Source organism: Flagellimonas maritima (genome assembly GCF_003269425.1).
Taxonomy (GTDB): domain Bacteria; phylum Bacteroidota; class Bacteroidia; order Flavobacteriales; family Flavobacteriaceae; genus Flagellimonas; species Flagellimonas maritima.
This window is the reverse complement of record NZ_CP030104.1, coordinates 987,501-1,045,171: the sequence shown is the minus strand read 5'-3', so window position 1 is coordinate 1,045,171 and position 57,671 is coordinate 987,501. Positions and strand designations below refer to the sequence as shown.

General features: G+C 38.8%; 50 protein-coding genes, 2 tRNA genes and 2 rRNA genes (2 of these 54 cut by a window edge). 22 read left to right on the top strand and 32 right to left on the bottom strand.

What is annotated here, in order from left to right:
• The 6 genes from HME9304_RS04605 to HME9304_RS04580 form a co-directional block, all read right to left on the bottom strand.
• Positions 1-801: the beginning of an alpha-2-macroglobulin family protein gene (locus tag HME9304_RS04605; protein WP_112377463.1), read on the bottom strand. Its footprint begins 4,770 nt before the window's first position; only the first 801 of its 5,571 coding nucleotides appear in the window; its start codon is at positions 799-801; its stop codon lies off the left edge, out of view.
• Positions 802-1,008: 207 nt separating this feature from the next.
• A complete protein-coding gene (locus HME9304_RS04600; protein ID WP_112377462.1) occupies positions 1,009-1,890 on the bottom strand; it encodes a TPM domain-containing protein in 882 nt (293 codons plus the stop codon).
• Positions 1,871-2,308 (bottom strand): TPM domain-containing protein, encoded by a 438-nt coding sequence (locus HME9304_RS04595; RefSeq protein WP_112377461.1) that lies wholly within the window; start codon positions 2,306-2,308, stop codon positions 1,871-1,873. Before HME9304_RS04595 ends, HME9304_RS04600 begins: the two co-directional genes overlap by 20 nt.
• 2 nt (positions 2,309-2,310) lie before the next feature.
• Positions 2,311-2,910 carry a LemA family protein gene (locus tag HME9304_RS04590; protein WP_112377460.1) on the bottom strand — a complete coding sequence of 200 codons (600 nt, stop codon included), beginning with the start codon at positions 2,908-2,910 and terminating at the stop codon, positions 2,311-2,313.
• 157 nt (positions 2,911-3,067) lie between these two features.
• Positions 3,068-3,397: a MerR family transcriptional regulator gene (locus tag HME9304_RS04585; RefSeq protein WP_112377459.1), complete on the bottom strand. Its 330-nt coding sequence runs from the start codon at positions 3,395-3,397 to the stop codon at positions 3,068-3,070.
• Positions 3,397-4,374: a M23 family metallopeptidase gene (locus tag HME9304_RS04580; protein ID WP_112377458.1), complete on the bottom strand. Its 978-nt coding sequence runs from the start codon at positions 4,372-4,374 to the stop codon at positions 3,397-3,399. The genes HME9304_RS04585 and HME9304_RS04580 overlap by 1 nt, the downstream gene beginning before the upstream one ends.
• Before the next feature lie 104 nt (positions 4,375-4,478).
• Here HME9304_RS04580 and alaS point away from each other — a divergent pair, with 104 nt between their 5' ends.
• The 3 genes from alaS to HME9304_RS04565 are packed head-to-tail and all read left to right on the top strand — an operon-like array spanning position 4,479 to position 8,668.
• Positions 4,479-7,094, top strand: a complete 2,616-nt coding sequence (gene alaS / locus HME9304_RS04575; RefSeq protein WP_112377457.1) for an alanine--tRNA ligase — start codon at positions 4,479-4,481, stop codon at positions 7,092-7,094.
• Positions 7,094-8,038, top strand: a complete 945-nt coding sequence (locus HME9304_RS04570; RefSeq protein WP_112377456.1) for a GSCFA domain-containing protein — start codon at positions 7,094-7,096, stop codon at positions 8,036-8,038. Before alaS ends, HME9304_RS04570 begins: the two co-directional genes overlap by 1 nt.
• Before the next feature lie 3 nt (positions 8,039-8,041).
• Entirely contained in the window at positions 8,042-8,668 is a 627-nt protein-coding gene (locus HME9304_RS04565; RefSeq protein WP_112377455.1) for a DUF4230 domain-containing protein, read from the top strand.
• Here HME9304_RS04565 and HME9304_RS04560 read toward each other — a convergent pair.
• The 3 genes from HME9304_RS04560 to HME9304_RS16895 form a co-directional block, all read right to left on the bottom strand.
• Positions 8,636-10,393 carry an aromatic amino acid hydroxylase gene (locus HME9304_RS04560; protein WP_112377454.1) on the bottom strand — a complete coding sequence of 586 codons (1,758 nt, stop codon included), beginning with the start codon at positions 10,391-10,393 and terminating at the stop codon, positions 8,636-8,638. The genes HME9304_RS04565 and HME9304_RS04560 overlap by 33 nt on opposite strands.
• A gap of 103 nt (positions 10,394-10,496) precedes the next feature.
• On the bottom strand, positions 10,497-11,114 hold the full coding sequence (locus HME9304_RS04555) for a DUF4136 domain-containing protein (protein ID WP_112377453.1): 618 nt from the start codon (positions 11,112-11,114) through the stop codon (positions 10,497-10,499).
• A 69-nt stretch (positions 11,115-11,183) separates the two neighbouring features.
• A complete protein-coding gene (locus HME9304_RS16895) occupies positions 11,184-11,345 on the bottom strand; it encodes a DUF5522 domain-containing protein (RefSeq protein WP_164674761.1) in 162 nt (53 codons plus the stop codon).
• Between the two features lie 178 nt (positions 11,346-11,523).
• Here HME9304_RS16895 and HME9304_RS17155 point away from each other — a divergent pair, with 178 nt between their 5' ends.
• The 4 genes from HME9304_RS17155 to hemL all read left to right on the top strand — a co-directional run bounded on the left by HME9304_RS17155 (position 11,524) and on the right by hemL (position 14,992).
• A complete protein-coding gene (locus tag HME9304_RS17155; RefSeq protein WP_112377452.1) occupies positions 11,524-11,853 on the top strand; it encodes a hypothetical protein in 330 nt (109 codons plus the stop codon).
• A 9-nt stretch (positions 11,854-11,862) separates the two neighbouring features.
• Positions 11,863-12,768, top strand: coding sequence for a 1-aminocyclopropane-1-carboxylate deaminase/D-cysteine desulfhydrase (locus HME9304_RS04545; RefSeq protein ID WP_112377451.1), 906 nt, complete (start codon positions 11,863-11,865; stop codon positions 12,766-12,768).
• Positions 12,765-13,622 (top strand): glucosaminidase domain-containing protein, encoded by an 858-nt coding sequence (locus HME9304_RS04540; RefSeq protein WP_112377450.1) that lies wholly within the window; start codon positions 12,765-12,767, stop codon positions 13,620-13,622. Before HME9304_RS04545 ends, HME9304_RS04540 begins: the two co-directional genes overlap by 4 nt.
• Before the next feature lie 92 nt (positions 13,623-13,714).
• A complete protein-coding gene (gene hemL / locus HME9304_RS04535) occupies positions 13,715-14,992 on the top strand; it encodes a glutamate-1-semialdehyde 2,1-aminomutase (protein ID WP_112377449.1) in 1,278 nt (425 codons plus the stop codon).
• A gap of 23 nt (positions 14,993-15,015) precedes the next feature.
• Here hemL and HME9304_RS04530 read toward each other — a convergent pair whose 3' ends face one another.
• The 9 genes from HME9304_RS04530 to HME9304_RS04490 form a co-directional block, all read right to left on the bottom strand.
• Complete coding sequence (locus HME9304_RS04530; protein ID WP_112377448.1) at positions 15,016-15,420, bottom strand: hypothetical protein; 405 nt, start codon at positions 15,418-15,420, stop codon at positions 15,016-15,018.
• Position 15,421: 1 nt separating this feature from the next.
• Entirely contained in the window at positions 15,422-16,273 is an 852-nt protein-coding gene (locus tag HME9304_RS04525) for a hypothetical protein (protein WP_123877350.1), read from the bottom strand.
• A gap of 469 nt (positions 16,274-16,742) precedes the next feature.
• Positions 16,743-17,102 (bottom strand): lipocalin-like domain-containing protein, encoded by a 360-nt coding sequence (locus HME9304_RS04520; RefSeq protein ID WP_112377446.1) that lies wholly within the window; start codon positions 17,100-17,102, stop codon positions 16,743-16,745.
• Positions 17,103-17,635: 533 nt separating this feature from the next.
• Complete coding sequence (locus tag HME9304_RS04515; RefSeq protein WP_112377445.1) at positions 17,636-18,931, bottom strand: PepSY-associated TM helix domain-containing protein; 1,296 nt, start codon at positions 18,929-18,931, stop codon at positions 17,636-17,638.
• Between the two features lies 1 nt (position 18,932).
• Positions 18,933-21,392: a TonB-dependent receptor gene (locus tag HME9304_RS04510; protein ID WP_112377444.1), complete on the bottom strand. Its 2,460-nt coding sequence runs from the start codon at positions 21,390-21,392 to the stop codon at positions 18,933-18,935.
• A 46-nt stretch (positions 21,393-21,438) separates the two neighbouring features.
• Positions 21,439-21,777 (bottom strand): hypothetical protein, encoded by a 339-nt coding sequence (locus HME9304_RS04505; RefSeq protein ID WP_112377443.1) that lies wholly within the window; start codon positions 21,775-21,777, stop codon positions 21,439-21,441.
• A 145-nt stretch (positions 21,778-21,922) separates the two neighbouring features.
• Positions 21,923-22,369 carry a DoxX family membrane protein gene (locus HME9304_RS04500; RefSeq protein WP_112377442.1) on the bottom strand — a complete coding sequence of 149 codons (447 nt, stop codon included), beginning with the start codon at positions 22,367-22,369 and terminating at the stop codon, positions 21,923-21,925.
• Position 22,370: 1 nt separating this feature from the next.
• A complete protein-coding gene (locus HME9304_RS04495) occupies positions 22,371-23,015 on the bottom strand; it encodes an HmuY family protein (RefSeq protein WP_112377441.1) in 645 nt (214 codons plus the stop codon).
• A 13-nt stretch (positions 23,016-23,028) separates the two neighbouring features.
• Positions 23,029-25,128 carry a TonB-dependent receptor plug domain-containing protein gene (locus HME9304_RS04490; RefSeq protein WP_112377440.1) on the bottom strand — a complete coding sequence of 700 codons (2,100 nt, stop codon included), beginning with the start codon at positions 25,126-25,128 and terminating at the stop codon, positions 23,029-23,031.
• Between the two features lie 105 nt (positions 25,129-25,233).
• On the opposite strand from HME9304_RS04490, the gene HME9304_RS04485 reads away from it, so the two are divergent.
• From HME9304_RS04485 to HME9304_RS04475, 3 genes are read left to right on the top strand one after another with little or no spacing between them, the layout of a single operon-like run.
• Positions 25,234-26,160 carry a DUF6607 family protein gene (locus tag HME9304_RS04485; protein ID WP_112377439.1) on the top strand — a complete coding sequence of 309 codons (927 nt, stop codon included), beginning with the start codon at positions 25,234-25,236 and terminating at the stop codon, positions 26,158-26,160.
• A 31-nt stretch (positions 26,161-26,191) separates the two neighbouring features.
• On the top strand, positions 26,192-26,698 hold the full coding sequence (locus HME9304_RS04480) for an FMN-binding protein (protein ID WP_164674759.1): 507 nt from the start codon (positions 26,192-26,194) through the stop codon (positions 26,696-26,698).
• A 16-nt stretch (positions 26,699-26,714) separates the two neighbouring features.
• Positions 26,715-27,215: a hypothetical protein gene (locus HME9304_RS04475; protein ID WP_112377437.1), complete on the top strand. Its 501-nt coding sequence runs from the start codon at positions 26,715-26,717 to the stop codon at positions 27,213-27,215.
• Here HME9304_RS04475 and HME9304_RS04470 read toward each other — a convergent pair.
• The 6 genes from HME9304_RS04470 to HME9304_RS04445 form a co-directional block, all read right to left on the bottom strand.
• Positions 27,212-27,937 carry a DUF3307 domain-containing protein gene (locus tag HME9304_RS04470; protein ID WP_112377436.1) on the bottom strand — a complete coding sequence of 242 codons (726 nt, stop codon included), beginning with the start codon at positions 27,935-27,937 and terminating at the stop codon, positions 27,212-27,214. The genes HME9304_RS04475 and HME9304_RS04470 overlap by 4 nt on opposite strands.
• Positions 27,934-28,542 carry a transcriptional regulator gene (locus HME9304_RS04465; protein ID WP_112377435.1) on the bottom strand — a complete coding sequence of 203 codons (609 nt, stop codon included), beginning with the start codon at positions 28,540-28,542 and terminating at the stop codon, positions 27,934-27,936. Before HME9304_RS04465 ends, HME9304_RS04470 begins: the two co-directional genes overlap by 4 nt.
• 151 nt (positions 28,543-28,693) lie before the next feature.
• On the bottom strand, positions 28,694-29,509 hold the full coding sequence (locus HME9304_RS04460; protein ID WP_123877343.1) for an SH3 domain-containing protein: 816 nt from the start codon (positions 29,507-29,509) through the stop codon (positions 28,694-28,696).
• 443 nt (positions 29,510-29,952) lie between these two features.
• Positions 29,953-30,399 carry a hypothetical protein gene (locus HME9304_RS04455; RefSeq protein ID WP_112377433.1) on the bottom strand — a complete coding sequence of 149 codons (447 nt, stop codon included), beginning with the start codon at positions 30,397-30,399 and terminating at the stop codon, positions 29,953-29,955.
• Positions 30,400-30,502: 103 nt separating this feature from the next.
• Positions 30,503-30,691, bottom strand: coding sequence for a hypothetical protein (locus tag HME9304_RS04450; protein ID WP_112377432.1), 189 nt, complete (start codon positions 30,689-30,691; stop codon positions 30,503-30,505).
• Positions 30,692-30,857: 166 nt separating this feature from the next.
• Positions 30,858-33,356, bottom strand: a complete 2,499-nt coding sequence (locus tag HME9304_RS04445) for a zinc-dependent metalloprotease (protein WP_112379723.1) — start codon at positions 33,354-33,356, stop codon at positions 30,858-30,860.
• A 268-nt stretch (positions 33,357-33,624) separates the two neighbouring features.
• Between HME9304_RS04445 and HME9304_RS04440 the strand changes: the two genes are divergently transcribed.
• Positions 33,625-34,359, top strand: a complete 735-nt coding sequence (locus HME9304_RS04440; RefSeq protein ID WP_112377431.1) for a hypothetical protein — start codon at positions 33,625-33,627, stop codon at positions 34,357-34,359.
• Positions 34,360-34,718: 359 nt separating this feature from the next.
• Positions 34,719-35,021, top strand: a complete 303-nt coding sequence (locus HME9304_RS04435) for a hypothetical protein (RefSeq protein WP_112377430.1) — start codon at positions 34,719-34,721, stop codon at positions 35,019-35,021.
• Positions 35,022-35,088: 67 nt separating this feature from the next.
• Here the strand turns inward: HME9304_RS04435 and HME9304_RS04430 are convergent, their stop codons facing one another.
• The 4 genes from HME9304_RS04430 to HME9304_RS04415 all read right to left on the bottom strand — a co-directional run bounded on the left by HME9304_RS04430 (position 35,089) and on the right by HME9304_RS04415 (position 40,023).
• The gene (locus HME9304_RS04430) at positions 35,089-36,519 is read right to left on the bottom strand and encodes an SLC13 family permease (RefSeq protein WP_112377429.1); all 1,431 of its coding nucleotides are present in this window, start codon (positions 36,517-36,519) and stop codon (positions 35,089-35,091) included.
• 45 nt (positions 36,520-36,564) lie between these two features.
• Positions 36,565-38,262: a lysine--tRNA ligase gene (lysS, locus tag HME9304_RS04425; protein ID WP_112377428.1), complete on the bottom strand. Its 1,698-nt coding sequence runs from the start codon at positions 38,260-38,262 to the stop codon at positions 36,565-36,567.
• Between the two features lie 49 nt (positions 38,263-38,311).
• Positions 38,312-38,869: a thioredoxin family protein gene (locus tag HME9304_RS04420; protein WP_112377427.1), complete on the bottom strand. Its 558-nt coding sequence runs from the start codon at positions 38,867-38,869 to the stop codon at positions 38,312-38,314.
• Positions 38,870-38,970: 101 nt separating this feature from the next.
• A complete protein-coding gene (locus HME9304_RS04415) occupies positions 38,971-40,023 on the bottom strand; it encodes a response regulator transcription factor (protein ID WP_112377426.1) in 1,053 nt (350 codons plus the stop codon).
• Positions 40,024-40,107: 84 nt separating this feature from the next.
• On the opposite strand from HME9304_RS04415, the gene HME9304_RS04410 reads away from it, so the two are divergent.
• From HME9304_RS04410 to lipB, 3 genes are read left to right on the top strand one after another with little or no spacing between them, the layout of a single operon-like run.
• The gene (locus tag HME9304_RS04410; RefSeq protein ID WP_082433465.1) at positions 40,108-40,263 is read left to right on the top strand and encodes a YqaE/Pmp3 family membrane protein; all 156 of its coding nucleotides are present in this window, start codon (positions 40,108-40,110) and stop codon (positions 40,261-40,263) included.
• Positions 40,264-40,273: 10 nt separating this feature from the next.
• Positions 40,274-41,014, top strand: a complete 741-nt coding sequence (locus HME9304_RS04405; protein WP_112377425.1) for a hypothetical protein — start codon at positions 40,274-40,276, stop codon at positions 41,012-41,014.
• 32 nt (positions 41,015-41,046) lie between these two features.
• The gene (gene lipB / locus HME9304_RS04400) at positions 41,047-41,763 is read left to right on the top strand and encodes a lipoyl(octanoyl) transferase LipB (RefSeq protein WP_112377424.1); all 717 of its coding nucleotides are present in this window, start codon (positions 41,047-41,049) and stop codon (positions 41,761-41,763) included.
• 34 nt (positions 41,764-41,797) lie between these two features.
• Here lipB and HME9304_RS04395 read toward each other — a convergent pair whose 3' ends face one another.
• From HME9304_RS04395 to HME9304_RS04380, 4 genes are all read right to left on the bottom strand, one after another.
• Complete coding sequence (locus tag HME9304_RS04395) at positions 41,798-42,493, bottom strand: TapB family protein (protein WP_112377423.1); 696 nt, start codon at positions 42,491-42,493, stop codon at positions 41,798-41,800.
• 16 nt (positions 42,494-42,509) lie between these two features.
• A complete protein-coding gene (locus HME9304_RS04390; protein WP_112377422.1) occupies positions 42,510-43,826 on the bottom strand; it encodes an OmpA family protein in 1,317 nt (438 codons plus the stop codon).
• A 135-nt stretch (positions 43,827-43,961) separates the two neighbouring features.
• The gene (locus tag HME9304_RS04385) at positions 43,962-46,421 is read right to left on the bottom strand and encodes a ribonuclease HII (protein WP_112377421.1); all 2,460 of its coding nucleotides are present in this window, start codon (positions 46,419-46,421) and stop codon (positions 43,962-43,964) included.
• Between the two features lie 29 nt (positions 46,422-46,450).
• Positions 46,451-47,047, bottom strand: a complete 597-nt coding sequence (locus HME9304_RS04380; RefSeq protein ID WP_112377420.1) for a ribonuclease HII — start codon at positions 47,045-47,047, stop codon at positions 46,451-46,453.
• 218 nt (positions 47,048-47,265) lie between these two features.
• Between HME9304_RS04380 and HME9304_RS04375 the strand changes: the two genes are divergently transcribed.
• From HME9304_RS04375 to HME9304_RS04345, 7 genes are all read left to right on the top strand, one after another.
• A complete protein-coding gene (locus tag HME9304_RS04375) occupies positions 47,266-50,574 on the top strand; it encodes a SusC/RagA family TonB-linked outer membrane protein (protein WP_112377419.1) in 3,309 nt (1,102 codons plus the stop codon).
• 12 nt (positions 50,575-50,586) lie between these two features.
• Positions 50,587-52,068, top strand: coding sequence for a RagB/SusD family nutrient uptake outer membrane protein (locus HME9304_RS04370; protein ID WP_112377418.1), 1,482 nt, complete (start codon positions 50,587-50,589; stop codon positions 52,066-52,068).
• A 142-nt stretch (positions 52,069-52,210) separates the two neighbouring features.
• Complete coding sequence (locus HME9304_RS04365; RefSeq protein ID WP_112377417.1) at positions 52,211-54,196, top strand: putative porin; 1,986 nt, start codon at positions 52,211-52,213, stop codon at positions 54,194-54,196.
• A 304-nt stretch (positions 54,197-54,500) separates the two neighbouring features.
• Positions 54,501-56,022 (top strand): 16S ribosomal RNA (locus tag HME9304_RS04360).
• A gap of 91 nt (positions 56,023-56,113) precedes the next feature.
• Positions 56,114-56,187: transfer RNA gene (locus HME9304_RS04355), tRNA-Ile, on the top strand.
• 209 nt (positions 56,188-56,396) lie between these two features.
• Positions 56,397-56,470: transfer RNA gene (locus HME9304_RS04350), tRNA-Ala, on the top strand.
• Between the two features lie 182 nt (positions 56,471-56,652).
• Positions 56,653-57,671, top strand: a 23S ribosomal RNA gene (locus HME9304_RS04345) (it continues 1,818 nt past the right edge of the window).
• Together the 16S and 23S rRNA genes with 2 tRNA genes alongside form the textbook arrangement of a ribosomal RNA operon.

Genomic DNA, 57,671 nt, shown 5'->3' with positions numbered 1-57,671 from the left:
GTTTTGGTTCGGCTTTAAAGGGTCGGAAAAATTGAGCGTTAAAGCAGCACTTGGAGCGGTTGAGGTTTTGGCATCAATCACTATAAATTTGTTCAAGCCTGGTATCGTATAATTTTCTGACCCGCTATTTTCCGTTCCCAATTGTTTTCCGTTCCAGTTGATTACTAGGTTGCTATCATCCGTTTTGCGTGGAATACTATCAATTCTGAAGGTGAAGTATCGAGCGTCCTCTTTTGTATTGTCCCATTTTACGGGAATCTTTTTGTCCCCTTGCACTACGGAAACAGCACTCTTGATTTTAGAGGCATCCAAAATATCCGAAGCTTCTAAAGTCCCGGTCAGGTATTGCCAATTTTTACTATAAGATTGTAGATTGCCAAGATTTATTTTAAAATTAGGGGTTATGGTCTTAAAACTGAAAGTATACTCTTTAAACTCACTATCAATAGCATCAAATAGCTTGTTCAATTTTACATCAACAGAATATTCAGTATCGGGCTGTAGATACTCCGAAGGTTGAAAAATGAGTTCCCTGCGATTTTCGATAGCCAGTTTACCCTCTATTTTAGGTGAAATTACAAAATACTCCGAAGGCAATTCTTGTGCCAGTTCAAATTGGTCGAGTTGTTTTGCGAGGACAACCCTGATTGGAGTGGATATGCTTTGGTTACCACTGGTATGGTAGCTTATGTAATCCTTAAACTTAAATAGGTTGTCCGTTTCCGAGGAAGGGTTCTTTTTTTTACAGGAAAAAACTAAAACAAAAATTGAAAGTATTAGGGATTTTGAGAAACGTGACATGAAAATGAAAATTTGTTAAACTATTGGTTAACCATGGCCAAGATAGTTGAAAAAATAGGTAGCGGGGCATTGAAAATTGATGGATGGCCTATAATAATTTACGGATAACATATAATCACGGATTAACCCTTATGAAACATTTAGGATTTATGGTTTTGGAATCAATGATAAATGAATCTAAAAGGCAAGAGAATAAAATTTTAGGTATTACCATCCTCCAGAGGCACCGCCACCTCCAAAACCACCACCGCCGAAGCCGCCACCGAATCCTCCACCAGAGCCGAAGCCGCCACCCCCAAAACCTCCTCCGGAAGAACCTCGATATCCTCCACGTCCCATATTGCTGAGAATTATAATGTCCCAAAGGTCTAATCCTGTATTCTTACCACCGGGCCCACCTCGGTTGTTACGACCTTTTCTGGAAAGGAAAATAAGTATGACAATAAAAATAAGAAACGGCAATATTGTTTTTAATGAAAAGCCATCGCTCTCGCCAAAAGTACGATCCTCTTTAAATTCTCCGTTCAATACTTGAAAAATAGCATCAGCACCTTTGTTAAGTCCATCAAAATAGTCCCCATTTTTAAATTCTGGAATAATGACGGATTCAATAATTCTTTTGGACATGAAATCTGTAAGGGAACCTTCTACGCCGTAGCCTGTATTAATGGCAATCTTTCGGTCATCTTTGGCTAAGAGTACAAGTATGCCATTATCTTCATCAGCTTGGCCAATGCCCCATTTTTGTCCCCACTGTGCTCCTAAAAAATTAATATCCTCTCCTTCTGTGGAACTAATTATTGCTACTACGATTTGAGTGGACGTGCTATCGGAATAACGAATCAGTTTTTGCTCCAAAGACATACTCTGGGAACCGGATAAAAGATTTACGTAATCATAGACACTGGTCTGTTTTTGAGGTTTGGGAGGAATTTGGAATTGCGCGAATGCTAAATTTGATATAAGCAGCGATAATAAGAAAGTGATAAATAAAATTCTTTTGGATATAGTAGAGTTTTTCTCTTTCCATATCCAGTGCTGTCGAAGCGTTAAAAGAGAAAAGGAAGATTTAACCTTTGGATATTGCATCACTGAGTTCGTTGGTGTCATTATAATCCCATGGAAAATGTGCTTTCAATTCTTTTCCGGCGCTCAAAATTCCCGCTATGATACCTTGTTTAAAATCACCTTTTATAAAATAATCCGCAATGGTATCTCTTGTGGTATCCCAAAAACCTTTGGGCACGGCGCGGTCAATACCACTATCGCCATAGATTACAAATTTTTTATCATCGACAGCAACATAGAGCAGTACGCCATTTTCTTCCTTGGTATTGTCCATCTTGAGAAAGTGAAAAATTTGTTGTGCCCTGCTAAAGTGGTCTATTTTGGTAGATGCTTCAATATGAACCCTTATTTCGCCAGAAGTATTCCTTTCAGCTTCAAGAATGGCTTGAACAATCTCTTGTTCCTCCTCCATAGTTAGAAATTGCTCTACGTGCGACATGTTCAATTGAATTCGAAATTAACGTCCGGGGCATCTTCAGCACCGGGATTTGAACTAAACAATGCGATAGGATCAAAATTTGCTATACTGGCAATAATATTAGTAGGTATTTTCTCGATTTTGATATTATACTCTCCAGCAATATCATTGAACCTGTTGCGTTCCACATTGATTCTGTTTTCCGTACCTTCCAATTGCGACTGTAGCTCCAAAAAGTTTTGGTTTGATTTTAAGTCGGGGTAACGCTCCACAGTAACCAAGAGTCTTGAAAGCGCGGAGGAAAGCCCAGTTTGTGCTTGTTGAAATTGTGCCAATTGTTCCTGGGTAATATTATTGGCATCAATAGTAGTGGAAGTTGCTTTTGCACGTGCTTCGATAACGTCCTTTAAAGTGCCCCTTTCAAAATCTGCAGCACCTTGTACAGTCTTTACGAGGTTACCGATTAAATCACTTCTTCGTTGGTAAGAACTTTCTACATTGGCCCATTGCTTTGTGGCCTGTCCTTTCATGTCCACAAGGGTATTGTTTGTTCTTACGTACCAACCGCCAAGTATCACTGCCAATACAACGAGTACAATTATCGCAAGTATACCTTTTTTCATTTTTTTGGTTTATTTAGTGTTAGTAATAGATGTTTTATTAGTTTTTGTTACGTTTTATCAATATTTAACTTCCGACTTCCGACTTCCGACTTCCGACTTCCGACTTCCGACTTCCGACTTCCGACTTCCGACTTCCGGCTTCCGACTTCCCAACTTTTCAAAGCTGCTCTTTGATTTTTAAGAGTTCGGCTCTCACTTTTTGAAGTTTCTGTACTACCTCAAAATTAGATAGTGTTTTTTGTTTTTCTTCCTTTAAATGGATTTTGGCACCTTCTAGCGTAAAACCACGTTCTTTGACCAAATGGTAAATAAGTTGCAGATTGGTAATATCTTGAGGAGTAAATTTACGGTTGCCCTTGGCATTTTTCTTAGGCTGAAGTACATCAAATTCTTTTTCCCAAAACCGAATCAAGGATGTATTTACCCCAAACGCCTTGGCTACTTCACCAATGCCATAATACCGTTTTTCGGGAAGATCTACATGCATTAATCCAGGGATTGGTTCTCTTGATTGGCGAACTTGAGCATATTTTCAAACTCTTCCGCAGTTAAACTTCCGTAATAAAAGTTGATGGGGTTTATACGTTCACCATCTTTAAAGACTTCATAGTGCACATGGGGGGCTTCTGAACGACCAGTGTTCCCAACAAAACCTATTAGGTCTCCACGTTTTACCTTTTGTCCTTTGCTCACATTGTATTTGCTTAAATGTGCATATAAGGACATGTAGCCGTACCCGTGGTCTATTCTGATGTGTTTTCCATAGCCCGAAGACCCATTGTCAGCACGCTTTACTGTTCCATCTCCTGTAGCATAGATGGGAACACCACGTGGAGCGGTAAAATCCATGCCCCAATGCATTTTTCTTGCTTTTGTGAATGGATCGGAACGCCATCCATAACCAGAGGCCATACGGGTCAAATCCTCATTTCTTACGGGTTGTATAGCAGGAATGGCTGCCAAGAGCTTTTCTTTTTCCTCTGCTAATTTGGCAATCTCGTCCAAGGATTTGGATTGGATTACCATTTGTTTCTGGATGATATCCAAACGCTCGGTTGCATTGATGATGATTTCAGAATTGTTGAAACCTTCAAGGGACTTATATCGGTTAATACCCCCAAAACCTGCTCTTCGCTGTTCTTCAGGGATTGGATTTGCCTCAAAATACAATCGGTAAATATTATTGTCACGATCCTCAATGTTGGTAAGGACTTGCTCCATCTGCTCCATCTTCTTGCCAAGAATTTCATATTGGAGTTCATAGTTGCGCACCTCGCGTTCCAAAGAAAGCTCTTTTGGAGTATTTAATAAGTTGGTATTCAATAGAACGATAAGCCCTAAAAATCCAAATAAAGCCGCTCCTACTATGAAAAGAAAGAGATTTCGATACTTTTTGGACTTTTTGGGCTCAATCTTTCTATAAGAAAGTGTATCTGGATCGTAATAGTACTTGACTTTAGACATGAATGGATTTTATCCTATTTTTGCACATTCTTTTAATCAGAACAAACAAATATAAAAATTGTTTTGCTTAAAGTGTTAAATTTAATAAAACCCTAGTAATTCCAATGACGTCCCAAGAAGTTAGAGCCCAGTTTTTAGACTTTTTTAAAGGGAAAAAGCACAAAATTGTTCCTTCGGCGCCCATGGTCATAAAAGATGACCCCACTTTGATGTTTACCAACGCGGGAATGAACCAGTTCAAGGAATTTTTTCTAGGAAATTCCGTTCCCAAATCCAAACGAGTTTCTGATACGCAAAAATGTCTACGCGTAAGTGGAAAGCATAATGATTTGGAGGAAGTTGGGAAGGATACGTATCACCATACCATGTTCGAGATGTTGGGGAATTGGAGTTTTGGTGATTACTTTAAAAAAGAGGCAATCCAGTGGGCATGGGAACTATTGACCGAGGTTTATGGAATAGATAAGAAAAGTCTTTACGTATCTGTTTTTGAAGGAAGTGATGATGGGGACAACCTTGAAATGGATATAGAAGCTTACGATTTATGGAAAGCTATTGTCCCGGAAGATAGAATCATTATGGGCAACAAGAAGGACAACTTCTGGGAGATGGGCGACCAAGGTCCCTGTGGTCCTTGTTCGGAGATCCATGTTGACATTCGTTCCAAAGAAGAAAAAGCAAAAATTTCTGGGGCATCTTTAGTGAATCAAGATCATCCACAGGTGGTGGAAATATGGAATCTTGTATTTATGCAGTATAACCGAAAGGCCAATGGAAAATTGGAAAACCTTCCAGAAAAGCATGTAGATACAGGCATGGGCTTTGAGCGTTTGTGTATGGTATTGCAGGGTGTGAAATCAAATTATGATACGGATGTTTTCACCCCACTTATTCGGGAAATTGAAGCCATTACGGGACATAAGTATGGCAAGAACAAAGAAATGGATATTGCCATTCGGGTAGTTGCCGATCATGTAAGGGCTGTGGCTTTTTCCATTGCTGATGGACAATTGCCAAGCAATACTGGAGCTGGCTATGTCATCCGAAGGATTTTAAGAAGGGCCATCCGTTATGGATTTACTTTTTTGGACACCAATAAACCTTTTATTTATAGATTGGTGAAAGTGTTGTCACATACCATGGGAAAAGCGTTTCCTGAACTGCGCGAACAATATCAATTAATAGAGAATGTAATCAAGGAAGAAGAGAATTCGTTCTTGGGTACCTTGGAACAAGGGCTGGTGCTTTTGGATTCGGTAATAAAATCTTCAAAAGATAAAACAATAGACGGTAAAAAAGCTTTTGAGCTCTATGATACGTTTGGATTCCCGATTGATTTAACTTCCCTTATTCTAGAAGAAAGAGGATACAAACTGGATGCTGAAGGTTTTGAAAAAGCTTTAAAAGCCCAAAAAGACCGATCTAGGGCTGCTTCGGAAGTTTCCAAAGATGATTGGACGGTACTGATAGAAGATGCAGTTCAGGAATTTGTTGGCTATGATAGTTTGGAAGCTGATGTAAAATTGGTGAAATATAGAAAAATACAAAGTAAAAAAGAAGGGGAACAATTTCAACTGGTGTTCAACCTTACCCCATTTTATGCTGAAGGTGGTGGGCAAGTAGGGGATAAAGGATATCTGGAAGCTCCAAATGGAGATGTTTTTTATATTGTTGACACGAAAAGAGAGAACAATGAGACAGTACATTTCTGCCAAAGTCTACCCAAAAATACCTTTCAAACCTTTAAAGCTACAGTAGACAAAAAACAAAGATCCCGTACAGAAAGCAATCATACCGCTACGCATTTGCTGCATCAAGCCCTTAGGGAAATATTGGGCACACATGTGGAACAAAAAGGATCTGCGGTACATTCAAAATATTTACGTTTTGATTTTTCCCATTTTTCCAAAGTGACCCCAGAAAAATTAAGAGCGGTAGAAAACTTTGTAAATGCCCGTATTGAAGGGCAGCTACCTTTTGAGGAGAACAGGAACATACCTCTTAAGGAAGCCATGGAACAAGGGGCTATGGCATTATTCGGTGAAAAATATGGTGATACGGTCCGCACTGTAAAATTTGGACGGTCCATTGAGCTTTGTGGAGGTACCCATGTTAAGAATACAGCGGACATATGGCACTTTAAAATAGTATCCGAAGGAGCTGTTGCGGCAGGAATTCGAAGAATTGAGGCTATTACCTCGGATGCAGTCAAAGAATTCTATCACAAGAACAATAGAATGCTTTTTGAAATTAAGGATTTGATGAACAATCCTCAGGACCCCGTTAAAGCTGTTACCAGTCTGCAAGAGGAAAATGCATTGTTGAAAAAACAGATGGAACAACTTTTAAAAGATAAGGCCAAAGGACTGAAGCGTGAATTAATTTCTGAATTGGAAGAAATTGACGGAGTTCAGTTTTTATCCAAAAAAGTCGATTTGGATGCAGCGGGGATCAAAGACATGGCATTTGAAATTGGCGGTCAGTTCTCCAACTTGTTTTTATTGCTCGCTGCGGAGAACGATGGAAAGGCTTTATTGTCCTGTTATATTTCCAAAGAAATTGTTGCGGAAAAAAGTTTAAATGCAGGTACTATTGTGCGTGAGTTGGGTAAATATATTCAAGGAGGTGGCGGAGGACAACCATTTTTTGCTACGGCCGGGGGAAAAAATCCTGAGGGAATCCAAGATGCATTAAACAAAGCGAAGGAATATATTTCCTGATGAAACTTCAAACCACAATTCCGTTAGTTGTTTCTGATAATCCAATCAGCTATCAGAGTAAGCTATTGCTTTTAGGTTCTTGTTTTGTAGGGAATATCGGTGAAAAACTAGATTATTATAAATTCCAGCTAACCCAGAACCCTTTTGGAATTTTATTTCACCCCTTGGCAATCGAAAATTTGCTGGAACGTGCTTTGCATGAAAAAATGTATCAAGAGAATGAGATTTTTGAACAGGATGGTATCTGGTTTTGTTTTGATGCCCATTCCGATTTGCGTTCATACGACAAAAACATGCTCTTAAATCAGCTTAATCAAAGGCTGAAAGAAACCAAATTATGGTTACAAAGTTCTTCCCATATTATTATTACTTTGGGAACGGCATGGGTATATAGAAACAATGAAAACGGAAAAATCGTTGCCAATTGCCATAAAGTGCCCCAAAATCAATTTTCAAAGGAGTTACAGTCGGTTGAGAGCATCAAGAAAAGTTTGCAGCGAATTATAGGTTTGATTGAATCCATCAACACTAGCACAAAGCTGATTTTTACCGTTTCCCCGGTCCGTCATCTAAAAGATGGTTTTATAGAAAACCAGAGGAGTAAAGCACATTTGATTACCGCTTTGCACCAAACTTTGAAATCTAAAAACACTGCTTATTTTCCCTCTTACGAAATTATGATGGACGAACTCCGTGACTATCGTTTTTATGGGAAGGATATGGTTCATCCCAATCAACTTGCCATTGATTTTATTTGGGAGAAATTCAAATCAATTTGGATTGCCGCTGAGGTATTTCCCACTATGGAAGAGGTCGGTACCGTTCAGAAAGGATTGTTGCACAGGCCCTTTAATCCCGATTCCCAAGCACATCAAAAATTCATAAAAGCACTCCAAACTAAAATTACGTATCTTCAAAAAAGGTATTCTTTCATGAAATTTTAAGAAATGAAGAAAGTACTATTAGGTGCAATCGTTTTTTTGGCATCCCTATTGATCTATAAATCCTGTACGGAAGAAAGGGAGGAGAAGGCTATGTTGAAAGAAAGCTCGATGCTTATTCAGCAAGAGCTGAAAAATGTTTCTAAACTAATCGTAACCGAAGGACACTTTGCAGAAGTCTATAATTACAAGGATTCCAAAGCACTTTTCGGCTCACTGATTTTGGCGGATAAAAAAGCACTGGTAGTTGTAAATGCCGATGTTACTGTCGCGTATGATTTGAGCAAAGTGGATGTTGAAATTGACGAAGGCCTAAAAATTGTCCGAATCAATAGTATTCCCGAGCCCGAAATAAAAATAAATCCCGATTTTGAATATTATGACGTTACGGCCGATTACCTGAATCCGTTCAATGCGAAAGATTACAATAAAATAAAAAACACGGTAAAATCCTCGCTATTAAAAAAAATTGAAGCATCTTCCTTAAAATCCAATGCAGAGAACAGATTGGTCAGTGAACTTTCCAAGTTGTACGTACTGACAAATTCATTGGGATGGACCTTGGAATTCAATCAAAAGCAAGTTGGGTCCGTAAATGAATTAGAGACTATGGGAAAAACTATGCTCAACTAGACTTATTCCATCATCAATTAAATGGCCTACTTTTGGATTGTTTTGTTTTACGGTTTCCAGATGCGCCAAGATTTCCTGTTGAAAATTATCATCATTGCCTTTCTTGGCCAACTCATAAAGTTCTATTGATAAGAGCCAATCATTTGGATGATCTGTTTTGATTTCTTCAAAAACTTTATGGCGGGAAATGGTCGTGTTCGTACCTTCCCTAAATTCCCTTATTTGCTTGTAGTACATTTCCAAGCGAGCTCTTTCAGTATCTTTTTTAGATTTAATTGTGGTGTCCGTAATTTCATGTGTGATGAGGTCAAAACTGCCAAGGTCCGCAGTACCATTAAAGGCTGAAACAACATTTTGGCCAACAGCCATGTGATAAAGACCCCAATCTGGCATAAACAATAACTTCCCGTCATGCGTGACCTTACAATTTTCAAAGGTTATCAGGATGATTTTTCCCTGAAGATTTCTGGTTCCTGTAACTATAGTGCCTTCTACCATCAGCCCGCCTTCAAACTCTAGCGAAATTTCTTCACCTTCATAAATTTTATACGCTTTTAAATCGCGGGGACTCATATCTTCAATAGCAAGATTGATACCTTTTAATTTTCCAATTGGCGATCCAAAACCTTCGGGATGTTGCAAAGTGCTGTGACCCACCAACTCCTTTTCCCTATAAGCCAATGCAGTAGGGCCGACCGTACGAACATAAATAGGTTTGCCATTGTGTTCAATAACAGAATTAAATTGACCGGAAACTTGAAGTCCTGTACTGAACTCGATGGTTCCAAGTGCTTTGGAATCAATCAGTTTTTGAATTCCTGATAGACCACCTGTCCGCAGGGCCATCGTATTTGCAAAATCTTCCAAAACCTGACTTAAATGTGCAAAGTCCGGGGTTGCAAAAAGTTGTGGCTGTGGCTTGGTGATGTCAAATGTTTTGTGTGCCGCTTCAATGGTGTACGGTACTTTTATTACATTGCTCTGCATACACCATTTGCTCTCCCCAATCGAGGAAAGTAATCCCGCTCCGTAGATTTTGGCATTTTCAGGTGTTCCTATAAGCCCATATTCAACGGTCCACCAATGAAGATTCCGAATGAGTGCCATCTCACTGGGCTTGCCCATATTCTCCTGTAATGTTTCAATATGTTTTTCTGCGGAGTCAATTTCTTCCTGTGGCGTTCCCGCCGCTTCTTTTATAATGGATAGTCGTCTTACGGCTTGGTAGAGCTCGTAGTCCTTTGCGCTGGATATGGCTTTACTGCCTATTTCTCCAAACCTTCTTAAATATTCCGCATATTCTGGATTTGCTATGATCGGGGCGTGCCCTGCCCCTTCGTGAATGATGTCTGGTGCAGGGGTGTATTCTATATGTTCCAGTTGTCTTATATCCGAGGCTATGACCAATACATTATATGCTTGAAACTCCATAAATGCAGAAGGGGGAATAAAACCGTCAACGGCAACTGCTGCCCAGCCTATTTCCTTTAAAATACGGTTCATTCCATACATGTTTGGAATGTGGTCTATGGAAATCCCGGTTTTTTGCAAACCATCTCCATAGGATTTATGCGCCACTTTACTCAAATAATCCACGTTTTTGCGCATTACATAGCGCCATACAGCTTGATCTATAGCGGAATAATCATCATAATTCTGAGGCTTTATGAATTGCTTCAGATGCTCTGGCAATTTATCTAAAATGGGATTGGACTCGTAACTCATATTACTGTTTTACTGACCTTAAAGATACAAAATCAGAAAGTGTTGCTCTTTATATAAAGTAGAAGGGCACAAAAAAACCGCCTTTGTGGCGGTTTTAAGTTTTTTAGTTTGCAGCAATCTCGTTGGATGGCGGATATTCCTTAAGGATATTCGCTACAAATTCCCGTATGCGCTGCTCTTTCTTCTCTATATTCTTCATATTGTTCAATGTACCGATACCACGACCTTGCCAAACAAGTCCTTTATTTTTATTGTCTATCAAATCAATATATAAAGATCCTTCAGTTCTAGTAGAGACATCAGGTCCAAAGCCACCGCCCCAGCCCCAACCTGGACCCCAACCCCAGCCTGGTCCAAAGCCCCATCCGAGACCGCCCCAGCCAAGACCGCCCCAGCCAAGACCGCCCCAACCCCAACCAAAGTTGTTGTTGTAGACATCTACCTGCTCGCGTTCCTTTGTAAAAATATTGACCAAAAGATCTGGTTGTTGTGATTTGACAAAACCTCTGGAACTCATTTCTTCATCAATGGCATTTAGAATACGTTTCTTATCGAGGTCAGAGATTTGAGCCCTATCGATACCTGTTTTATAAAAAGCATAGGTTTTGTACGTTTGAAAATTGGCTTCCTTATCGTAGTCCGCAATAACTTTTACAGAACTACAGGATACCAAAAATGTAATTGCTAGGGCAGCTAGGGAAAATAGTCTTAAATTCTTCATATCAATTTTTTTTTGAGTTCATCAAATCACTATAATTCAATCACAAAAATTATGCCGAAACCTATTGTTTTAGGTTCTTGTGTTGGTTTTTTTATCATACCCGTATGGACAATGTCTACAGCCGCTTTCGCAACAATACCCTCTTTTTAAATGATATTTTGCCGTAAATACCTTATAGCCCTCTTTTGAGAGATAACAATCACCCTCTTCCAAGGGAATGATTTCTTTCATAAAAACTAAAACTATTACTTCGATTATAAAATTAGTGTATTGAAAGAAGAACTACTAGTATTTTACCGTTTGTAGATTTGTTGAGTATTTCACCGAAATTGTTAATCTTATTATCGATTCAATCCAATTTTCCAGAAGTTTAACAGTTAACTTTGTAGGAAACTTTTGATATTTTAGTTTGATTTTAGTTTTTAAACATTTCTTTTATCGAAACTACGTTGGCCTTTCACTCTGGCCTTTCATCATCTTAAAAGAGGACTCTCTCAAAAAAGATGAAGTTCTTATCAATCATGAAAGAATACATTTAAAGCAACAACAAGAGTTGTTCATACTTCCTTTTTATATTTTATACGTAATAGAGTGGCTTTTGCGTACGCTATTGTATTTGAATAGTTACAGAGCTTATCAAAACATTAGTTTTGAACGTGAGGCATATGCCAATGAAATGGATAAGGAGTATCTTGCACGCAGAAAAGCATATAGCTTCTTAAACTATTTGGTGCGTTAAATTTAGATTTTGGACATTCCAAATCAAAAAGTAGAATTACCTATTCTTAATGAAAAAGGAATTACCCTTTATGTTAAAAGGGAAGATACCATCCACCCTATAATTTCTGGAAATAAATACAGGAAATTAAAATATAACCTACACGAGGCAAAAAAATTGGGGCAAGATACGTTACTCACTTTTGGTGGGGCATTTTCCAATCATATTGCTGCTACCGCTTATGCAGGAAAAAAAGAAGGTTTGAAAACTATAGGTATCATTCGGGGAGAAGAATTGAAAAATAATTGGCATGAAAACCCCACTCTGAAACTTGCACAAGCAAACGGAATGGACCTTCATTTTGTATCGCGAAGTGATTACCGAAAAAAGAATTCCATTGCATTTCTTCAGAACCTTAATGCCAAATTTGATTTGTGCTATCTTATCCCCGAAGGCGGAACAAATGAGTTGGCGGTCAAAGGATGTGAAGAGATTTTAACCAAAGCAGATACCCAATTCGATATTATTTGTAGCTGTGTAGGAACGGGCGGCACGCTCGCGGGACTTATCAATTCAGCACAACCGCACCAGACCGTTTTAGGGTTTCCGGCGTTAAAGGGCAATTTTTTAAAAGAAGATATTCTTAAATTTGCCCAAAATGATAATTGGAAATTAATCGCTGAATATCATTTTGGTGGATATGCCAAGGTAGATTCTTCATTGATTGAATTTATCAATTCCTTTAAAAGGGAAACATCGATTCCATTGGATCCAATCTATACGGGAAAAATGTTTTTTGGTGTTTTTGACATGATAAAAAAGGATGTTTTTAAACGAGGAACACAAATTTTGGTTATCCATACTGGAGGGCTACAGGGCATAGATGGAATGAATCCTGTTTTGAAAAAGAAAAATTTACCGTTATTGGATTTATGATCAGGAAAATAATATTTGTTTTTGCATCGGCTTTATTGCTGACAAGCTGTGGAGCAAAAAAGCGAACAGCAACCAAAAAAAAAGGAGCATCGGTAACAAAGTCCAGCGAATCTCGAGATCCTGGCACTATAAATCCAAGCAACGATACCGAAACATCGGATACTTATGTTCTACCTAAAGATTCAGGGAGGTTCGTGAAATTTCCAATAGCCAATACCCAAGAATATATTGAAACCTTTGCGGAAATTGCCCAGTTTGAGATGCGCGCCTATGGCATTCCGGCCAGTATCACGTTGGCGCAGGGCATTTTGGAAAGTGGCTCTGGAAGAGGAACGTTGACGCTAAAGACCAACAACCATTTTGGGATCAAATGCCATACAGGATGGGAAGGGGAATTTGATTTTCACGATGACGACGAGCGTGGTGAATGTTTTAGGAAATACAACCATCCCATGTACTCGTTCAGGGACCACAGTATTTTCCTCTCTTCAAGATCACGGTACAAATTCTTGTTCAATTATAGAAGGGATGATTACAAAAAATGGGCCCATGGTCTAAGACAGGCAGGGTATGCCACGGATCGTAAATACCCACAAAAATTGATTGCACTTATACAACGTTACGGACTCGATAAATACGATGAGGAGGTAGTCAGAAATGGATTGGCAACGGTACGTGAACCTAAAAATTATGAAGTCTTTACCCATGTAGTGGAAAAAGGGGATACCCTCTATGCACTTTCCAGAAGATATGCGATTTCAATAGATGAACTGAAGAGATTGAACAATCTGGATGGTACAAATTTGTCCATAGGACAAGTAATTAATATCAGAAGAGAAAGAGAGGTAAAATAAAATCGTGTTACGCAGAGCGCATTCGAGATGTCATACATTTTCAAAATGTTCTCGACTGTGTTCGAATCAAAAAAATAAACACACAATAATCCATGATTTACCAAAGAAGTAGCGCTTTGTTTACCGAAGCCAAAAAATATATTCCTGGAGGCGTTAATTCTCCGGTAAGGGCATTTAAAGCAGTGGGAGGTGACCCAATATTTGTAAAAGAAGCAAAGGGAGCGTACTTATATGATGAAGACGGCAATAAATTAATCGATTACATCGCGTCTTGGGGACCTCTTATTTTGGGTCACGCTTATGAGCCCGTAATCAATGCCGTGGTAGAAAAAGCCAAAAAGGGAACCTCATTTGGAATGCCTACGGAAATTGAAACTGAATTGGCCAAGTTGGCGGTTTCCATGGTGCCGAATGTTGATAAGATACGTTTTGTGAACAGTGGTACAGAAGCTTGTATGAGTGCAGTTCGATTGGCCCGCGGATATACGGGAAAAGATAAAATTATCAAGTTTGCAGGCTGCTATCACGGACATTCGGATTCGTTTTTGATACAGGCCGGTAGCGGTGCGGTTACGTTTGGAAGCCCAAACAGCCCGGGAGTAACCCAAGGGACCGCAAAGGACACTTTGCTTGCGGACTACAATGATTTGGAGGGCGTAAAAGCATTGGCCAAAGCCAACAAAGGGGAAATCGCCGCTATAATCATCGAGCCCGTAGCAGGAAATATGGGATGTATCGTTCCAACAGAGGAATTCATTCAAGGGTTACGAAAACTGTGTACCGAAGAGGGTATTCTATTACTTTTTGATGAGGTTATGACAGGTTTTAGACTGGCAAAAGGTGGAGCGCAAGAAGCACTTGGTATTAATGCCGATATTCTTATGTTCGGAAAGGTGATTGGGGGTGGGCTTCCCGTAGGTGCATTCGCGGCAAAAACCGAAATCATGTCCCATTTGGCACCTGAAGGACCCGTTTACCAAGCGGGCACTCTTAGTGGAAATCCATTGGCAATGAGTGCTGGGCTGGCCATGCTTACGGAACTAAATTACAATCCGGCAATTTTTACGAGTCTGGCAGAAAAAACCGAATACCTGCACAAAGGCATTGCAAAAGTATTAATGGAAAAAGGGGTTCCCCACCAAATTAATCGATTTGGCAGTATGATCTCCGTTCATTTTACTGAAGAACCCGTCGTGGATTTTGCTTCGTCTGCCAAGGGGAACAATGATATGTTTAAAAAATACTTTCATGGAATGTTGGAACAAGGAATATATCTACCACCTTCCGCTTTTGAAAGTTATTTTTTAAATGATGCCATCGGCTATGGGGACTTGGATGCGACCATTGCGGCGGTTTCAAAGATTTTTTGATACCGGATTGTCTTTCCGTGGTCTTATTCTTCGTACCGCTTTTTCAATGCGTCCGATAATCTTCCAATGGCTTCCGATATGGCTTCTGGGCTCAAACTAAAGATGGAGGCTCCCAAGGTTACAATGGATGTTGCGATGCTTATCGCCTTTTTTACATTTTGCAACGATTTGTACGATTTGTCCATTTCCACCGTAATGGAAATTAACTTGGTCAGGCTGCTTTCCACATCGTCCATAACCAGATTTGCCGACATGGTGAAAAGATCATCTGAATAATCCAAGGTTCTTTTATGATATTCCCTTAGCCTCTTGTTTTGCGCCTTCGTTAACAATGCATAATTTTTATACCGATAATCACCGATTGCCTGTGCATAGGCCAAAAACATTTTTGCCAGTTCGTTGGTCTGTTTTGAGTTCAGTCTCGCCATATCACTCTTGGATTTTTTTAAATTCAACGATCATCGTTTGGATATCACCGGCATATTGTAGGAGTACTTGTTTGATTTCTAAAATGTTTAGTTTATCTGCATTTTCAGCGAGTTTTTGATGCCCTTTTGAAATTTCGACCAGTATTTCGGAGTAAATGGTAAACTGTTGTTGGATAGCTTCGATTTCTTTTAATTTTTGAAAATAATCTTCCATGATTCTTCTTTTTTCCAACGTGGAAAGGGAGGTGTCCTTTAAAAAATCGAAATAATCCGCTTTAAGACGTTCTTTTGAAACCTCCAGTTTGCCATTGAGGTTGGAAGAAAGGTTGAAGTCCAGAAATGCCAATAAGTTCATTATCGGTTCATTGGCCTCTTTAATATATTCCCTAATTTTATTTCTGCGGTAAGTATCCGTGAAGGCACGTATCAAAATCTTCGAAACCCTTGCATGCGAGGCAGCGTTTTCTTGATCAATATTTATGGGACCAAAATCTCCGGTACTTAAGGAGTTTTCCAAATCTTCGGTTTGGTAAGTAGTGAGTTCATTATTTGAAAGCAAGTACAGTCCTTCAAAATAGGCAAAAACCGAATTGTAAATTTTTAGGGTGATGCTATCTGCCTGTTTGTCCAGCTCGCATTTACATTCATTGTTCGTAATGTCAAAATCACGGATTCTGTCATCCCTGCATCCTTCCAAACAGTATTGTTCAAAACCGTAGGCGATGTTTTCAAATGCTGTTATACCTTCCAAGGATGAGGTGGAAAATTCGCTAACATGTTTTAGGTTTACGCAACTGCTGAAACCTATTGCGATAAGAAGCATTGATAGCATCTTTGAAAAATATATTTTCATTGTTTTGGGGTTAGGTATTTTCAGCTATGCTTGGCTATGACACTGCTTGTTAAAACAATAGGTGGTTTGGCAGATTGGTATTTACAGGGTTATTCCTTCGGAAACTCTAAGGTAATAAATTTGGGATGGATTTTTAGGGAAATAAACAGCATAGAAATTTATTAAAGATTTTATCAAATCAAATCCCCATTTTGTTTTTATATGTTGAACTAATTTTAAATTTTTCTATAAGCCAGAAAGAAGGAACTAGGAGCCATTTAAATCGTATGCCGAAAACTGATTGTTTTTATTCGTAGAGATTTATTTCAAATGCTGGAAAAGATTGGAAAAGTATTAAAGATTGGATTATCAATTTTCTAAAAGTCCCGCCTGATAACACAGAAAGCATTAATAGGATTTCAATGAGACTAAACAATCACTTATCTATGCCTTTCAACTTATAATTTGTGGCCATACATAAGTGTTGTTGTCAACAATTGTCTTGCTCGTTATTGTCTAAATAAAACACGAACTCCCCCGATACCAAAGTAAGTTTATTGTCGGTCAATTCTTGTATAGCAAATTCTTTGCGCTCTCCTTCGACATGTATGGTCAAAATACTGTCTTTTAAACTCCAGGTGCCTTGGAGTTTGCTACCAATTTGAGTTGTGAGATGTAGCCTATTGTTTTGCTTAAAAATGTAGGCCATGTTAGGATGAACATCAACGGGTCTTGTTGACCTCTCCATTTTTACAACTTTCCAGTTTTTGGTTACTTTTCCCTCAATGCCACGTGAGCATGAAAACACCATCATCGTCAATAGGGTTCCCATTATTATCTTGATTCTCATATTTCTGTTTGATTTTTCTCTTGATAACTGATAAAACTCTCTGTGATTTTGATTTCATAGCCTATTAGTAAATACAAGAAAATTTGAAAATTCTTCTTAGATGCCTTCATGAAAAGACCGGTTTTACAAGGAGTTGGAAACAGTTATGTGAAACAAATATTTATAGGATTTTCAACATTAAATTAGAACGCAAGTTTTTCTCCGTAATTGTACTGGAAAACAAAATGCATTAAAGGGTTTTGGACAGTTGCACTTTTTTTGCACAGCATAGATTACCATATTCTTTTTTCTTCAAATCAATTGTACCCATAGGAGTGTATTAAGTTTTTAGACAATGGCTCAGTATTAATCTTTTCCGAAAATAGTAATGCATTTTCCAAAGTATTAAAAGATGTAAGGGGTGTGTCTAGGATAAATTTCATTTATGTTCCCAGTCAAAAAAATAGCTATAACTATTTATTCCGTTAAATCGCGAACAAATACTAATTATAGGGGATCTCATCTGTCTTATCCAGAATACCTACCTGCATTAACTATTTTACAACCCGCTTTAGCCGAAATTCAAATAGATACCAGCTCAACAGTATAAAAACTGCCCAACCCGAACTTATGGCAATGATTGCAGTTGTGGAAGCACTGTACCGATCTACAAGAATATAATACATGAAAAAAAGCATTACGGCATAAAGTCCCCAGTTGACAAACCACCAAGGACCCATTATTTTTTTATTGTCCTTTTTTCGTTTTAGGGCTTTCCGTTTTGCCGTAATCCAGATTCCCGATAGGACCAAACTAGAAATACCAAACCCAAATATGAACCAAACGATTTTTGTGGTAAGTCCGCCCCAAGTACCAAAATGAAGCGGGTCGGCAATATCGTTAAGCCACATTACATTACTTATTTCTGTGGCTTTCTGGACTTTTATGGGCTCGAAGGTAACAGGATTCAGATATACCCTATTTGCTCGTGGTCTTACTAGTGGAACATTGCTCTTACCTGTAATATAAACCGCATTATCCTGGGATTTGGATGGCAAAATATCAATGGCCCGTAGCCCGGGTATGGCTTTTTCGGCAACTGTAACAGCTTTGGTATAATCAAAATCAGCTGGGTCGAATAGGCTCAAAGAATCATTGTCCTGTGTAATGGTCGTATCAATTTTTGGATTCTTGGGATTGGAAATAGTGGATATCCCACCAATATTGGTACGCTCCAAAAAGTACCAAATCCCTGTGACGGCAAAGAGTAGGGTAAAGGGTACGGACCAAATTCCCACCAACCGATGGAGACTTCTAAAAAAAACCAATGGTCCTTTTCCCGTCTTGAGCTCAAAAAGTTTTCGCCACCATTTTTTATAAAAGACCAAAGCGGTGACCAGTGATATAAGTAACAGAAAGCCGAAAATCAAGACCGTAAAATGCCCAATCTGAAATGGAATGAACAGAAAATAATGCAAATCCCTAAAAAAGCGTTGAAAAGTAATCTGTACCTCTCCTTGAATTTCCCCTGTATACGGATTTGCAAAAACATAACTGCGTTCGCCATTTTCCCGTTTATAGATGATATCGCATAAATAGGGTTCTTCGGTGCGGAGCCAAAATTCAATTTCCCCTTCAGGATGTTCCACACTAAAATTTTTGGCGATATCATTTCTGGGAGCCCATGAACCCGTTTCGTTTTTGGCACGTATTTCAGGAATAAAAAGCCAATCCATTTCATGGCTCAATGTCGCCAGGGTACCGGAAAAACATACTATAAAAAAAAGTATGCTTAACCGAACACCTATCCAGCTGTGTATTTTAAAAAATGTTTTCTTTTTCAATTTCATTTTAGAATGTATATGACACAGTGGTCATCACATTTCTGGGTGCTCCGGGAAACGCTCGAATAAAATCATAACCGCCCACCCAGTGGGTCTTATCAAAGATATTGTTTATGTTCAACTGAATCTGAACCTTATTGAGATTGTAATAAATAGCGGCATCGAACAATCCATATTCCGGGAACTCGGTAGGATTTGCACCGCTCGCCACAATGGAACCGAAACGTTCCGAAACAAAATTATAGCCCGCACCAAAGCCAATTCCTTTATAGCGCCCATTGTTGATGATATACTTGGTCCAGAGGTTTCCCATATGTCTGGGAGCATTTGGTTTTTGACGACCAATTTCTGCGGGGTCATCGCTCTCGGTAAATTTGGCATCATTAAAGGCATAACCGGCCACAATGCTCCAATTGGGCGTAATGTTTCCCGCAACGTCCAATTCAAAACCCTTTGCTTCTTCTTCCCCGATCTGAACCAGTCTCTCTGGATTTTCTGGATCGTCCGCATTGTACAGTTCTCCTCTTTGTGTGAGTTTATAAAATGCCAGGGATGCACTCAACCTACCATTGAACCAATCGGATTTGGCTCCAAATTCGAACAGTTCGCTCTCTAAGGGATCAAAAGGACCACCAGCCTCCGGGTTGATAATATCCACCGCGGTCTGTGGTTGAAAACCTTGTACCCAAGTGCCATACAGGTTGATATTGGGATTGAGCGTATACACCAGTCCAACTCTCGGTAAAAAAGCTTTTTGCTCAAATTGTTGTTCATCTTCGCTTTCGTAATCTATAAAATCGGTAAAGTATTCCTGCCTAAGTCCTATCAAAAGTTTGAAAGCACCCAATGCTGCCTGATTCTGTAGATATACACCATGGGAACGTTGTAAAAATTGATTGAAGGTTCTTGTAGTGTACACATAGTTGGTCATGTCCCTAAGTCCGTTAGCTATGGGCGAGGTCAAGTCAAAATGACCAACGTTGGTCGCTGGATTCCCATCGGCATCCAACACATAATCATCCACATTATCAGCATTAAAAACATTGGTTGCCGTTCCGTCTTGCAATAAATAACTCCTTGCTTCCAGTTGTGAACCTCCCGGCTCCAGTTCTTGTTGAAAATAATCATAACCTACCAGTAATGTGTTCTTAATATTTCCAATATCAAATTTGATATTGAAATAGTTGTTGAAACTGTTATTGTCCCAACTGCGTTTTCTGATGAATACCCGCATAGCAACTTTTTCTTCATCAATACTGCCATCTCCCAAAGCTGCAAATCGGTTGGAGGTACGGTGCTCCAACAAATCCTCATCATAGGTGGAACGCATAAAGACGCTGTTAAAAGTGATATTGTCATTGAAATTATGCTGTAACGAAACTGTTCCGTTGAGTGTAAGTTCATTTAAGAAGTCATTGGCAGCGCTTAACGATTTGGTTATAGGGGTAGAAAATAAATCGCCATCGCCAAAAACAGCTTGACCACGATCTAATCGTCCTTTGGAATCTTGATATACTATATCGAAATTAAGCTTGGTGTTTTCTGTGGGAAGAAATGAAAATGAAGGAGCAAAAACAAGATTCCGTGCAAATTGAAGGTCTCGAAACCCATCGGTATTTTCATAACCTATATTTAAACGGTACAGTAATTTATTATCACTGCTCATAGGTCCTGTAAAATCAGCAAGCGTTCTAAATGTATTGAAACTACCAACAGAAGCGGTTATGGATTGTCTTGATTCAGGAAGTGGTTTTTTTGTAACCCGATTAATGGTTCCTCCCGGTGATGCATTGCCGAATAGGGCAGATGCCGGACCTTTTATAACCTCTACCCGTTCTATGTGGGGAATCAACTGTTGTTTCCAAAAACTGGTAAAGGCACGCATGCCGTTGACCAAGTTTCCCGAATTACGTTGTCCTTGTACACGGAATCCACGGATGGTAATATCATTATAAAAACTGAACTGATTGACACCACTAATGTTCTTGACCACGTCATTCAGCGTAAATGCCGCTTGGTCCAGGGCCAGTTCTTTAGTTACAAAGTTTATGGTAGTGGGCACTTCCTTTATGGGTGCTGCTGACTTTGTTGCTGCATAGGACACAGTATTTTTGTAGCCAGTCTCCCTTCTACCAATAATTTCCACGGGTTGCAATTGAAGCTGACCTTCGGAAAGTTTGACCTGAATGGTAACCGTTTCATTAGGATTTACTGTAATGGGATATTCCAAACTTGCGAGTCCCATAGATGAAATCATCAATATCTGAGGTCCGGTCGGAACTCCTGTCAGTATAAATTTTCCTTCTGCATCGGACGCTGTGCCATAACTTGTGCCACGTAGCAATATGTTAGCAAAGGGGGCAATTGAACCATCGTCGTTTAAGGTTGCGCCTTCAATGTTTCCTGTTTGTGCATGGCCAGTGAATGTTACAAACATAATTAATAGAACAGGAATAAAATTTTTCATATATTTTATTTAGACTTATTAAAAATAATAATTCAACCAAATTTTTTTAACCAATTCTGTATTCTTCCAGAGTTTGGTTCATATTCAAAGTAAATTGAGTTCCTACAATCAAATCCTCCAATTGTTTCAATCTATCTTCATCAATTTTTAGACATAAATCATGCATAGGCCCAGAGCACCATATTTTGTTGCACGGATTACCTTGACATTCTTCGCAAAAGCAAGCCTTGTCCGAATTGCGAACAACTTCTAAAAGATGTGAAAGATCATCTACGGACATAAAAATTCCAATAGAATCAACAACCAATTGAAGCGTGCAAATAGGATTGGGTGCATTTTGAATTGCGTAGCAAGCACCATATTCATTTCTATAGATCTGTTCCATGATTATTTGTGATTTTACTCGATTGTAAAGATTATCATACTCCTGGGTTTGCCTTGGAGATTATTCATTTTTTAAAAAGCCGAAGAGCATAATTAATACCCTCCGGCCCAACTAACTCAAACTAACTATAAATTGAGCAAACATTTTATATGGGTTTAATCCAAAGTAAATGTTGCCATTTTGCTTTTTCCCTTAAAACCAGCGCAATGTTGACAGCAAACAAAGCGCCTGTTTGTAGCAATTCAGGGATTTCGTCCGATTCTAAAAAAACATGGAACAAAAAGATGTGTAGGGTTATCGGCAATAGAAATACTGCACCGATAAATCCAGTTCCCTGTAATAACAATAAAATACCGAACAAAAGTTCGCAGATGCCCAGCACCTGCCAAAAATACCCCGTTTGCTTGGCCCCGCTGATATACAAAATCTTTTGTAAGGTGCTTTCTTTTTCGGGTGCCTTAAACTTTTCTGCCTTTTCCACAACTTCTACAGGAGCGGGGATGGGCTTTTGAAATTTTTGGATACCGCCGTAAATCATAAATCCACCCAAGAACAATCGCATTAAAATATACAGGATATTTACTGTTTTCATCTTATTGTACAGTTAAAGAAGTTTCACCCTCATTTGGATTGTAGACATATTGAAATGTATAAAATCTTAGGTCGTTCTGGGCTATGTCTGGTGTAATATCAGATGGGGCATCCCGATAATAGCTTAAAAACTCAACTTTAGCATATTTTCCGTCGTGTGTCCGGACCACAAAAATTTTACCTGGTATTGGTGAAAGAATATTGGTCATAAAGTTATAATTGTACCAGCCGTTATCGCTACCTGCGGGAATGGCATATGCACCGTCTGCGTCTTGGGCAAAAGTTAGACCATCTGCAGAAGTTACGCTTGCAAAAGTTCCAGTTTCTATAGCTATACCTCCGTTTCCGTTTCTTGTAGGCTCGTCGTTGGTGCCCGTAGCGGTGCCGCCGTTTACGGCTATACTGGTGCCACGAAAAGCAAGGTCCCATTCAGTATCGCTAGTGGTGACAGCACCGGTTTCAAAGCTGAACTTGGTAAACTCGCCAGATATTTCGCCCTGACCTTGGCCACCTGTTTGGGGAGCAGGAATATTGCTGGCCGTTTTGCTTTCAACAGCTTCAAGTTCGGGGCTATCATCGTCATCGCTACAGCTAAAAAATACAAACGAGATTAAAAGTAGGGTAAAGAGTTTTAAAGAAATTTTCATGGTGATCTAAAGTTTAAAATTGAATATTAAGTCTTGTGAATAATTGTATTCCCGGATTTATAAGTACTTCATTATCTTGTGCTGCAAGGGGGTTATTGCCCTTAAAGTCCAAAAGGTTATTAACCCCCAGTTGCAGACTGTAATGTTCAAGAAAAGTTTTTCCAAAAGCTAAGTTGACCAACGCATAGCCGTCTACAAAGCTATTGTCAAAATCATCTAAGATATCATTGCCATTCCTGTCCGTAAGACCAAACCTTGATCGATAAACAACCCGTAGGTTTGCATTGGCATCCCATTTTGGGATTTTGTAAAACGCTTTAAAGTTTACGGTATGTCGGGAACGGTTTTCCAATCCAAAATAATCCGAACGCGATAACTGGAACGTTTCCAGTGTCTCTGGGTCACGGGCAAAGACCTCACCGTTTTCTATAGCATCTTCTTTGTCCTTGTCATAGGCGAACAATAGCTGATAACCAGCTGAGAGATTTAGGTTTTCCGAGAATTTGTATTTTAGGTCGATTTCAGCACCTTGGGTATAGACACTTTCACGGTTTATGTAACCAAAAACGTTCTGACCATTGGTCTTTGAGGCCAAGATTTGGGTATCGATCAGGTTCTTAAAATCGTTTCTGAAGAAATTTATATCTGAAGAAATTTTTCCTTTCTTATATGAAAAGCCTAGATTGTATCCTACAGAGCTTTCGGCGTTCAATCTTTCGCCCAACTGTGAGGGATCTACCTGTAATGTAGCTATCTCATCATTTTCTTGAAGGCGTTTTATGCCCGCCGCTTCAACCTCTTTACCAAAAACAGAATAACCGCCACCTGCTGCGTTGGTAAAGTCCAAGTACAATTGGCGAAAGTCAGGAGCCTTGAATCCACTACCAACGGAACCTTTTACTGAAAAATTTGTGGAGAAGTCATATTTAGCGGAAATTTTAGGACTCAACTGGGAGTTGTATTCACTGTGATTATCAAAACGTGCACCCGCAATGATATTAAGATTTTCAAGAGGCTTAAAATCATATTGCGCAAAGGCATACTGAGAATTGAATGTGATGGTTTCAGCAAAGAGCGAGCGGTCCAAGTTTTCCAGATTGTAACCAATACCCAGTGTCATAGTATTGGTTTGACTAAAAGAATGATTAAAGCGAACTTCTGGCCTAAAAAGTTTTTGGTCAAAATCATTGGCGATCAGAAGTTCATCGTCAATGGGGTCTACGACTTCTTCATTTGTAGTATAATTGGTATAGTAGAACTCGTATTGTAAGTTAGTTTTTTCTGAAGGGTCATGGTTAAGGCGAAGCAGTACATTGGAATCTCTTTCTTCACTGGTACTGGGCTGGACATCAAACTCTTGGAAAAAATACCTGCCCGATGCGAAGACATCCAGATTTTCTGTAATATCTGCGAAGATTCTACCGTTGAAAGTATAATTATAAAATGGATTTACGGTTTGCCCGTCGCTTGAAGGAGCAAGATCAAAACCATCAGTGCTCAAGCGGTCCGCAAAAAAAGAGTATCCTATTTTTTCAAAACGTTGATTGAGACTAAGGTTCGTATTTTGGTTGTTGAATGTAGCAGCTCGGTGCGAGATTTGTCCACTGATATTTTCTGTTGTTGGTTTTTCCGTAATGATATTGATTACGCCACCAAGCGCTTCCGAACCAAATAAACTGGAAGATGGGCCTTTTACCACTTCAATCTGCTTTATGTTTCCTATGGCAAATCGGCTTAGGTCAAGGTTGCCGGAACTCCTTCCTACTACTGGTACCCCATCTATAAGGATTAATACATAATCAGATGCTATGCCTTGTATTTGTACTCCTTCACCGCCTCCAATTGTAGCATCAGGAGTCATTATAATTCCAGTCTGTTCATTCAATATTTCATTTAAGCGGGTGACCCCGGTTTGTTGCAGTTGTTCTTTGTTGATAAGAGTCACTGGCAGGGGCAAGGAGGATAATTGACGTACCGTACGGGTAGCGGTAACTATGACCTCATCCAATTTTTCAGTTAGAACCGAGTCCTTCCCTTCTCTTTCTTGAGCATTTATAGATGCACAGAAAAAAAGTAGAAAATAAAAGAGAATATTGTTTTTATTTAGACTCATTCTATTTATTTTAGCAGCAAATATATATTTTATTTTTAATCAATCTAAATAAGAACAACTTTAATTTTCAACTTTTTTAATCCCAAAAAATAATCCTTAAAAAAAATGAAACGTGTAACACTTTTTAGCATTTTAAGTTTTGCTTTTGCATTCGCAGCAATGGCTCAGAACAAAAAAGAACAGGACAGGAAAGCCATTAAGGATATGTGCGGCTGTTATGATATCACCTTTAAGTATACAGAAACATTTGCGCCCGAAATTGATTATGAAAAAAAGATGGATTATACTGCCAGTGCCCTAGAATTGGCATTGCCCATAGTTGACGAGGATAATAAAATATCCATTCAGCATCTTTTGGTGGTTAACGACACCATGGTCATCAAGCACTGGAGGCAAGATTGGGAATATGAAAATCAAGAGATTTTCCATTATGACAAGGAAAATAATTGGGTGTTCAACACTTTACCTGCTGATGAGGTAAAAGGGCAGTGGACTCAAAAAGTTTATCAAGTTGATGACAGTCCAAGATACTCCGGTTCGGCTACATGGATACATGCTGATGGAAAACACTATTGGGAAAACAAGTCTGATTCACCTCTACCAAGAAGGGAATACACAAAACGAAGTGATTACAATGTAATGTTACGTGGTAATCGCCAAGAAATTACCGATTATGGGTGGGTGCACGAGCAGGATAATGATAAGGTCTTGCGCAAAGATGGTGAAGAGGATGTGTTACTGGCCCAGGAAAAGGGATGGAATATCTACACTAAAGTGGCCGATGAAAAATGTCAGCTTGCTATGGACTGGTGGAAAGAGCATAACGGTTTTTGGGCAAACGTTAGAACTTCTTGGGATAAAATATACGATAGGCAAGGTGATTTGACCTTGGCAAGAAAAGTGGATGAAAAGCCTTTGTTCATGCACTTATATCCACTGGAAAAAATGAACGCCGACAGTGAAAAGATTACTGCCGTACTTTCAAAGTTTGTTATAGACCCAAAAACAGTGAAAGGTGAAGCTGGAAAGTAAGTCGAGTTTAATAATAATGGCCATGCTTTGCATGGCTTTTTTATTTTTGGGATTTTCGCTAGAAAAAATCTCTCCACGACTTCAGGAAAAATTGAACAACGCTGTACAATCTACTTTTGAAGTGGAAGCTTTTGAGCTTCAGCACGTAGCTGTAGCTGAAACTATTAATACCAAAACAACTGTTGAACTGGGTCAAGAAAACCTCTTCAGGATTATTAAAGGTGATGAATTTATCGGCTATGCCTATTTAGGGGAGGCGCCAAGTATGAAAAATGTATTTGACTACGTGGTTCTTTTTAATCCTGACCTGAGCATCAAAAAATCCAAAGTGCTTATCTATAGGGAAGATTATGGCAGACAAATCGGGAGCCAGCGTTGGTTGAAGCAGTTTATCGGCAAAAAATCCGGGGACAGTGTTACGTATGGTGAGGATGTGGATGCGATTGCAGGTGCAACGATTTCAGCAAAATCGATGACAAATGCTGTTGATGAGGTTTTATCATCAATGGAAATTTTGAACGAGGCCAAAATTTTATAAACCTGATTGCCATAGTATGAATAAAATTCCGAGCATTCAATTCTTTCCAAGGGAAATCAAAGTATTGATAGCTCTTTTTTTGATTGTTGTAAGTACGGGTTTTCTCTCTGCCCTACAATTTGTGAATCTTACAACAGATGGCAATCCCAAAGGAATTGAGGAAAACTATCTGGGGAATGAGGAAGACCTTGAAGCCGCTGAAATGAAATTTGCCAAAAGCGAAAGACAGATACTCAACATTGTCCACACGCATGTTTTGGCCATGGGAATGTTATTCTTCATTCTGGCCCTATTGATTTCCACTACACCAATAAAAAGTTTTTGGCGAAGTTTTTTACTGATAGAGCCCCTTATTTCGGTACTGCTTACCTTCGGCGGAATTTATCTTCTTTTTAAAGGAATACTATGGATGAAATATGTAATTATGGTATCGGGCCTTTTGATGACCTTTTCTTTCATAGTATCGGTTCTGGTAATTCTATTTTGGCTTTATAAAAAAACCGATAAAATTCCCTAGATCAAAACAACTAAATATTTATAAAGCATACCTGATAAAATCGCCAAACCAAAGCTTAATAAAGTTCCAATAAGCACATACTCCGTCAATTTTCTATTTTTCCCCTTATTAAGGTCCCCAAACCTAAAAACGGATTTGGCCGTTATTAAAAGACCTATGGATGCCCATTGGTTAAGTAAGATAAACCCAAAAACAAAAAGTCGTTCTAAAATACCAATATATGTTCCTGCATTTTTTAGGGAACCTCCTTCTTCATTGATTTCTTCATTGGCAATTTCGTTGATATATGGTGCGAGCAACATCCGCATGACTATTCCCGAAACATACGTTACAAAGACCAAAAAAGTGACCAAAAGAAGGTTTTCTTTATTGATAAGCGTTTCAAGTTCAATCGTATACGGGCTCACCCAGTATACCAAAATCGCAATCACCAAAAGATGTAGTAATTGGTCTAAAACGAATAGCCATCTGTAATTTTTGGCATTTGTAAATGCCAGTTTTGCTAAATCGATGAGATAATGGCTTATGATAATGATAAGAATTTGCCCTAAGTACTGAAACTGTAGCAGCAAAATAAGTGCGGTAAGATGTATTGCCATATGCCAGTAGAGATACTTGGACTTTGCTTTTTTTTCCAATTTATCGTCCACCCAATGTTTGGGCTGAAATACAAAATCGCCCAGAAAATGGGCCAATATCAATTTAAGTGCAAATAAGGTCATGTTCGTGTTAATTGGGCTTTATAAAATTGGATTAGTTTTTGAACTTCTTCAAACCCTGCCCTTAACAATGCTTCACTAATATTGCTCTGGGTCGTTTCCAGCAATGCTGCCAACTCTTTTTGATTGGCTTCGGGATTTTCCAAGGCAGTTTTTACGACTCTTGAGGTAGCCGGCAGCCAATTATCCATTGTCAAAGCGGCCAGCTCTAGCATTAGGTTGATCGTATTATCGAACGATGTCATGCTCGATTTTAGTGCCAAGGTCTGTTTTTTTAGATTTTCAAAGCATTCACCGGAATAAACGAATGCCGAACCATTGGATTCGGTAATTTTCTCTGAATCATAGTCCTTTTTACCTAGTCCAATACCCATTCTAACGTCCAATCCTTTTTTTTGCTTTAAGGTTGCTTTTATATGGATTGCAGCCTCCAAGACTATTTCTGGAGAAACTTCCAACTGAAAGCTATCCCCACGATAAACCTCCCAATTTGTAGGTTCCTTGCCATACGCATCTAAAATCTTTTTTAAATCAGGCAACCAAGTTTCCGGTTTCACCTTCCGTGAATCGATTATATCTCCAGTTATGATTGAAATTGTAGCATTCATTGCTACAAATATCGGCAAAATAACCGATAATTAAGAATATCGGCAAAATAACCGATAATTAAAAATATCGGCAAAATAACCGATAATTAAGAATATCGTTAAAATCACCGATATTGAAATGAGCGAAGTATTTCAAGCTCTTTTCTATTTTCTAATTGGAAATTTTCTCCCTAAGTTCTGGAATCAATTTTCCGTCTACCCAACTCAGTTCCCTTTCCTCGAAAGATGTTTTGGTCCAATTGGAAGTTTCATCGTAAATCTCGCCTATTTTTTTTTTGAAGACTATCTTTCCGGGAATACCATTTTCGTTATCAGGAAAAATAAATTTTTCGGTGTAATAATAAACCCCGGCTTCTGAGATTTCAGATAGTTCAGCAGCCTTGAATAATCCATCGTCGTGTGCAAAAAAATAAACTCCGCCACCTTCCACACCACAGGCTTCAGAATGATAATCGATATAAAGAATTCCGTTCAGATTTTCTAATCCCATAGGATTCATAGTCTTGATGCTTATGCCCGAATTCGCCAACTGTACTCTGTTTTCAATATAATCACCATTCTTTATATGCCTGATATCCAAAAAAGTCTTTTCACCTTCTTTGGAATATGCAAAAAAATAATTTGTTCCATTGAGGGTTTTCCTTTCCAAAGAGAATAGACCGCCAAGAATATAACCTGTCATATCATCATACTTTACTTTGTAAAAAGGAGAATCAAAACCTTTGTAGGGCCAAGAGAAGTCTGTTTTCTCAATGATTGTGACCCATTCGCCTATTTTCAAAAGTTCAAGGGTTTTGGATTTGGTGTCCGGCGCGGTACGTAATTTCACATTATTCCCGAACATATATACTTTGTCGCCAGCTTTAAAATCACACTCGTTCCAAACGCAGTGGTAATTTTCTTGGGCCGTGCCAAGAGAAAAAACAAACAAGGTGGTTAGGATGAATATTATAAATTGTGTCTTCATGATTTTATGTGTTAAGATTATAACAGTCCTATGGGATGTCATTAATATATACGCTCTATGATATTAAAATGGTTTTCTGCTGCTCTCTTTGGGGATTTCCCGATCAATTAATGTAAATACAATGTATATCCGTTAAAGTTTATTTTTTAATGTTCCGCTAACCCAAAAGACACTTGGGTGTACTGGCTTTAAAGAAACCTGATGACAAAAAGTACAATGGAAAACAGGGAAAAGAAAAATCGCCCTGGGGATTTTTTAAATTGAAAGATAGGTTGGTATACTTGTAGAATTCAAACAGGACAGAGCAATGGTATCATATCCATTTGTGTGATTATTTTACCAAATTATACAGAAACAACGAGCTTTAGAACTGGCCTTATTGTTCGGTAAAAAAAAGAAACCACGCCCATGGCAGGCGTGGCCTCTAAAATCAACAAAAAACATTATCCTCTTCTTTGTTTCCCCTGCATTGTCTTTTTGCCGTTCATTCCCTTTCTCAATGTCATTTTTTTCCAAGTTTGGTATTGATTATCTGTCAATACCTCCTTCATTTTTTGATGTTGCGCAATTTGATAATCCAAACGTTCATTTTCAATTTCAAAACGCTCATCGGGAGAAGGTTTCTCCCATTCGCCACTTTCCTTTTTTGCCATGCGCTCCTCATATTTAGCTTTACGCATTTTGGCACGTTCCAGATTTATTTCCATAACCTGTGCCTGTTGTACTTGGGTCAAGTCTAAAGCTAATGTCATCTTTTTGGTGTGCAACGTTGCAAGTTGCTCCGCTGTTAGGTCAGCTTTAAACGCTTTGCCTTTTTTGGCACCATCATTTCTTTGCGCAGAAACGCATAATGTACCCAATACTACCAATACTACTACTAATCGTCTCATAAGTCTAAATTTTAATGATTTGTTATTTGGACATAACTTGTAGTATTTGGTTTAAAGCCAAATAATCATTTATGAGTGTTTTAACATGGTAATATAGGATGTCCTAGTGCTGGGGTTCTAGAATTTCGTCTTGAAGTTTTTCAGATTCCAAATCGTCCGTAAATTCGATTTCTGCAAATTCTTTGTTTGAAACTTGATTTTGGAATTCATCTTCCTGTTCTATCCCATAATAAAGGAAAGCGGATATTGCGAAACAGGAAAAATAGATAAGACTTTTAATTCTATAGGTCATGATGTAAAGATTTGGGACCCCTAAAGTAGAGATTACATCCATAAATCACCATGATATGTTGCGAAACACCATTTTTTAGATGTATACCAGTTGTATGGTATGCATAACATCGATAAAATGCATAGTTTAATGGAAAACTACACGATAATAATGAATTTTAAGAATATTACCTGGGGTCTAAAATCATATCAATTCGGTCCAAAGCATCTTGAAGATGATATTTGCTCATTCTATCTGAAATTCGATTTAAGCCATTTCTGATGTCTTTTTTCAAGTTGTTCAGTTCGGCCCTTGCCACAGAACGAATATCCGATTGGCTTGTATTTACGATTGTTGATTTTCTGTAACCTCTAAAATCAGGAAGTTTTTTTTGATTCTCCGCGGTCATCAAATAACTCAAACGGTCTATATGTGCTTTTTGTAGGTTCCTTCTATACGTATCTATTGATTTTCCACTTTGGGTTTCGGACCAAATCCCACGTCGCATATCTGTCATCATATCCAAAAGCGTATATGCTTTGTCCCCATTAATGGTTTCGTTCTCGATTAGCCGTGCCATTTTGCCCAAGTGCATTACGGTATTTAAATAACGTTCTTGCACCGCGCGGATACGTTCCACAGAACCTGAGTATTCAATTTTATTAAAAATTTCTTGATCGATCAACCACTCTGGGGTCTTGAAAAGTTGCTCTTGTAGAAAAACCATGCAGTTCTCTTGATGTTCTTTGCCAACGTGTGTGTATACTGCACCATCTTGGTCGGCGGTTTTATGATACTCATAGACACCTCCTATATTATTGGCGACATGACCCATGTATCTTCGATATTGGTTCACTACTTGCCCGTATAGGGTTTCTAAATCTTCATAATCCTTCCCTTCTTCCGTAGTCCATTCATTTAATTTTGGAACGATGCGTTTTAAATTTGCTATTCCATAAAGGCTTGCTTTAATAGCATTGTCGCCCAGATCCTCTGTTTGGGAGCTTGGGTCGTGTATGTCCCCAATTTGCTGATGGCCAAAACGGTACATTGGGTCATTATCATGTTTTTTGATCCATTGGTTCAATATTGGCTTTTCGTCTTTTGCTGAAGTATCCAGAATAGGTTTGTATCCCCATCGGATGGCATACTTATCGTAAATACCGATGTTCGGCATCAAAGCGACCCCTTCATCACCAGGTTGGGCAACGTAGTTAAATCTGGCATAATCCATAATGGAAGGTGCGGTACCGTATTTCTGTGTAAACTCTTTAGAGCGCAAGGAATCTACAGGATAGGCAACGCTGCTCCCCATATTATGCGGTAGTCCAAGTGTGTGCCCTACCTCGTGGGCAGAAACAAAACGAATTAATCGTCCCATAATTTCATCCTTGAAAGCTACGCTACGGGCTTCTGGATTAATAGCCGCTGTTTGTACAAAGTACCAGTTTCGCAATAGCGTCATTACGTTATGGTACCAATTGATATCGGATTCCAGAATTTCACCACTACGGGGGTCACTTACATGTGGTCCGTTTGCGTTGGGAATGGGTGAGGCCAGATATCGGACAACAGAATAACGTATATCTTCTGGTGACCATTCAGGATCTTCTTCCTTAGTTGGTGGGTCTTTTGCCAAAATGGCATTTTTGAATCCAGCAGCTTCAAAAGCTACTTGCCAATCCTCAATTCCTTGTTTAATAAAAGGAACCCATTTTTTTGGTGTGGCACGGTCTACATAATATATAATTGGTTTTTTTGGTTCCACCAACTCGCCAGCTCTGTACTTTGCCAGATCTTCATCTTTGACTTCCAACCTCCAACGATCTAAGTAGCGTACTGTTTTACTTTCTTGCGCATCCAATCCGTAATCCACTTGACCTCTTGCAAACCAACCTACGCGTTTATCAAAATACCTACGCTTCATAGGTTCTTTTGGCAATAAGATCATGGAATTATTGATTTCCAAAGAAATGGAACCCATACTCTGGTTGCTGGGCGGTTCTTTGGCAACGTACGTCTTTACATGTCGCGCTTCTACATTTAAAGGATAGCTTTTGATAGATTCAATATAGCTACGATCATTATCCAAACGACTTACTTTGTATCTTTTACGGGAACTTTCGGGCATACCTATTGCGTTCACATCTTTGGAAAACAAAGGGTCGACTTCAATTACAGTAGCTGGGTTTAAGGAATCTTTCTTATTGAATGCTTTGATGTCAAAAGCGAAGAGAACAGGTTCAAAATTGGAATTGACCACGGCTTCGTGCACGGGTAAAGAATCTGCAGCATAGTTTCCATAAGATACGACGCGCAGCAGTACTTTTTTTGGTTTTTTCTCCCATCGCAACACTTGCGTATTGATTTTTCCGCCGCCAAAACCAATTCCTGTCGCCGTTTTTGATATACGGCTCACCATCAACATTTCACGACTGAACAACGAATCAGGGATTTCATAATAATGTTTATCGGCTACTTCATGGACTTTAAAAAGACCCTCATCGGTTTTTGCATCTTCTGTAATTACCTTGTGATATGGTTTAATTGCATCTTTTTTTAATTTATCCTCTGCTTTTTGTTCGGTCTTCTTTTTTTTCTTTTTGAAGAGTTGGGCTTCGGAACTTTGAAAAGTTCCTACCAATAAAATAAAGAACAAGACTTTTGGAAGTAATTTTTGAATCATTTTTATGTCGGTTTGATGTGATGAATACATCCAAAGAACCTAAAAAACCATAAAATAGACTGTTAAATAAATATTAACTCTCAATTATTATCAGGATAAAGTGAATCTCTGGGAGTATTGCATTTTATTGATGTTCCGCGTTGAAACACTATATATAGCTGGGCTGAACTGAAATAGCTTTCAAAAGAAAAAAAACAAAAACCTGTAACATTTTAAAATTTGCACAGTCTTATAAGCATATTACATCAATCAAAAAATTCAATCAAAAATGAACAAATTATTAATGATTTACGGATGCGCACTATTAGGTAGTCCCACCGTAGCAGAAGACCAACAAAGTACGGCAGCAGCTGTTGTAGAAACTAAGACTGAAACTGTCAGTACGTTTGAGAACAATTTATCGGTATTGACCATCAATGCTCAGGTAAACAATGAAACTTCCAAATTTTACAGTGTTGAAAATAGGGAATACTTTCAGTTGAATTTAGACGAAATTGAGTTTGTAGAAGAAGAATCGGAGTTTGATTTAGGTTTTAATACCTCCGATTACCTTCCAGAGGACTTTAATCCTTATGAAGCTTATTTTGATTTGAATTCCCTTATATACATTGAAGACGAAAATGAATTGAAGCTGGATTTCATCACCAGTGAATATTTACCGAAAGACTTTGATGCATATACCAAAGCTGTAGACGTGCATTCCATCAACTATGTAGAAGATGAGGAATTGGAGCTTGGCTTCAACACTTCAGATTTTCTTCCTGAGGGCTTTTCACCTTACGAACCATACGTAGATTTGAACGCTATAATTTATATAGAGGAGGAAATTGAATTGGAACTTGGTTTGGAGAGCGAGTATTCCTTGCCAGCTGGTTTTAATCCTTATTCAGATGATATTGCTGTAACATCCATCAACTTTATAGAGGATGAAGAAATAAACTTGGGTTTTGATACAAATTATTATCTACCCGAAAATTTTGACCCCTACGTAGCGGTCAACTAAGTAAGATGATATAGGATTTCATTTTACGAACTTTTGATTTAGTCAGTCAAAGGAAGCCCTCTAAACGAGGGCTTTTTTTATGCATTTTCTTCATTAAAAAATGTTTAAGAATTTGAATGGAATCGCTTAACAAAAATATAACAGTTTTTTCGACCAAGTGTAAATGGCAAAAAAGGTCGATCAAATATGTTGATTTTGCAAAAATCCATGCTTCTTACTAAAGCTTTAATAAAACTATAAAGCAGAAAATGACAATGTCTTGTTTTTATGGATTTCCTGTATTAGTTAACAAAAAACTAATTATAATAATCTTGAATTTTAGCGGTTTTATCTTTGTTGTAAATTAAAAAACGACCATTATGAAATACAATACTTTTTTACTTACCGCATTCTTTTTAGTGCTTGCTATATCTTTATCAAGTGCTAACGAAACTTATGTTTCAATGGAAGATTTTGATATTGATCAAGTCAGATTCATAGAAGATGAAGAAGATTTGGGACTTGGGTTCGATACATCAAAATATCTACCTGATGGGTTTAATGCCTATAAAGGGGAATTTTCCTTAAATGCCATCAATTTTATTGATTTATGTGACGAAGTTGAATTGGATTTTGATACCAACGGATATTTGCCCGAAGGATTTGACCCTTATATACAATAAGTTAGTTTCATACTATTTTTGAGTTAGTTAGTTTTAAGAACCCTCCTTTATTGGAGGGTTTACTTTTTTAAAATAGCAATGGTACCACAAACTGAAATACAAGAATCAGTAATCCAACTGATATAAGGTTCAATATAATGCCAACCTTGGCCATTTGAGAAACTTTTACATAGCCACTGGCAAAGACAATGGCATTTGGCGGAGTGGCCATGGGCAGCATAAAAGCGCAACTACTTGCCATGGTAACGGGAATCAGTAAATAGAGTATGGGAATGTCCAACCCTATTGCAATACCTGCAACTACAGGTGCTAAAACTGCTATAAGAGCAACATTGCTCATAAGTTCGGTCATAAAAAGCATTAAAAGAATCAATAGCGCTGCGGTAAGTATGATACTGATATCGCTCCCTGCTATCGCTACTGCTACCATATCCACTATTCCACTTGATGACATACCTTTGGCCAATGCCAGCCCGCCTCCAAAAAGTATGAGTATGCCCCACGCCAATTTCGAAGTATCTTTCCAATGAATCAGAAAATCACCCTTTTTTATATTGTAAGGTATTGCAAAGAGAGAAATTGCGGCAAGGATACTGATCATGGTATCTGTAAGTCCCAGATTCGGAAAAATACTGTTGATCAAAGTCCTAAAAATCCATAGGGAAACCGTGACCGCAAAAATTGCAAGAACCAATTTTTCCTTTCCTGATGTTGGCCCCAATTTTTGCAGCTCTATTTGAATTACCTCCTTTGATGCATTGAATTTTAAATCTTTGTTGGGGAACATCCATTTGACCAAGACCAGATAACTTATTCCTATCATTACTATTGAAAAAGGGAGCCCCAACGTCATCCATTTTAAAAAAGAGATTTCAATATTGTACTCATTTTCCAAGAGTCCGATCAATACTGAATTTGGTGGGGTACCGATAACCGTTGCAATTCCGCCAGCATTTGCTGAAAACGCTATACCCAGCATTACGCTCAATGAGAAATTCTTATCATTTTTTGTGAATCCATCTTCATCGTCTATCAACAAGCTGATTACAGATAATGCTATGGGAAGCATTACTACGGTACTAGCAGTATTGCTTATCCACATACTCAAAGATGCTGTCGCAATCATAAACCCAAGAATTACTTTATTGGGAGTGGTGCCCGTAAGTTTTATGATATTTAGTGCTATTCTTTTATGCAAATTCACTTTTTCCAACGCCAATGCCATGACAAATCCACCGAAAAAGAGAAATACTATCGGGCTTCCGTAATTGGCGCCCACATCCGCGATTGGCAGTATTTTTAGCAACGGAAATAGCAATAAGGGCAAAAGTGCAGTTACGGATATGGAAACGGCTTCGGTAATCCACCAAATCAACATCCAGACCGTAACGGAAATTACGGGGTCTCCTTTTTCTGAAACTATGTTAAAAGGTAAGTTGAGCAGTATAAGAAATACAACGGGACCAAGAATGAGTCCCGCTATTTTTGATTTTTCCATTGGTGGTCTTTAGCGTTCAAAGCTCTAAAGATAACAGGAACGACTTCAATTTGCCATTAACTTTTTTGCAAAAAGACCATCATTACGTTTTTCTACGGCAAATACGCCAAGTTTTGAAAGATTTTTGGTGCTTTTGTCCCATTTTTTACCGCTCAGTCCAGCTTTTGTTTTAAGTTCTGAAAGCAGCATTTCTTCCTCGGTTTTTAAAATATCCATTATTGTTTTCTCTTCTTCGGTAAGCTCGACCTGTTTTTTCTCAGGTCTCATTTGGGGGAAAAACAATACTTCTTGGATGGATGAATTGTTGGTCATGAGCATTACCAAACGATCAATACCAATACCTATTCCAGAAGTTGGGGGCATTCCATATTCAAGAGCTCGTAAAAAATCCTGGTCAATGAACATGGCCTCATCATCCCCTTTTTCCGATAGTCTTAGTTGCTCTTCAAAACGTTCCCGCTGATCGATCGGATCATTAAGTTCAGAATAGGCATTTGCCAATTCCTTTCCATTGACCATTAGCTCAAAGCGTTCGGTCAGTGCCGGATTATTACGGTGTTCTTTGGTAAGTGGACTCATTTCTTTTGGATAATCTATGATGAATGTAGGTTGTACGTAGTGATGCTCACACTTTTCCCCAAAAATCTCATCTATCAATTTACCAATACCCATAGTTTCATCAACTTCGATACCGAGTTTTTTGGCCACTTCACGAAGCTCTTCTTCATCCATTCCAGCGACATCATGGTCTGTGTGTATTTTAATAGCTTCCAAAATAGGAACACGTGCGTATGGGGCCTTGAACTCTATTTCATTCTCCCCCACTGTTACTTTGGTACTGCCAGTGGCATCCAAAGCAATTTTTTCCAAAAGTTGTTCCGTTGTGTCCATCATCCAATTATAGTCCTTGTAAGCTACATACAATTCCATGACGGTAAATTCTGGATTATGGGTACGATCCATACCTTCGTTTCTAAAATCCTTTGAGAATTCATAAACACCATCAAAACCACCTACAATTAACCGTTTTAAATAAAGTTCATTGGCAATTCTCAAATACAAAGGAATGTTCAGGGCATTATGGTGTGTTAAAAAAGGTCTGGCAGCAGCGCCCCCGGGAATCGGTTGTAAAATAGGAGTTTCCACCTCTAGATAACCTTTTTCATTATAAAATTCGCGAATACTGTTTGTAATCTTCGTACGCTTTACAAAAGTCTCTTTAACTGATGGATTCACCACTAAATCAACATAGCGTTGACGATAGCGCAATTCCGGATCATTGAACTCATCATAAATGTTGCCATCTCCATCTACTTTGGGCAAGGGCAGTGGACGTAATGCTTTGCTCAGTAAGCTAAATTTTTTGACCATCACGGTTTTTTCACCCACTTGTGTCATGAAAAGTTCACCCTCTATCCCAATAATGTCTCCAATATCCAGTAACTTTTTATAGACTTCATTATACTGGGTTTTATCGTCATTTGGGCAGATTTCATCACGGTTGAAGTAGACCTGTATACGACCTTCGCTATCCTGAAGTTCTGCGAAAGAAGCTTTGCCCTGAATTCTTCTTGACATCAACCTTCCAGAAATCACTACCCGTTTTCCCTCTTCAAAATCATTTTTGATGCTTTGCGAGGTAGCATCAACTGGATAAAGCGCAGCAGGGTAGGGATTTATCCCTAATTCCCTTAGTTTGGTCAATTTTTCCCTTCGAACGATTTCTTGTTCCGATAGTTGCATAGTCTATAAAAAATTAAAGCGCAAAATTACACTTTTGCGCTTTAATTCCTTAGTTGGCCTTACTTAATGTCGCATAATTGGGGGTATAGGGTTTTTCGTTGGTAATTTGCGCCATATCTTCTTCCAAAGATTCAATGGGACTTTCTACTATTCGGTTCACTTCTTTTCTATTTTTGAAAAAAACCATTGTTGGAACTTTTATAATGTTTAGACCCTCTTCCTCTCCTGTAGCGCTCTTTTTGTAATACTCTTTTCTCCTGTCCAGTGCAATGATTTCCAATTGTTCCATTGGAAATTTTGCAGCATCTAAAATTTTTATGATTCTGGGGACTTCTCTTTTACTGTCGCCGCACCAAGTGCCCAGAAAAAGTTTCACATGGTGTTTGGCGAGACGTTTTTTGAACATTTTTACTAAGGCGTAATCCACTTCATAATTCCCGTAACCTTGGTTGAACCAAGAATTGTAGGGCTCAGCTTGCAACCCCTTCCGATTAATTTTTCCTACCATAAATTTGCTGGCGTTTTCTAAAGTGATTTCTTTATTGAATTCTTGCGAAAACGTAAGTGTTGTCCAAATGCAAAAAACGATGATAATTTTTGATTTCATGATTTTCAGTTTAAGATTTGGATGCGAAAATCACATAAAACTAAAATGAACGAAGCATTGGGATAGTTGGAAATGAGGACTAGACCCCCGGTGGAAATTTTTTATTTTTTGAAAAGTTTCAAAATTTCCCCACGCGTGGAAACACCCAATTTTTTATAAAGGTTATTGATGTGCGTTTTAATCGTGCTATGACTTACAAACATGGCCAAAGCAATTTCCTTGTTACTTTTGTCCTGCAAAATCTGCGCTACAATTTTTTGCTCCTGCGGTGTCAGTTTTTCAACTAGGCTTTTATTCTTGGCCTTACTGTTCTTTCTTTTCGTAATTAAGAGATAAGCATTCAAACATGCCGAAATAAGGAAGAGAATCAATAGCGTCCATTTCCAGCTCCAAGATTTTTGACCCTTGAAGGTCGCTAATTGTTTATCCGTAGCTATCTCTGCTTCGTATTGTTGCGTAAATATTGCATTTGGATAGCTGTTCTTCAAACGTTCCAGTAAATTGGAATAGTAATCGTTTTTCAAAATATCATTTAAATAGAAAGAGTAGGTTTCGTTCTTTTTATCCGAAAGAAAGTCAAATAAATAGAGTTCCACCAAAGGTTCGTTGGTATTCTCGCCAAATTTCTGCAGTGTATGGAACCATTTCCTGGAATTGAGCTTCTTGTTGGTTTCGCTGATATAATTTGTAAAATCAAAAATCATTTCCTCTTTAAGACTTTCTACTTCTAAAAGAAAAGATGATTTTGGATTGGTTGATTGAATTGTACACAACGCCTGATTTTCAAAAGATGTAGGAAACTGCACAACGTCATTGTTGTTGGCCACAAAAAGAACACTTTCCGAACTACTGCATTGGCCCAAATAGTGATTGGAATCTGCGTTGTCCAAACAATCGTCCAAATGTATTCTATATATGCGATTTTCATTTAACAAATTGTTTCCTTTAAACTGAAAAAATCCTGTTGAATCAACTGCAGCTTTTTTTACAATCTGGTCCAAATATATCCGAGAGGATTTTCTGTAGTCTTCCACCAAGGATAAGTAAATCACCTTTCCGCCGTTTTCTTCTGATACGGTTCCAGAGAAACTGTATTGAGCTGATATTGGGAATATGGTCAGTGCCAAAACAAGAAAAGCGAAAGTTCGTATCATATTATGGGGTGTAATTTACTGGTTTTTATGTAACAAATCCTGAAATTCTTATACCTATAAGTAACATCAATCAAAATCAAATCAATGAGTTTCTGGAGAGTATTATTGGCGATTATTTTTCCACCCTTGTCAGTTATCGGAAAAGGTTGTGGTTCTTTTGTTATTGTATTACTTTTAACCTTATGTGGTTGGGTGCCCGGTATTATTGGGGCTTTGGTCATACTAAATAACACGAACTAAAATATTCCAAGTGAAAAAAATTCAATTTTTAGGTTGGGCAATCGCCATTGCCTTTATTTCCTCATGCAACTTTACTGAGGAAATTTCTTTAAAAGAAGATGGTTCAGGGAAGTTATCCATCAATTTTGATGGATCGGAGCTTATGGAAATGGCAGGCGAAGAAATGATGAAGAGCAACGAAAAGCCAGTCGATTCTTTGTTCTCGTTCAAAGACATGCTCGAAGAAAAAAAGGATAGTATCGCAAAGCTTCCACCTGAAGAGCAGGCAAAACTAAAACAGTTGGAACCTTTTAGCATGCACATGATCATGAACCCAGAGGAAAAAATAATGAAATTTGATTTGTTCAGTGAGTTCAAGGATGTAAGTGAGGTAAATGATGCATTCAATGCATTTCAAGGCGCAAGCGCTCTTGGCCCAAAAAATGGGCAGCAAAAGTCGGCGCCCATAGGTAATCAAGACGCAACGACAGAGGTCAACTATACATTCTCTAATAATATTTTTTCCCGTAAAGCGAAAATTATAGATGAAGAACTCTTTCAAAAGGGATTGGATAGCTTGCAAGGAGCCGAAATGTTTCTCTCAGGATCAACATATACCCTTAAATATCAATTTCCGAAAAAAGTAAGATCCACAAATGTTGAAGGTGCCACTTTTAGTGCAGATGGCAAAACCATGTTCTACGAGGTAGATTTTATGGACCTCATGAAAGACCCTTCCGTTTTAGATTTGAAGGTTGAACTGGAGGACTAGTTTTTGGATAAAGGTGTTTGTATCTTTGCGGGATGAACAAGAAAGTCTTTCTGGAGGATTTAGGACTTAAGGATTACAAGGAAACTTGGGATTACCAAGAAAAACTGTTTCAGAAAATCGTTGATCTTAAAATCAAAAACAGGAGATCAGGCACTAAAGATAAAACGCCAAATCACTTTATTTTTGTAGAGCACCCGCACGTTTATACACTTGGTAAAAGTGGGGATATGTCAAATTTACTGGTAGATGAAAAGGTGCTTGAGAAAAAAGGCGCCAAATTTTACAAAATTAATAGAGGCGGGGATATTACATACCACGGCCCAGGACAGATTGTAGGCTACCCTATTTTGGACCTTGATAATTTCTTTACAGATATCCACAAATATCTACGGCTACTGGAAGAGATGGTTATTTTGACTCTGGCCGAATATGGATTGGAGGCAGAACGCTCCGAAGGTGAAACAGGGGTTTGGCTGGATGTTGGAACACCATTTGCACGAAAGATATGTGCTATGGGCGTAAGAGCGAGCAGGTGGGTTACCATGCACGGTTTTGCCTTAAACATAAATTCAGATTTAGGATATTTTGATATGATGATTCCTTGCGGAATAAAGGATAAGGCGGTAACTTCTTTAAATGTAGAGCTGGGCAAGCAAAAGATTGATATGGATGAAATAAAAGTGAAACTCCACAAGTATTTTGAAAAGCTTTTCAAAGCAGAGTTGATAAAAGAGGAAGCCTCCGTCTAGACCGAGGCTTCCTCTTTAAAAAACACAACGGATATTATTTTTGGAGTTCGGTCAGCACCATACTACTTGTTAATTTACCCTTTGGATTAAAGCTTTCTTGTTTTACCATTCCAATACCTTCTGCCAACCAAATCCTAGATGGAAAAATCTTACTTCCCATCATAGGCATTTTGGTTTTGTTTTCGCTATAAATCACAACACAATCAAAATCACCTGCAGGGGTGGTTACTTTTTCTTTTTTTTCGACCTTTCTGTTGATTGTTTCCACATTCATGTTCATGGTCATACCACCCATGTCGGCAGCTATACTTACATTGGCGTCGGCCAATTCTTGACCAACGCTCAGGTTGTTGGGCAATTCTATATCCGTGCCCGTTACATCAATTTCCATCGCGGCGAACTGTTGCATCATTTGTTGGTTCATCAACGATTGAAAATCTATTTTAACAACATCCCCCTCACAGGTAAAATCATAGTCCGATGCCATTATTTCTTTGCCCTTGCGATCTTGATATTTCATTTCCATGGTCGCAGTTGTAGTATCCCCATTATTGGAAACGTTGGTTACATTATAGTCTATTTTACCTTCCAATTTTCCTTTGCCATTGTAATTTGTATACTGGAAAGATGCACCCTCTTCAAGGGGATAATATTTACTGCAAGCACTTTGGGCAGCTAGAAAATAACAGCTAAAAATTGTTAGAACACTTACTATAACTTTGGTTTTCATCTTTTGTTGGTTTTTGTTATTGCTTAATAAATTCGACTCTCCTGTTCTGTGCTTTGCCTTCAATAGTGGCATTATCCTCCACGGGTTCGGATTCTCCCTTGCCTTCGGACATTAATCTATTGGAAGAAATTCCGTAAACAGTAGCCAATACGTTTTTTACTGCCTCGGCCCGCTTTTCGGATAAATTAAGATTGTTTTCATCAGACCCGTCAGAATCTGTATGGCCAACAATTTTTAGTTTCATCCCTTTTTCTTGTTGCAGAACTTGGGAAATCTGCCTGATTATGCCCATGGATTGCGGTTGGATATTTGCTGAACCGGATTCAAATAAAATTCCATTTGTTGATATTTTCCCTTCGGAAATTAGTTTTCTCCTTAAATCGACGCCACCCTCGGCAACTTTCAAATTTGAAATAAATAAGCGCTCTTTACCATCCTTAAATCCGACAGGCTCAAATTTTAAAGAGACAATTTTCCCAGAAGGAACCAGTCTGGGCACATCGATATATTTATTTTCATTGACCCAAAGCCTGAAACGCTTATCGTTTACCGCAACGGATACGTGAACTTTTTGTAGAACGTCCTTTCTTATGTCTGCTGTAACAGTATTTCGGATAACATTCTTACCACTGATATTATTCCAAATTCCAATACCAACAGGGGTATATTGACAAAAAGGAAGATAGGCATAAACGGCATTTGCACCATACCCAAATTTGTCACTATCATCCAAAATAAAGCGCAGCTTTGCCGTAGATGAAGTCTTATTATCGAGTCCATTGGCCAAGATATCAAATTCTATAGTGTAATCAGTAGGCAGTGATGGTACATCTGGTATATAAAAGGAATTAGGTTTTATTTCAAACCATTTTTCGCTCTCGCTACTTATCTCCACTACTTCTCCGCTACCATCGGTATTCCATTTGGAAGGAAAATCGCCTACAAAGTCGTTTTGGAAATTATCAAAAAATAATTGTCTGTCACCGGGAACAAAATCGAACTTGCTGTATACCTCTATCGTTTTTGGCCCTCCTTTTGACGGTTCCGTGGATGTACCGGTTGAGCTTTGATTTCCACTGGTGCTTGAAGGTAAATTTCCTTGGTTTTCTTGAGGTGTTCTGGGAGCTTTTTTACTTCCGGAGCCATCGCCCAAAACACTATCCAGTGCTTGGTCGGTTTTCTTCTCGCTTTCTCGTTCTACACGTCTCTCAACGGTTCTCTCGGCAGCTCTTTCGGCTTTTTTTGCTAATTTTTTGAAAAATTGCGCATTGGCATTAAAACAGAATGATAAAGCAAAAACCATAAGGATTTTGCCCATAAAAGAGGTTTTCATGTAAATAAGTGTTTAGTTAGTAATACGATACTAAAAGATATCGTAATTGATTGAAAATTACAAAATTGGATGATTTTACACAGGTAAGATGTATATATTGTTTAAATGTATGTACAAGTTGCTTTAATAAAGCTGCTAATTTATTTTGTATACGATAATTGAATTTTCTTGATCTTTTGCTACTAACTCTAATTTTCTGTCATTGTCCATATCCGCTAAATCGATAATGGAATTGCCAAAAACTGGGAAATTGGCAATTGGCAATGCTTGGCTATCGAACAAGTATATTTTTTGGTTTTGGATGTCCGTAACGCTCACGTAAATTTTATCGTATATGTAGAAAATTTTTGGTTTGGTATAAACTCCCAGTTCCAGCTCGACTTTTTTACCCCTTATGCTCAAGACGTTATCATCCATAAAAACCAAAGTATTGTTCGTGGCGTACATTCCGTGGTCTTTGTTCAAGTTAAAATTGGTGCTGGTGAGTTTACCCTTTGTATCTATTTGATGAAGCACTCCTTTATTATTGGTTATGGAAAATTTGTTCTTGTACAAATATGTCTCATTGCTGGAAAAATCTATTTTTTGGTCAACTTTGATACGTTCCCTACCTGTTCTATGAAGAATCTTTAAGCTTTGGTTTTCCAATTGAAATATTAAATAATCTTTATTGGAAATTCTAAAATGCTTTGGAGGTTGCATGATAGGACTTTCGGCTTTGGTATATATAAATCCATCGACTATTTGTGCCTTGTTGTTGTACATAAAAACTTTTTCGCCCTGAGTGACAATAAAACGATAGTCTTTTTTACCCTCATAATCAAAAACAGCCAATGGGTTTAGATTACCGCCCTCAAAGGTCTTTTTAAAGGGAGACACTTCATTGCCATTTCTATCTAGTATAGAAAATTTGTTATTTGTGCAGAATGCGATTTGCAGACGTCCATTTTTGTAGATGTCCACTTGATGTATTTTGCCCTGTATTCTGCCTTCCAATTGTTTTTTCCAAAGTACTTTGCCTTCCGTGGAGATTAGGTATAAAAAATTATTCTGATCTTGAACTATAATCTCTTGTTTATTTGTTCTATGGTTTTTGACAAATTGTGGTTTGTTCGCTAAATCTGTATCCAACTCTAAAGTAAATAGGGGAGTTACTGTTTTGGTTTTTACGGGCTTTTCTATTTTAGAGACCAAAAAGTTGATGTGGGCAAAATTTTCTTCAGCTACTACTTGGGCTGCAAATGTGTGGTCGGAGAAATCTTTTTCCTTTATTGAATTATAAAATGTAGAGGGAAATTCTTTTTCCGTAAAAAAATCAATTCCTGAAGCGTTGGAGATAAAAAGTATGGTGGATTCATTTGCCAAAGATGCCATGGCACTTTTGTAGAAGTCTGTCTTACCAAATGAGGAATTGGTTTTATAATTGTTTATAATGGTTTGCAATATTTCTTTTTTTTCCGAAAAAATAAATGCATTTTCAAGAATCGTATAATATTTGGATTCAAAATCTGTTACCAGCGGATTAAAAGTTTTTGTAAGCAAATCATGAGCTGATATTGAAAGTATTTCACTGCCTTGATAGATTGAAGAGGAGGTTCTGTTAACATCCAAAAACTCGGATAAGCTCTCTGTTCCAAATGAATTTAGGATAATCGCCTTTTGTGAATTTGAATAAATTATCCCCAATTCTTCAATCGTGTTGAAAAGAGAATCAATACGCCTGGTTCTATCCAAATAATTGTTTTGATTTTTTGCAAAGACCAGATAATCATCAAAAGTATAGGAGATTATTGCCTGTGCGTTCAGGGGGGCTATAAATGGCGTTTTATTGGTTAATGGATTTGTTCTCTTAAAAAGATTGATAAAATTTTTCGTAGAATCTGAAGCTATCGCGATTCCGTTAAAATTTAAATTATCTGAATTCGCAGAAAAATCAAGGGATATCCAATCGCAAAAGTCCCCAAGTTTGTTTCGTCCTTCAATTAATTGGGAAGATATCATTGAAGATGGTTCTCTAAGATTTAAAAATAGGGTTGCCGGTTTATTAATTTCAGAAGTTTCATATAATTTTTTTAATTCGGAATCTATTGGATAATCCACTTTAGCGCGAACCATATTTTCCATCAACATCATGGACGAAGTTAGAATGATGGTGCTGTCTTCTATTATACTATATATCTCAGAATCATCAAGACTATATTTTTTAATGTTCCTATCTTGATAATTTAGGGTTTCAATTGTTTTGTTGCTTACATTTTTTGTATTGAAAAAATCAACTGTATTTTTTGATACTAAAACGATTTCATAATTTTTCTTTCCAATTTCATAAAATGCCAGAACACAGGTTGCGTCAGAATTTATATTTTCTAGATCGCTGACTTTCCTGGATATATTTTCATGTAATTCCAAATTATCCATCTTATTTAAAAATGAATTGTTTTTTAGCTCACTTTTAAAATTGGGAAGATTATTTATTTTTATTATCAATGCTGCATTTGGAGGTAAATACTTTAATAAAGAATCTGTGGTCGTGACTTCATCTTTACAGGATAATAATAAGGAGATGAGTAAAAAAACAAATATCTGGGGTTTCATTGTCAAAGTTTCAAACAAATTTAGGATTTTTAAATATCCAGTATCAATTGTTTGGGAAGTTGCCTAAAACTTTTTCTATGGTATTTGGTTAGTCCATATTCTCTTATTGCCTCTCGATGTTCTTTGGTTGGGTATCCTTTATTTCTTTTCCAATTATAAATTGGAAACTCTTCGTGTATTTTACACATATACTCATCCCTGTAGGTTTTGGCCAATACGGATGCAGCGGCAATACTCATGAATTTTCCATCGCCTTTAATGATACATTCATGGGGAATGGAAGGGTAGGGTTTAAAACGATTGCCGTCAACAAGAATAAAACTTGGGGCCCGGGAAAGACCATCCAAAGCTCTGTGCATTGCAAGTATGGAAGCATTTAAAATGTTGAGTTTGTCAATTTCGTCCTCAAAAACATGACAAACGGAAAAGGATATTGCTTCTTTTTCCAGTACTGATCTTAAGGATTCTCTCTTTAACTCCGATAAAACCTTAGAGTCGTTTAAAATTGTGTTGGCAAATTTTTTTGGCAAAATAATTGCTCCGGCAGTAACAGGTCCTGCTAAACAACCTCTCCCAGCTTCGTCAGTGCCTGCTTCTTTATCATATTTGAATCTTTTTTTTAACATAAATCTTCTTGAAAATCAGCTCCGGTCACAAAAAAATGCGTGTTGTTCTGTAAAAAGGTTAAATAGATAATTTTTTTTCAAAGAAAATACCTACGAAAAAAAAATATCGTAATTATTAGGTCAATTTTAACATTTTATGGGTTGATTCCAATGTATTTTTTGGAATATTAAGTTTTTATTAAGATTTTTACCGCTGACTAATTCAAAAATTCAATTAAATGAAATCAAAGTTAACTTTGATGCTTACGCCTTTGTTGGTGTTATGCATGAGTTTCTCTTTCGGACAAGAGAAAACAATTTCCGGTAATGTAACTGACCAAAATGGCTTGCCCCTTCCAGGGGTATCGGTCGTTGTGGTAGGAACAACTTCCGGCACACAGACCGATTTTGACGGTAACTACACAATCTCCGCCAATGAAGGTCAAGTTCTACGTTTTAGCTACTTGGGGCAGAGAACCGTAAATAGGACGGTTGGTTCTTCGGATACAATAAGTATACAGATGGAGGAAGACGCACAGGCATTGGACGAGGTAGTTGTTGTGGGTTATGGGACTACCACGAAAGAGGCCTTTGTTGGTACCGCCGCAGTTGTTGAGGCCGAAAATCTAGATGCGAAATCCAACCCTAATATAGCCCAGGCATTGACAGGTGAGGTTGCAGGTTTAACGGTGGTAAATACTTCAGGTCAGCCTGGTAATGCATCTACCATACGTATTCGTGGTTATGGATCCGTAAATGGTAACAGAAATCCACTTTATGTTGTGGATGGTGTTCCATTTACAGTACCACGTGTTCCTAATAGTGATGTAGGTGATGATGATGATGAGCAAACTTTTGCTAATACCATTAGTCCATTGAACTCGATTAATCCTCAAGATATAGCTAGTGTAACGGTTCTTAAAGATGCGACAGCAACCGCAATTTATGGTTCTAGAGGGGCAAATGGGGTTATCGTGATTACTACAAAAAAAGGTAGATCAGGGGATGCTACTATAGAGGTAGATTTTAAAACAGGTTTCAATTCACAATTAATTCCTCGCTACGACGTACTTCAGTCTCCAGAGGAGTATATCGGATATACTTGGGAGGGTAAATTCAATCGAGGTGTTGCTACTGGTGAGGCAGACCCTGTAGCTTTTGCGAATGCTACCTTATTTGACGCGAATGCAGGTATTGATCCAGGTTATAATCTATGGAATGTGAACTCAACATCTGAATTAATAGATCCAGAAACTAGAACAGTTCGTCCAGGAGTGACTAGAAAATATACCCCAGAAAAGTATGCAGATTTAAGTTTTCAGGCTGCTATTAGAACGGAAGGTAACGTTCGTATGAGCGGCGGAAATGAGAAGACTAGCTACTACGTATCAGCTGGATTTTTGGATGATAACGGATACGCGCTAAACACAGGTTTTGAACGCTATAATACGCGTTTGAACTTAACTTCTCAGATTAAGGATTGGTTGAAAGTAGGGTCGAATATTACGTATTCATATTCAGAGAGCCAAAACAACGGTCAAACGGTTGGTTCAGAAAACCTTTTCGAATTTGCGGATAAAAATCCACCAATATATCCTGTGTTTTTGAGGGATAATGATGGTAATTTGGTTCCCGATCCGATATTTGGAGGATTCCAATATGATTTTGGTTCACCATCTGGTTTTAGAGATAGAAATAGTGCAAATCTATTAAATCCAGTGGCCTCGGCAGTATATGATTTTTTGGGAAGTAGGAGGCATGATATGATTGGTAATTTTTCTGCAGAAATCAATTTGGCTGAAGGTTTGGTTTTTGAAACAAGGTACGGTGTTCAGTTTGCCAACGATATCCAAAAGAGTTACGGTAATCCATTTTATGGAACTGCAGTTCAACAAGGTGGAACATTGTTTCAACGTGAACAACAGGATGTGACTACTAACTTTTTACAATTGTTGCGTTACAATAAAAACTTTGGAAACCATGGCTTTGATGCTTTGATAGCTCATGAAAGCAATGATTATACACGTAATTTCAGTAGTGGTAATAAAAGAGATGTTGCAGTTCCGGGTCTTTTGGAGTTGGACAACTTTGCAGTAACGCAAGGTCAGCCAGTCGGATTTAGTGAGGGTGCCACGTTGGAATCGTATTTTTCACAGGTCAACTATAATTACAATAGTACTTATTTTCTTTCGGGTTCAGTAAGGACCGATGGCTCTTCGCGATTTATTAATGATAAGTGGGGTGTTTTCTGGTCCATTGGGGGTTCTTGGATAGCTAGTAATGAAAGTTTCTTGGAAAATAGCAAACTGTTTTCATATTTGAAGTTAAAGGCTTCTTACGGTGTTATAGGTGATCAAGAAGGTATTGACTTCTATCAATCTGATGATACTTTTAATGTAACCAATTTGAATGACGGATTATCCATTTCAGAGAGACGGAATGGAAATCCTGATTTGACGTGGGAAGAATCAAAAATGTTTCAAACTGGGGTAGAACTTTCCTTGGGAAGATTTTTGGATGTAAATGTGGATTATTACCGTAAAAATACGGAGAATCTTTTCTTCGATAGGCGTGTTGGATCTTCGCAAGGTATTTCAACAGTAACGGTTAATGATGGAGAGCTTAGAAACACTGGATTGGAATTTAGTCTGACCGCTCATCTAATTCAAACGGAAAATGCTAAATTAGATCTTACCATTAATGGAGAGCATATAGACAATGAGATTGTTACAATGCCTTTGTGGGTAGATCCGCAAACACAGGAATTAGTACCAAGACCTATTGATGCATCTCCTCCATTGTTTGCTTACTCTAGAGGAAGCTCTATTTTTGATTTTTATTTAAGAGAGTATGCGGGTGTTGATCCAGAAACTGGTGTCATGCTTTGGAACGAGTACTTTAATGATGCTAATGGCAATGGTACATTAGATGATGGAGAGGAGAGTATTGCCGATTTATTTCCTTATACACTCAATAACCCAGATGCGACCATAGCAAGCCAAACTACGACAAGATATGCTGATGCAACCTTAAAATATGTCGACAAATCTGCAATTCCAACGCTTCGAGGGGCCTTCAGGTTGGCAGGTAGTTACAAGAATTTTAGCCTTGCTGCACAATTTACTTATCAGTTTGGTGGATGGGCTCATGATACACAATACTCTGAATTGATGAACGACCGTTTTGGTGCTGGTTCAAACAATTTCCATACAGATATTAGCAGAAGATGGCAGCAACCTGGAGATATAACGGATGTACCCCGTATTTCAGATGGTTTTGATCAAAATATAGGTTCTTCATCCACAAGATGGTTGATTAAATCAGATTTTATCGCCTTAAACAATGTTCGTTTAGGCTATCAAGTCCCGACAAGGTTGTTGAGTAATACAGGATTGCAAAATATTAATGTTTGGGTTTCTGGAGATAATCTTTACATAGGTTCTAAAAGAGATGGATTTAATCCAACTACTTCTGAAACTGGTAATACAGGACGACGTTTGTACGCTCCTTTAAGTACAGTTACTATGGGTGTTAGTGTTAAATTTTAAAAAAAAATAATTATGAAAAATAAGTTTTACATAAGTACAATTATGGCTTTGATGTTACTGACATTTAGCTGTGAAGACGACTTTTTGGACAGAGAACCTTCTGAGTTTATAACTCAAAATCAGATAACTGATGCAGCTGTTACCAACCCTGGTATAGTTGCGGGTACTATTGCTGGTATTTACTCTTTAATGATTCAGACAGAAACAGGTGGTACTACTGGTGATGATGATTTTGGGCAAAAAGGTAATGATATCTTTGGTGATATGCTATGTGGTGACATGGCATTATCTCGTAGTACTTTTGGTTGGTATAGGGCAAGTATCACTGAATTTCAAGGCCCTCAAGATTTTACTTTTGGTGACAATAGACAAGTATGGAGGTATTATTTTCGTCTTGTTCGTTCTGCCAATTCTGCTATCAGTGCTTTCGGGGGGAGCGATGCTGTTCCTGAACTAGAGGAGGCAAGATATAATTTAGGGCAAGCATTAGCTATTAGAGCGCACTCTTATTTTTACTTGACTCAATACTTTGCCAATGATTATAATCCATCAGCTGAGATATTGCCATTATATGATGATATTGAAGATGTTAATGGTCCAAAAGTAGCGACAAGTGTAATCTATGATTTGATGGAGAGCGATTTAACTTCAGCCATCTCTTTGTTGGAAGGATTTGGTCGTAGCGCAAAGAATGAAATCAATCAAGATGTTGCCAGAGGAATACTGGCCTATGTTTTAGGTTCCAGGCGTGACCGTTGGGGTGATGTTGCTTCTCAAACTGGAGCAGTAATTGACGGTGGAGCTTTTCCTTTAATGACCGCTGAAGAGATTGTTGGCGGGTTTAATGATGTCAATACACCTGGATGGATGTGGGGTATTGATTTGACATCCGAGATAGGTTTGAACTTGGTATCATGGTGGGGACAAATGGATTCTTTTACGTTTAGTTATGCATGGGCAGGAGATTATAAAGCAATTGATCAAGATTTATACGATGCAATTTCCGCTGATGATGCCCGTAAAGCTCAATTTAATGATGATCCTGAAAATCGTTTTTTATTACCGTTGGATAAGTTTTACGATCCAGGGCGAGTAATCGGTGGACAACGCTTTATTGAGACGGATTATATTTATATGCGAGTGGCAGAAATGTATTTGTTAAATGCAGAAGCACTCGCAAAATCTGGTAATGAACCAGGTGCTCGTGAAAGATTAAAAGAATTGTTGGATTTACGTATCCCTGATTCTTCTTACATTGACGGTTTAGCAGGACAGGACTTATTGGATGAAATATATTTACAAACTCGTATCGAATTATGGGGAGAAGGTAAAAGTTATTTAGCTATGAAAAGAAATCAAGCTACAATAACTAGAGGTCCTAACCATCTATCTTTTGTTGGTATTCCGATTGAACATAACGACGAGAGATTGACTTTCGAAATCCCATTTTTGGAGATTCAAAACAATCCATTTATTAATACTCAAAATGAGTAGTAATTGAATTTGAAAAAATAAATTTAAAGGCCATCTTGTAAAGATGGCTTTTTTTTGTTTCAGTACTAAAGTATTGGGAATTTCAAACTTTCACATTTCTTTAAAAACAAAAAATATACCTTTGTTCTACCAATAACAGTGGATGAGATTTTTTTGTATTGCACTTCTTCTTTTAGTGAGGCTTTCTGTTTTCGCTCAGCAAGACTCGCTGCCTCCAGTACAACAGATAGATACCGTTGGACAAAACGGTCCAAAAGTTTTAAAAAGTAAAGAAGCAATAGAAAAAGATTCAGTGTTAATCTCGGACTATAAGATTATTTCTTATAGTCGAGATACCATTGTTTTGGACACTACGCTTACAATTAAAAAAGAATATAAATATAATTACCTCAGAAAAGACGATTTTGAGTTAATGCCTTTCGCAAATATCGGTCAGCCTTATAATTCCCTCGGTAGAACATTTTCAGAGAATACTTTCTATCCTCAACTAGGTGCACTGACAAAACACTTTAATTATATGGAGGTTGAGGATATTGATTATTATCATGTTCCAACCCCAATGACAGAACTAATGTTCAAGACTACTTTGGAACAAGGTCAGCTTTTAGATGCTCTTCTAACTTTCAACATTAATAAAGGGTTTAATGCATCAATTGCTTACAAAGGATTCAGGTCATTAGGTAAATATCGATTTAATCAAGCGCAATCTGGAAATTTCAGAACAACTTTCAATTACACTACCAATAATAAAAAATACATAGTAAGGGGTCATATTACTGCTCAAGACATTGAATCTGAAGAAAATGGCGGATTAGAGGATCGTGCGCAATTTGAAGGAGGAACACCTGACTTTGAAGATAGGTTTAGAATAGACGTATTATATACGGACGCTACTAATAGAGTTCAAGGAAGACGGTATTTTTTGGATCAACAGTTTAAATTATTTAATTATAAGAAAGATTCGACCAGTAAAAAACCTACAGCGTTAGTGATTGGCCATGAATTCAATTATGAAACTAAATATTATCAATTTACGCAAACAGAGCAGAATAATGCTTTTGGAGAAGATGTCTTTTCAGAACCAATAGATGATAGAGCTCGTCTAAAAACAATGTTTAATAAGCTAAGTATAGAATTTTCAAATAGAGTTTTAGGGAAGATTTCTGGGAATGCAAGTCTCTATAATTATAATTATTTCTTTAATAGCATTTTAGTTACGGATGAAGGGATTATAGGGAATCAATTGAAAGGAGAGGAAATTGCTATCGGAGGGACCTATTCAAAGGATTTAGGACGTTTAAAATTAGATGGTAGCATTAACTATAACATTTTAGGAGAACTTACAGGGAATACTTTCAACACTTCTGTACAGTATATAATAAACAAGAACAATCTATTTTTTGGTTCGATTAATGCATCTTCACGGATGCCTAACTTCAATTACTTATTATACCAGAGTGATTACGAGAATTTTAATTGGCAGAATACGGATAATTTTGAAAAACAACAGATACAAAATATAGCGTTTGGTTTTGACTCATTTTTTTTTGGAAATATAAAAGCTGAATACAGTGCAATTGACAATTATACATACTTCGCGTCATCAGAGGCCGAACAAGAAGAAATAGATAACGGTCTTGAAACCGCTTTCGTGAAACCTATTCAAGAGACTTCCACTATTAATCACCTACGGATTAAATATTTTAAGGAGTTCAAGTGGAGAAAATGGGCTTTAGCCAATACAGTTCTCTATCAAGATGTTACCCAGGATACCCAAGTGCTTAATGTTCCTCAAGTCGTAACAAGAAATACGCTTTACTTCTCAACGGATGCTTTCAAAAAAGCGATGTTCTTGCAAACAGGGGTTACCCTTAAATATTTTACATCCTATAATATGAATGCTTATAACCCGCTATTAAGTGAGTTTTATACGCAAAATAGAGAAGAATTTGGCGGCTTTCCAATGATGGATTTTTTTATTAACGCGAAAGTTAGGCAGACAAGAATATACTTAAAGGCAGAACACTTCAATTCTTCTTTTTCAGAACCAAATTTTTATGCAGCACCTAATTATCCTTACCGCGACTTTGTCATACGTTTTGGATTGGTCTGGAATTTCTTTTCTTGAAGTTTTTTCAATTTGTAACTGGAAAACAGCACCTTACAATTTTCTTTTCTTTTTTGGATAAAATTAAGTCAAAACTATTTGCGGAGAAGAAATAACCTGTTTATATTTGCACCCGCTTAGCTGATAAGGTTGGGCGCTGTAAGAGGGTAGATAGGTCCCGTTTCGGGGCTGTTTTTTTCTTTTTCGGATTCAAGAAGTTCATTTGACATATTGTATAGACAGCGTAAAAGAGAACACAAGGAACCATTTTGATGCGGGGGACTCGGTCATTGTCCAAGGTAGTTGGATAGATATTTAACGATAGACAATGAAGAGTTTGATCCTGGCTCAGGATGAACGCTAGCGGCAGGCCTAACACATGCAAGTCGAGGGGTAACGGGGGTGCTTGCACCCGCCGACGACCGGCGCACGGGTGCGGAACGCGTATGGAACCTGCCCCTGTCAGGGGAATAGCCCAGAGAAATTTGGATTAATGCCCCATGGCATCATATGGACACATGTCCACGTGATTAAAGATTTATCGGACAGGGATGGCCATGCGTACCATTAGTTTGTTGGTGGGGTAACGGCCCACCAAGGCAGCGATGGTTAGGGGCCCTGAGAGGGGGATCCCCCACACTGGTACTGAGACACGGACCAGACTCCTACGGGAGGCAGCAGTGAGGAATATTGGACAATGGAGGGGACTCTGATCCAGCCATGCCGCGTGCAGGATGACCGCCCTATGGGTCGTAAACTGCTTTTGTACGGGAAGAAACCCATCTTCGTGAAGATGGCTGACGGTACCGTAAGAATAAGGACCGGCTAACTCCGTGCCAGCAGCCGCGGTAATACGGAGGGTCCGAGCGTTATCCGGAATCATTGGGTTTAAAGGGTCCGTAGGCGGGCCGTTAAGTCAGGGGTGAAAGTCTGCGGCTCAACCGTAGAATTGCCTTTGATACTGGCGGTCTTGAGTTATGGTGAAGTTGCCGGAACATGTGGTGTAGCGGTGAAATGCATAGATATCACATAGAACGCCGATTGCGAAGGCAGGTGACTAACCATATACTGACGCTGATGGACGAAAGCGTGGGTAGCGAACGGGATTAGATACCCCGGTAGTCCACGCCGTAAACGATGGATACTAGCTGTCGGGCCCTTGGGCTCGGCGGCCAAGCGAAAGTGATAAGTATCCCACCTGGGGAGTACGTTCGCAAGAATGAAACTCAAAGGAATTGACGGGGGCCCGCACAAGCGGTGGAGCATGTGGTTTAATTCGATGATACGCGAGGAACCTTACCAGGGCTTAAATGTAGTATGACAGGGGTGGAGACACCCTTTTCTTCGGACATATTACAAGGTGCTGCATGGTTGTCGTCAGCTCGTGCCGTGAGGTGTCAGGTTAAGTCCTATAACGAGCGCAACCCCTACCGTTAGTTGCCAGCATGTAAAGATGGGGACTCTAACGGGACTGCCGGTGCAAACCGCGAGGAAGGTGGGGACGACGTCAAATCATCACGGCCCTTACGTCCTGGGCCACACACGTGCTACAATGGCCGGTACAGAGGGAAGCCACCCCGCAAGGGGGCGCGGATCTACAAAGCCGGTCACAGTTCGGATCGGGGTCTGCAACTCGACCCCGTGAAGCTGGAATCGCTAGTAATCGGATATCAGCCATGATCCGGTGAATACGTTCCCGGGCCTTGTACACACCGCCCGTCAAGCCATGGAAGCCGGGAGTGCCTGAAGTCCGTCACCGCAAGGAGCGGCCTAGGGCAAAATCGGTAACTAGGGCTAAGTCGTAACAAGGTAGCCGTACCGGAAGGTGCGGCTGGAACACCTCCTTTCTAGAGAAGAGACGACCGGACAATGTCCCGTCCCCCCATCGGAACGGTCCTTGTTCATCTTTTATGCTGTCTTATAATATGTTCACCAAAGAGTCTCATAGCTCAGCTGGTTAGAGCGCTACACTGATAATGTAGAGGTCGGCAGTTCGAGTCTGCCTGAGACTACAGGTCGAAAGGCTGGCGAGAAGCCTGTGCCGAGCGCAGTCGGGGTAAGTCTGTTTGAGACTACGGGAGGTACGAAGTTTGAAATACGGAAGTACGAAGTTCTTTAAAAAAAAATATTGGAAATTCTGGGAGTTAGCGTTCACGTTAAGAATAGGAGTAGGGTTATGGTTGGTACTGACGGCTATCGACTGACGACCGACAACTGAAACGGGGGATTAGCTCAGCTGGCTAGAGCGCCTGCCTTGCACGCAGGAGGTCATCGGTTCGACTCCGATATTCTCCACAACGGCGTAAAAGCTGTCCACGGCATATTTTTTTTTTGCCGGTGGCGGCCCGCCACAAGTTCATTGACATATTGGGACGGAGCGTGATGGTTTATTCCATCATCGCGAAGTCAAAGAAGAAACACGAAGTAGAATAGAACATAACAAAGGATTACGAGGGCATCTGTACCCAGGTACAGGTGCGACAAGCAAAAGAAGGGCGTATGGGGGATGCCTTGGCTCTCAGAGGCGAAGAAGGACGTGATAAGCTGCGAAAAGCCGCGGGGAACTGCACACGAGTGTCGATCCGCGGATATCCGAATGGGGCAACCCGGCATATTGAAGATATGCCACCCCGCAAGGGGGGCGAACCCGCTGAACTGAAACATCTAAGTAGGCGGAGGAAGAGAAAACAAAAGTGATTCCGATAGTAGCGGCGAGCGAAATCGGATTAGTCCAAACCGTTGCTGTTTCGGCAGCAGCGGGGTTGTAGGACCGCGATGTTCGAAGTGCGATGAATCAGAACAAGTTGGAAATCTTGACCGTAGAGGGTGATAGTCCCGTAAGAGCAAAGAGCGCCTAGATAGCGGTATCCTGAGTAGTGCGGGGCACGTGAAACCCTGTATGAACCCGGCGGGACCATCCGCCAAGACTAAATACTCCTGAGAGACCGATAGCGAACCAGTACCGTGAGGGAAAGGTGAAAAGAACCGTGAATAACGGAGTGAAAGAGATCCTGAAACCATACGCCTACAAGCGGTCGGAGTCCCGATTTATCGGGATGACGGCGTGCCTTTTGCATAATGAGCCTACGAGTTACTTTTACTGGCAAGGTTAAGCACTTCAGGTGCGCAGCCGTAGCGAAAGCGAGTCTGAACAGGGCGCCCATAGTCAGTAGTAGTAGACGCGAAACCGTGCGATCTACCCATGGGCAGGTTGAAGCTGTGGTAACACACAGTGGAGGACCGAACCCGTTGACGTTGAAAAGTCTTGGGATGACCTGTGGGTAGGGGTGAAAGGCCAATCAAGCTCGGAAATAGCTCGTACTCCCCGAAATGCATTTAGGTGCAGCGTTCTGATAGTTATATAGAGGTAGAGCTACTGATTGGATGCGGGGGCTTCACCGCCTACCAATTCCTGACAAACTCCGAATGCTATATAATGTTTCAGGGCAGTGAGGGCATGGGTGCTAAGGTCCATGTCCGAGAGGGAAAGAACCCG

Coding starts and splice junctions, on each gene's coding strand:
- HME9304_RS04380 (WP_112377420.1), bottom strand. CDS start 47,047: ATGTTAAAAAAAAGATTCAAATATGATAAAGAAGCAGGCACTGACGAA.
- HME9304_RS04430 (WP_112377429.1), bottom strand. CDS start 36,519: ATGGAAAAATCAAAAATAGCGGGACTCATTCTTGGTCCCGTTGTATTT.
- HME9304_RS04445 (WP_112379723.1), bottom strand. CDS start 33,356: ATGATTCAAAAATTACTTCCAAAAGTCTTGTTCTTTATTTTATTGGTA.
- HME9304_RS04485 (WP_112377439.1), top strand. CDS start 25,234: ATGAAACGTGTAACACTTTTTAGCATTTTAAGTTTTGCTTTTGCATTC.
- HME9304_RS04455 (WP_112377433.1), bottom strand. CDS start 30,399: ATGAGACGATTAGTAGTAGTATTGGTAGTATTGGGTACATTATGCGTT.
- HME9304_RS04580 (WP_112377458.1), bottom strand. CDS start 4,374: ATGTCTAAAGTCAAGTACTATTACGATCCAGATACACTTTCTTATAGA.
- HME9304_RS04520 (WP_112377446.1), bottom strand. CDS start 17,102: ATGAGAATCAAGATAATAATGGGAACCCTATTGACGATGATGGTGTTT.
- HME9304_RS04585 (WP_112377459.1), bottom strand. CDS start 3,397: ATGCATGTAGATCTTCCCGAAAAACGGTATTATGGCATTGGTGAAGTA.
- lysS (WP_112377428.1), bottom strand. CDS start 38,262: ATGCAACTATCGGAACAAGAAATCGTTCGAAGGGAAAAATTGACCAAA.
- HME9304_RS04440 (WP_112377431.1), top strand. CDS start 33,625: ATGAACAAATTATTAATGATTTACGGATGCGCACTATTAGGTAGTCCC.
- HME9304_RS04505 (WP_112377443.1), bottom strand. CDS start 21,777: ATGGAACAGATCTATAGAAATGAATATGGTGCTTGCTACGCAATTCAA.
- HME9304_RS04415 (WP_112377426.1), bottom strand. CDS start 40,023: ATGATACGAACTTTCGCTTTTCTTGTTTTGGCACTGACCATATTCCCA.
- HME9304_RS04435 (WP_112377430.1), top strand. CDS start 34,719: ATGAAATACAATACTTTTTTACTTACCGCATTCTTTTTAGTGCTTGCT.
- HME9304_RS04375 (WP_112377419.1), top strand. CDS start 47,266: ATGAAATCAAAGTTAACTTTGATGCTTACGCCTTTGTTGGTGTTATGC.
- HME9304_RS04460 (WP_123877343.1), bottom strand. CDS start 29,509: ATGAAGACACAATTTATAATATTCATCCTAACCACCTTGTTTGTTTTT.
- HME9304_RS04525 (WP_123877350.1), bottom strand. CDS start 16,273: ATGAAAATATATTTTTCAAAGATGCTATCAATGCTTCTTATCGCAATA.
- HME9304_RS04530 (WP_112377448.1), bottom strand. CDS start 15,420: ATGGCGAGACTGAACTCAAAACAGACCAACGAACTGGCAAAAATGTTT.
- HME9304_RS04500 (WP_112377442.1), bottom strand. CDS start 22,369: ATGAAAACAGTAAATATCCTGTATATTTTAATGCGATTGTTCTTGGGT.
- HME9304_RS04515 (WP_112377445.1), bottom strand. CDS start 18,931: ATGAAATTGAAAAAGAAAACATTTTTTAAAATACACAGCTGGATAGGT.
- HME9304_RS04490 (WP_112377440.1), bottom strand. CDS start 25,128: ATGAGTCTAAATAAAAACAATATTCTCTTTTATTTTCTACTTTTTTTC.
- HME9304_RS04565 (WP_112377455.1), top strand. CDS start 8,042: ATGAAGAAAGTACTATTAGGTGCAATCGTTTTTTTGGCATCCCTATTG.
- HME9304_RS04410 (WP_082433465.1), top strand. CDS start 40,108: ATGAGTTTCTGGAGAGTATTATTGGCGATTATTTTTCCACCCTTGTCA.
- HME9304_RS04570 (WP_112377456.1), top strand. CDS start 7,094: ATGAAACTTCAAACCACAATTCCGTTAGTTGTTTCTGATAATCCAATC.
- alaS (WP_112377457.1), top strand. CDS start 4,479: ATGACGTCCCAAGAAGTTAGAGCCCAGTTTTTAGACTTTTTTAAAGGG.
- HME9304_RS04560 (WP_112377454.1), bottom strand. CDS start 10,393: ATGAGTTACGAGTCCAATCCCATTTTAGATAAATTGCCAGAGCATCTG.
- HME9304_RS04370 (WP_112377418.1), top strand. CDS start 50,587: ATGAAAAATAAGTTTTACATAAGTACAATTATGGCTTTGATGTTACTG.
- HME9304_RS04475 (WP_112377437.1), top strand. CDS start 26,715: ATGAATAAAATTCCGAGCATTCAATTCTTTCCAAGGGAAATCAAAGTA.
- HME9304_RS04450 (WP_112377432.1), bottom strand. CDS start 30,691: ATGACCTATAGAATTAAAAGTCTTATCTATTTTTCCTGTTTCGCAATA.
- HME9304_RS04555 (WP_112377453.1), bottom strand. CDS start 11,114: ATGAAGAATTTAAGACTATTTTCCCTAGCTGCCCTAGCAATTACATTT.
- HME9304_RS04365 (WP_112377417.1), top strand. CDS start 52,211: ATGAGATTTTTTTGTATTGCACTTCTTCTTTTAGTGAGGCTTTCTGTT.
- HME9304_RS04480 (WP_164674759.1), top strand. CDS start 26,192: ATGGCTTTTTTATTTTTGGGATTTTCGCTAGAAAAAATCTCTCCACGA.
- HME9304_RS04540 (WP_112377450.1), top strand. CDS start 12,765: ATGATCAGGAAAATAATATTTGTTTTTGCATCGGCTTTATTGCTGACA.
- hemL (WP_112377449.1), top strand. CDS start 13,715: ATGATTTACCAAAGAAGTAGCGCTTTGTTTACCGAAGCCAAAAAATAT.
- HME9304_RS04395 (WP_112377423.1), bottom strand. CDS start 42,493: ATGAAAACCAAAGTTATAGTAAGTGTTCTAACAATTTTTAGCTGTTAT.
- HME9304_RS16895 (WP_164674761.1), bottom strand. CDS start 11,345: ATGAAAGAAATCATTCCCTTGGAAGAGGGTGATTGTTATCTCTCAAAA.
- HME9304_RS04390 (WP_112377422.1), bottom strand. CDS start 43,826: ATGAAAACCTCTTTTATGGGCAAAATCCTTATGGTTTTTGCTTTATCA.
- HME9304_RS04510 (WP_112377444.1), bottom strand. CDS start 21,392: ATGAAAAATTTTATTCCTGTTCTATTAATTATGTTTGTAACATTCACT.
- HME9304_RS04465 (WP_112377435.1), bottom strand. CDS start 28,542: ATGAATGCTACAATTTCAATCATAACTGGAGATATAATCGATTCACGG.
- HME9304_RS04595 (WP_112377461.1), bottom strand. CDS start 2,308: ATGTCGCACGTAGAGCAATTTCTAACTATGGAGGAGGAACAAGAGATT.
- HME9304_RS04590 (WP_112377460.1), bottom strand. CDS start 2,910: ATGAAAAAAGGTATACTTGCGATAATTGTACTCGTTGTATTGGCAGTG.
- HME9304_RS04470 (WP_112377436.1), bottom strand. CDS start 27,937: ATGACCTTATTTGCACTTAAATTGATATTGGCCCATTTTCTGGGCGAT.
- HME9304_RS04420 (WP_112377427.1), bottom strand. CDS start 38,869: ATGAAATCAAAAATTATCATCGTTTTTTGCATTTGGACAACACTTACG.
- HME9304_RS04385 (WP_112377421.1), bottom strand. CDS start 46,421: ATGAAACCCCAGATATTTGTTTTTTTACTCATCTCCTTATTATTATCC.
- lipB (WP_112377424.1), top strand. CDS start 41,047: ATGAACAAGAAAGTCTTTCTGGAGGATTTAGGACTTAAGGATTACAAG.
- HME9304_RS04495 (WP_112377441.1), bottom strand. CDS start 23,015: ATGAAAATTTCTTTAAAACTCTTTACCCTACTTTTAATCTCGTTTGTA.
- HME9304_RS04600 (WP_112377462.1), bottom strand. CDS start 1,890: ATGCAATATCCAAAGGTTAAATCTTCCTTTTCTCTTTTAACGCTTCGA.